The sequence below is a fragment of the Streptomyces sp. NPDC002520 genome (genome assembly GCF_053595235.1).
This window is the reverse complement of record NZ_JBSFXG010000053.1, coordinates 1-49287: the sequence shown is the minus strand read 5'-3', so window position 1 is coordinate 49287 and position 49287 is coordinate 1. Positions and strand designations below refer to the sequence as shown.

The 49287-nt window shown below is 71.4% G+C and carries 59 protein-coding genes; 20 read left to right on the top strand and 39 right to left on the bottom strand.

The genetic code is table 11. The features are described 5' to 3' along the window. Positions 1-322 precede the first annotated feature (322 nt). From ACWD5D_RS41075 to ACWD5D_RS41065, 3 genes are read left to right on the top strand one after another with little or no spacing between them, the layout of a single operon-like run. A complete protein-coding gene (locus tag ACWD5D_RS41075) occupies positions 323-2842 on the top strand; it encodes a Helicase associated domain protein (RefSeq protein ID WP_451377865.1) in 2520 nt (839 codons plus the stop codon). Then, positions 2842-3135: a hypothetical protein gene (locus ACWD5D_RS41070; protein WP_451377864.1), complete on the top strand. Its 294-nt coding sequence runs from the start codon at positions 2842-2844 to the stop codon at positions 3133-3135. The genes ACWD5D_RS41075 and ACWD5D_RS41070 overlap by 1 nt, the downstream gene beginning before the upstream one ends. Continuing rightward, a complete protein-coding gene (locus ACWD5D_RS41065) occupies positions 3132-4415 on the top strand; it encodes a hypothetical protein (RefSeq protein ID WP_451377863.1) in 1284 nt (427 codons plus the stop codon). The genes ACWD5D_RS41070 and ACWD5D_RS41065 overlap by 4 nt, the downstream gene beginning before the upstream one ends. Before the next feature lie 121 nt (positions 4416-4536). Here ACWD5D_RS41065 and ACWD5D_RS41060 read toward each other — a convergent pair whose 3' ends face one another. Then, positions 4537-6174 carry a replication-relaxation family protein gene (locus ACWD5D_RS41060; RefSeq protein ID WP_451377862.1) on the bottom strand — a complete coding sequence of 546 codons (1638 nt, stop codon included), beginning with the start codon at positions 6172-6174 and terminating at the stop codon, positions 4537-4539. A gap of 685 nt (positions 6175-6859) precedes the next feature. Between ACWD5D_RS41060 and ACWD5D_RS41055 the strand changes: the two genes are divergently transcribed. Further along, positions 6860-7294 (top strand): hypothetical protein, encoded by a 435-nt coding sequence (locus ACWD5D_RS41055; protein WP_451377861.1) that lies wholly within the window; start codon positions 6860-6862, stop codon positions 7292-7294. A gap of 361 nt (positions 7295-7655) precedes the next feature. Here ACWD5D_RS41055 and mobF read toward each other — a convergent pair whose 3' ends face one another. Continuing rightward, the gene (mobF, locus tag ACWD5D_RS41050; RefSeq protein WP_451377860.1) at positions 7656-9626 is read right to left on the bottom strand and encodes a MobF family relaxase; all 1971 of its coding nucleotides are present in this window, start codon (positions 9624-9626) and stop codon (positions 7656-7658) included. A 285-nt stretch (positions 9627-9911) separates the two neighbouring features. Between mobF and ACWD5D_RS41045 the strand changes: the two genes are divergently transcribed. Both ACWD5D_RS41045 and ACWD5D_RS41040 read left to right on the top strand, forming a co-directional pair. Then, entirely contained in the window at positions 9912-10253 is a 342-nt protein-coding gene (locus ACWD5D_RS41045) for a hypothetical protein (RefSeq protein ID WP_451377859.1), read from the top strand. A 29-nt stretch (positions 10254-10282) separates the two neighbouring features. Continuing rightward, positions 10283-10504, top strand: a complete 222-nt coding sequence (locus ACWD5D_RS41040; protein WP_451377858.1) for a hypothetical protein — start codon at positions 10283-10285, stop codon at positions 10502-10504. A 93-nt stretch (positions 10505-10597) separates the two neighbouring features. Here ACWD5D_RS41040 and ACWD5D_RS41035 read toward each other — a convergent pair whose 3' ends face one another. The 29 genes from ACWD5D_RS41035 to ACWD5D_RS40895 form a co-directional block, all read right to left on the bottom strand. Then, positions 10598-11452, bottom strand: a complete 855-nt coding sequence (locus ACWD5D_RS41035) for a hypothetical protein (protein WP_451377857.1) — start codon at positions 11450-11452, stop codon at positions 10598-10600. After that, positions 11449-12225 (bottom strand): ParA family protein, encoded by a 777-nt coding sequence (locus tag ACWD5D_RS41030; RefSeq protein ID WP_451377856.1) that lies wholly within the window; start codon positions 12223-12225, stop codon positions 11449-11451. Before ACWD5D_RS41030 ends, ACWD5D_RS41035 begins: the two co-directional genes overlap by 4 nt. Positions 12226-12457: 232 nt before the next feature. Next, positions 12458-13672 (bottom strand): IS30 family transposase, encoded by a 1215-nt coding sequence (locus ACWD5D_RS41025; RefSeq protein ID WP_451377866.1) that lies wholly within the window; start codon positions 13670-13672, stop codon positions 12458-12460. 302 nt (positions 13673-13974) lie between these two features. Beyond that, on the bottom strand, positions 13975-14151 hold the full coding sequence (locus ACWD5D_RS41020; RefSeq protein WP_451377855.1) for a hypothetical protein: 177 nt from the start codon (positions 14149-14151) through the stop codon (positions 13975-13977). Next, positions 14151-14612, bottom strand: a complete 462-nt coding sequence (locus ACWD5D_RS41015) for a hypothetical protein (RefSeq protein WP_451377854.1) — start codon at positions 14610-14612, stop codon at positions 14151-14153. Before ACWD5D_RS41015 ends, ACWD5D_RS41020 begins: the two co-directional genes overlap by 1 nt. A 12-nt stretch (positions 14613-14624) precedes the next feature. Next, on the bottom strand, positions 14625-15107 hold the full coding sequence (locus ACWD5D_RS41010) for a hypothetical protein (protein ID WP_451377853.1): 483 nt from the start codon (positions 15105-15107) through the stop codon (positions 14625-14627). A gap of 1 nt (position 15108) precedes the next feature. Further along, positions 15109-15966, bottom strand: a complete 858-nt coding sequence (locus tag ACWD5D_RS41005) for an Lsr2 family DNA-binding protein (protein ID WP_451377852.1) — start codon at positions 15964-15966, stop codon at positions 15109-15111. Positions 15967-15968: 2 nt separating this feature from the next. Continuing rightward, on the bottom strand, positions 15969-16517 hold the full coding sequence (locus ACWD5D_RS41000; protein ID WP_451377851.1) for a WhiB family transcriptional regulator: 549 nt from the start codon (positions 16515-16517) through the stop codon (positions 15969-15971). Next, complete coding sequence (locus ACWD5D_RS40995) at positions 16514-16969, bottom strand: hypothetical protein (RefSeq protein ID WP_451377850.1); 456 nt, start codon at positions 16967-16969, stop codon at positions 16514-16516. Before ACWD5D_RS40995 ends, ACWD5D_RS41000 begins: the two co-directional genes overlap by 4 nt. Next, positions 16966-17646 carry a GGDEF domain-containing protein gene (locus ACWD5D_RS40990; protein ID WP_451377849.1) on the bottom strand — a complete coding sequence of 227 codons (681 nt, stop codon included), beginning with the start codon at positions 17644-17646 and terminating at the stop codon, positions 16966-16968. The genes ACWD5D_RS40995 and ACWD5D_RS40990 overlap by 4 nt, the downstream gene beginning before the upstream one ends. An 88-nt stretch (positions 17647-17734) precedes the next feature. Continuing rightward, the gene (locus tag ACWD5D_RS40985; protein ID WP_451377848.1) at positions 17735-18037 is read right to left on the bottom strand and encodes a hypothetical protein; all 303 of its coding nucleotides are present in this window, start codon (positions 18035-18037) and stop codon (positions 17735-17737) included. Positions 18038-18140: 103 nt separating this feature from the next. Continuing rightward, complete coding sequence (locus ACWD5D_RS40980; protein WP_451377847.1) at positions 18141-18554, bottom strand: NUDIX domain-containing protein; 414 nt, start codon at positions 18552-18554, stop codon at positions 18141-18143. A gap of 14 nt (positions 18555-18568) precedes the next feature. After that, positions 18569-19366, bottom strand: coding sequence for a hypothetical protein (locus ACWD5D_RS40975; RefSeq protein WP_451377846.1), 798 nt, complete (start codon positions 19364-19366; stop codon positions 18569-18571). A 41-nt stretch (positions 19367-19407) separates the two neighbouring features. Next, positions 19408-19980 carry a hypothetical protein gene (locus ACWD5D_RS40970; protein ID WP_451377845.1) on the bottom strand — a complete coding sequence of 191 codons (573 nt, stop codon included), beginning with the start codon at positions 19978-19980 and terminating at the stop codon, positions 19408-19410. A 76-nt stretch (positions 19981-20056) separates the two neighbouring features. Next, the gene (locus ACWD5D_RS40965) at positions 20057-20683 is read right to left on the bottom strand and encodes a hypothetical protein (RefSeq protein WP_451377844.1); all 627 of its coding nucleotides are present in this window, start codon (positions 20681-20683) and stop codon (positions 20057-20059) included. An 87-nt stretch (positions 20684-20770) separates the two neighbouring features. Continuing rightward, a complete protein-coding gene (locus tag ACWD5D_RS40960; RefSeq protein ID WP_451377843.1) occupies positions 20771-21469 on the bottom strand; it encodes a hypothetical protein in 699 nt (232 codons plus the stop codon). Between the two features lie 99 nt (positions 21470-21568). After that, entirely contained in the window at positions 21569-21955 is a 387-nt protein-coding gene (locus tag ACWD5D_RS40955) for a hypothetical protein (protein WP_451377842.1), read from the bottom strand. A 101-nt stretch (positions 21956-22056) separates the two neighbouring features. Continuing rightward, positions 22057-22626, bottom strand: a complete 570-nt coding sequence (locus tag ACWD5D_RS40950) for a hypothetical protein (RefSeq protein ID WP_451377841.1) — start codon at positions 22624-22626, stop codon at positions 22057-22059. A 99-nt stretch (positions 22627-22725) separates the two neighbouring features. Beyond that, entirely contained in the window at positions 22726-23196 is a 471-nt protein-coding gene (locus ACWD5D_RS40945) for a Pycsar system effector family protein (RefSeq protein WP_451377840.1), read from the bottom strand. Positions 23197-23288: 92 nt separating this feature from the next. Then, positions 23289-23894 (bottom strand): hypothetical protein, encoded by a 606-nt coding sequence (locus ACWD5D_RS40940; RefSeq protein ID WP_451377839.1) that lies wholly within the window; start codon positions 23892-23894, stop codon positions 23289-23291. Positions 23895-23997: 103 nt separating this feature from the next. Next, positions 23998-24459, bottom strand: a complete 462-nt coding sequence (locus ACWD5D_RS40935) for an RRQRL motif-containing zinc-binding protein (protein ID WP_451377838.1) — start codon at positions 24457-24459, stop codon at positions 23998-24000. Continuing rightward, positions 24443-24946 (bottom strand): hypothetical protein, encoded by a 504-nt coding sequence (locus ACWD5D_RS40930; RefSeq protein ID WP_451377837.1) that lies wholly within the window; start codon positions 24944-24946, stop codon positions 24443-24445. The genes ACWD5D_RS40935 and ACWD5D_RS40930 overlap by 17 nt, the downstream gene beginning before the upstream one ends. A 134-nt stretch (positions 24947-25080) precedes the next feature. Next, positions 25081-25254 (bottom strand): hypothetical protein, encoded by a 174-nt coding sequence (locus tag ACWD5D_RS40925; protein ID WP_451377836.1) that lies wholly within the window; start codon positions 25252-25254, stop codon positions 25081-25083. Continuing rightward, positions 25251-26741, bottom strand: a complete 1491-nt coding sequence (locus ACWD5D_RS40920) for a hypothetical protein (protein ID WP_451377835.1) — start codon at positions 26739-26741, stop codon at positions 25251-25253. The genes ACWD5D_RS40925 and ACWD5D_RS40920 overlap by 4 nt, the downstream gene beginning before the upstream one ends. Before the next feature lie 165 nt (positions 26742-26906). Further along, complete coding sequence (locus ACWD5D_RS40915) at positions 26907-29060, bottom strand: hypothetical protein (protein ID WP_451377834.1); 2154 nt, start codon at positions 29058-29060, stop codon at positions 26907-26909. Beyond that, complete coding sequence (locus ACWD5D_RS40910; protein WP_451377833.1) at positions 29060-29518, bottom strand: hypothetical protein; 459 nt, start codon at positions 29516-29518, stop codon at positions 29060-29062. The genes ACWD5D_RS40915 and ACWD5D_RS40910 overlap by 1 nt, the downstream gene beginning before the upstream one ends. Before the next feature lie 106 nt (positions 29519-29624). Beyond that, positions 29625-29834, bottom strand: a complete 210-nt coding sequence (locus ACWD5D_RS40905; protein WP_451377832.1) for a hypothetical protein — start codon at positions 29832-29834, stop codon at positions 29625-29627. Positions 29835-29986: 152 nt separating this feature from the next. Then, positions 29987-30238, bottom strand: coding sequence for a WhiB family transcriptional regulator (locus ACWD5D_RS40900; RefSeq protein WP_451377831.1), 252 nt, complete (start codon positions 30236-30238; stop codon positions 29987-29989). A gap of 816 nt (positions 30239-31054) precedes the next feature. Beyond that, positions 31055-31435 carry a hypothetical protein gene (locus ACWD5D_RS40895; protein ID WP_451377830.1) on the bottom strand — a complete coding sequence of 127 codons (381 nt, stop codon included), beginning with the start codon at positions 31433-31435 and terminating at the stop codon, positions 31055-31057. A gap of 187 nt (positions 31436-31622) precedes the next feature. On the opposite strand from ACWD5D_RS40895, the gene ACWD5D_RS40890 reads away from it, so the two are divergent. The 9 genes from ACWD5D_RS40890 (at position 31623) to tpg (ACWD5D_RS40850) (ending at position 41597) form a co-directional block, all read left to right on the top strand. Beyond that, positions 31623-31955 (top strand): GntR family transcriptional regulator, encoded by a 333-nt coding sequence (locus ACWD5D_RS40890; protein ID WP_451377829.1) that lies wholly within the window; start codon positions 31623-31625, stop codon positions 31953-31955. Between the two features lie 150 nt (positions 31956-32105). Beyond that, the gene (locus ACWD5D_RS40885) at positions 32106-33539 is read left to right on the top strand and encodes a helix-turn-helix domain-containing protein (RefSeq protein WP_451377828.1); all 1434 of its coding nucleotides are present in this window, start codon (positions 32106-32108) and stop codon (positions 33537-33539) included. 20 nt (positions 33540-33559) lie between these two features. Further along, positions 33560-34243, top strand: coding sequence for a RibD family protein (locus tag ACWD5D_RS40880; RefSeq protein WP_451377827.1), 684 nt, complete (start codon positions 33560-33562; stop codon positions 34241-34243). Next, positions 34243-34710, top strand: a complete 468-nt coding sequence (locus tag ACWD5D_RS40875) for a deaminase (RefSeq protein WP_451377826.1) — start codon at positions 34243-34245, stop codon at positions 34708-34710. Before ACWD5D_RS40880 ends, ACWD5D_RS40875 begins: the two co-directional genes overlap by 1 nt. A 140-nt stretch (positions 34711-34850) precedes the next feature. Beyond that, the gene (locus ACWD5D_RS40870) at positions 34851-35099 is read left to right on the top strand and encodes a hypothetical protein (protein WP_451377825.1); all 249 of its coding nucleotides are present in this window, start codon (positions 34851-34853) and stop codon (positions 35097-35099) included. A gap of 610 nt (positions 35100-35709) precedes the next feature. Next, positions 35710-37911: a hypothetical protein gene (locus ACWD5D_RS40865; RefSeq protein WP_451377824.1), complete on the top strand. Its 2202-nt coding sequence runs from the start codon at positions 35710-35712 to the stop codon at positions 37909-37911. Then, positions 37908-38711, top strand: coding sequence for a DciA family protein (locus ACWD5D_RS40860; protein WP_451377823.1), 804 nt, complete (start codon positions 37908-37910; stop codon positions 38709-38711). The genes ACWD5D_RS40865 and ACWD5D_RS40860 overlap by 4 nt, the downstream gene beginning before the upstream one ends. A gap of 141 nt (positions 38712-38852) precedes the next feature. Beyond that, complete coding sequence (gene tap / locus ACWD5D_RS40855; RefSeq protein WP_451377822.1) at positions 38853-41036, top strand: telomere-associated protein Tap; 2184 nt, start codon at positions 38853-38855, stop codon at positions 41034-41036. A gap of 6 nt (positions 41037-41042) precedes the next feature. Next, the gene (gene tpg / locus ACWD5D_RS40850) at positions 41043-41597 is read left to right on the top strand and encodes a telomere-protecting terminal protein Tpg (RefSeq protein ID WP_451377821.1); all 555 of its coding nucleotides are present in this window, start codon (positions 41043-41045) and stop codon (positions 41595-41597) included. Between the two features lie 313 nt (positions 41598-41910). On the opposite strand, the gene ACWD5D_RS40845 is transcribed toward tpg (ACWD5D_RS40850), so the two are convergent. Further along, positions 41911-42390 carry a hypothetical protein gene (locus ACWD5D_RS40845; protein ID WP_451377820.1) on the bottom strand — a complete coding sequence of 160 codons (480 nt, stop codon included), beginning with the start codon at positions 42388-42390 and terminating at the stop codon, positions 41911-41913. A 157-nt stretch (positions 42391-42547) separates the two neighbouring features. On the opposite strand from ACWD5D_RS40845, the gene tpg (ACWD5D_RS40840) reads away from it, so the two are divergent. The 3 genes from tpg (ACWD5D_RS40840) to ACWD5D_RS40830 all read left to right on the top strand — a co-directional run bounded on the left by tpg (ACWD5D_RS40840) (position 42548) and on the right by ACWD5D_RS40830 (position 44263). Continuing rightward, on the top strand, positions 42548-43141 hold the full coding sequence (gene tpg, locus ACWD5D_RS40840) for a telomere-protecting terminal protein Tpg (RefSeq protein WP_451377819.1): 594 nt from the start codon (positions 42548-42550) through the stop codon (positions 43139-43141). 103 nt (positions 43142-43244) lie between these two features. Next, positions 43245-43997 carry a hypothetical protein gene (locus ACWD5D_RS40835; protein ID WP_451377818.1) on the top strand — a complete coding sequence of 251 codons (753 nt, stop codon included), beginning with the start codon at positions 43245-43247 and terminating at the stop codon, positions 43995-43997. Then, positions 43994-44263, top strand: coding sequence for a hypothetical protein (locus ACWD5D_RS40830; RefSeq protein ID WP_451377817.1), 270 nt, complete (start codon positions 43994-43996; stop codon positions 44261-44263). The genes ACWD5D_RS40835 and ACWD5D_RS40830 overlap by 4 nt, the downstream gene beginning before the upstream one ends. A 228-nt stretch (positions 44264-44491) precedes the next feature. Here the strand turns inward: ACWD5D_RS40830 and ACWD5D_RS40825 are convergent, their stop codons facing one another. Next, positions 44492-44914: a hypothetical protein gene (locus ACWD5D_RS40825; RefSeq protein ID WP_451377816.1), complete on the bottom strand. Its 423-nt coding sequence runs from the start codon at positions 44912-44914 to the stop codon at positions 44492-44494. 166 nt (positions 44915-45080) lie between these two features. Between ACWD5D_RS40825 and ACWD5D_RS40820 the strand changes: the two genes are divergently transcribed. Both ACWD5D_RS40820 and ACWD5D_RS40815 read left to right on the top strand, forming a co-directional pair. Next, positions 45081-45317 carry a hypothetical protein gene (locus tag ACWD5D_RS40820; protein WP_451377815.1) on the top strand — a complete coding sequence of 79 codons (237 nt, stop codon included), beginning with the start codon at positions 45081-45083 and terminating at the stop codon, positions 45315-45317. Between the two features lie 31 nt (positions 45318-45348). After that, positions 45349-45564, top strand: a complete 216-nt coding sequence (locus ACWD5D_RS40815; protein WP_451377814.1) for a hypothetical protein — start codon at positions 45349-45351, stop codon at positions 45562-45564. 222 nt (positions 45565-45786) lie between these two features. On the opposite strand, the gene ACWD5D_RS40810 is transcribed toward ACWD5D_RS40815, so the two are convergent. The 6 genes from ACWD5D_RS40810 to ACWD5D_RS40785 all read right to left on the bottom strand — a co-directional run bounded on the left by ACWD5D_RS40810 (position 45787) and on the right by ACWD5D_RS40785 (position 48538). Next, on the bottom strand, positions 45787-46176 hold the full coding sequence (locus tag ACWD5D_RS40810; protein WP_451377813.1) for a hypothetical protein: 390 nt from the start codon (positions 46174-46176) through the stop codon (positions 45787-45789). A gap of 28 nt (positions 46177-46204) precedes the next feature. Then, entirely contained in the window at positions 46205-46393 is a 189-nt protein-coding gene (locus tag ACWD5D_RS40805) for a hypothetical protein (RefSeq protein ID WP_311314884.1), read from the bottom strand. A 42-nt stretch (positions 46394-46435) separates the two neighbouring features. Next, complete coding sequence (locus ACWD5D_RS40800; protein ID WP_451377812.1) at positions 46436-46780, bottom strand: hypothetical protein; 345 nt, start codon at positions 46778-46780, stop codon at positions 46436-46438. Positions 46781-46805: 25 nt separating this feature from the next. Then, positions 46806-47288 carry a hypothetical protein gene (locus tag ACWD5D_RS40795; protein WP_451377811.1) on the bottom strand — a complete coding sequence of 161 codons (483 nt, stop codon included), beginning with the start codon at positions 47286-47288 and terminating at the stop codon, positions 46806-46808. A 243-nt stretch (positions 47289-47531) separates the two neighbouring features. Next, positions 47532-47927, bottom strand: a complete 396-nt coding sequence (locus ACWD5D_RS40790) for a hypothetical protein (protein ID WP_451377810.1) — start codon at positions 47925-47927, stop codon at positions 47532-47534. Further along, on the bottom strand, positions 47921-48538 hold the full coding sequence (locus ACWD5D_RS40785) for a replication/maintenance protein RepL (protein ID WP_451377809.1): 618 nt from the start codon (positions 48536-48538) through the stop codon (positions 47921-47923). Before ACWD5D_RS40785 ends, ACWD5D_RS40790 begins: the two co-directional genes overlap by 7 nt. Between the last annotated feature and the right edge of the window lie 749 nt (positions 48539-49287).

Genomic DNA, 49287 nt, shown 5'->3' with positions numbered 1-49287 from the left:
AGCCGAACCAGTGAGCGCTGGGGCGAGTTGACCGACTGTCAGGCTGCTTTCGGGGGTGGCCATAAGGCAACAGTAACAGAATTCGGCCACGTTCGAGGGACTTTCCTGGTTCTGAGTGCTTCACTTTGAAGCAAGAGATAGACTCTGGACTCAGATAGCAGCACCACTAAGGGAGCTGGACCGGTTTTCGATCACGCTTCCCGCTACTGGTCCGAGGCTGTGACCCGGTTCCGGTGAGGTTCACCGTAGCCGATCGCAAGCCTTCTACGTGCAGGTTTCCCGTTTCCTGCCCAGGTAAGAACCCAGGAGAAGGCAGACGGATATGTCGACCACAAGCCGAACCGATCAGCGTGAGGCGGCCCAACAGGAAGCCGTTGACGCGGTTGTCCGTGCCCTCGAATTGCCTGCAAGATCGCTTGCGCCTGAGAGGGGACTCCGGACTCAGGTGATCATGGCGACCGGGTCCGGGAAGACCCGGGTCGCGGCCCGCAGTGCGGAGAAGCTCCACGCGGGCCGTGTGCTGGTGCTCGTCCCCTCGCTGGACCTGCTCACCCAGACCGAGGCCGCGTGGCGCGAGGCCGGCCGTACGGGCCCGATGATCGGGGTCTCATCCCTGCGGGGCGAGGACGTGACCTTCCCCAACACCACGGACGTGGAGGAACTGGTCGACTGGGTACGGCCGTTCGACAAGGTCACCGTGTTCGCCACGTACGCCTCCCTCGGGCTCGGCACGCTGGAGCGCGCGCACAAGGCCGGCCTTCCGGGCTGGGACCTGATCGTGGTCGATGAGGCGCACCGGACCTCCGGTCGGCTGGGCAAGCCGTGGGCGGTCGTCCACGACAACACCCGCATCCCGTCCCTGCGCCGCCTCTACATGACCGCCACGCCCCGCCTGTGGCAGCTGGACGAGGACGCCGACCAGGGCGCGCCGGGCGAGCTGGTCGCGAGCATGGAAGACGACCCCGACGGGCCCTTCGGCAGCAGGGCGTTCACCCTGACGCTCTCGGAGGCGATCGACCGGGGAATCTGTGCGCCGTACCAGGTGGTGTGCGTGGACATCACCGACACGCAGCTCCAGGCCGCGCAGCTCCTGGGTGCTGAGGGGCGTTCGGACGAGGTGCGCGGGGCCCGGCTCGCCGCGCTCCAGACCGCGCTGCTCAAGGCGTCCTCGGAGGAAGGTTTCCGGCGCACGCTCGTCTTCCACCACGTCGTGAAGGAGGCCGAGGCGTACGCGGCCGGCCTCCCCGACGTCGCCACGCAGCTGCACGCCAGCGACCCCGAGCTGTACCCCAAGACGATCTGGGCTGACTGGCTGTGCGGCGAGCACAAGCCCAACCACCGGCGCCGGGTGCTGGGCGAGTTCGCGGCCGGGATCGCCACGGACGGCACGGTGGTAGAGAAGGGCTTCCTGGGCTCGGTGAAGGTGCTCGGGGAGGGCGTAGATACCCGGGAATGTGACTCCGTCTACTGGGCAGACGTCCGCGGTTCCATGCCCGACCTCGTCCAGGCCGTCGGCCGCGCGCTGCGGATGCATCCGGGCGAGGGCAAGGTCGCCTCGCTCGTGGTGCCGGTGCTGCTCGGGCCCGGCGAGACGGCGGACAACATGCTGACCTCCAGGGCGTTCGGTGGGTTGGCGAAGCTGCTGGAGGCGCTCAGGGCGCACGACGCCCGGGTGGTGGAGCAGTTGGCGCAGCAGCAGGCCCCCAGCGCCTACAAGCCCGTCCAGAAGGCCGCGCAGGGCAAGGAGAGCCGGGGCGAGGGGAACGGGTCCGGCGGCCCGTCGGCCCCGGCGCGGAAGCTGTTGAAGTTCAGCACGCCGCGCGACCCGGCGCAGCTGGCGGCGTTCATCAACCTGCGGGTTCTCAACCCGGAGCACGAGCACTGGCGGCGTGGGGTTGAGGCCGCCGTCATCTTCGCGCGCGAGCACGGCGACCTGAAGGTGCCCTTCACGTACCGCGTGCCCGAGGGTGAAGAGGCGGAGGGGGTCGGGTGGCCAGCCTCGCTCGCCAACTTCCCCCTTGGGCAGTGGATCGCCGACAACCGGCGCTTCTACGCCCGCGGGGACATGGACGAGGACCGCATCGCGCAGCTGGAGAAGTTGGGCATGGTGTGGTCGCACTTCGACGTCGCGTGGGAGGAGGGCCTGTCCGCCGCGCGCGGGTGGGCCGAGACGAACGGGCACCTCCTGGCCCCGCTGGACGCCACGCACCAGGGGTACCGGGTGGGGATCTGGCTGAAGAACGCGCGGGCCGCCGCCCGGAAGGCTGCCGAGATCGAGCAGCGGCGTGCCGAGGGTCTGCCGGTGGAGTCGTCGGCCGGGGCGCTGTCGGATGAGCGGCGTGAGCAGCTGGAGGACATCGACCCGTCGTGGTGCCCGGCCTGGCCGGTGGAGTGGCAGCGCGCGTTCCACCTCGTCCGGCTCCACCTGGAGGAGGTCGGCGGGGAGCTGCCGATGGAGCCGGGTGACGTCGTGCACCAGGGCGAGGACCTCGGGCGGTGGGTGCGGTCGGTCCGGCTCGGCTGGGACAACCTGACGACCGTGCAGCAGTGGATGTGTGAGCAGGTCCTCGGGATCGAGCCCGCGGCCGAGGACGAGAAGCCGCAGCCGCGCCGTACGCAGGCCGACAAGTGGGCGCTGAACTACGAGGCCGCCCAGCAGTTCTTCGAGCGTGAGGGGCACCTGCGGGTGCCGAGGAAGCACATCGAACGGATCGTCGGCGAGGACCAGGAGGAGCGGGAGCTCCGGCTCGGGGCGTGGGTCGGGAACCAGCGGAGCCGGGCCGCGACGCTGTCCCCGGAGCGGGTGGAGCTGCTGTCCGCGATCGGGATGCGGTGGGCGTGATGGGCGTCGTCGTCACCGCAGCCGTCGTCGCGCTCGCGGCCGGCTACATGCTCGGGCGGCTTCGCCCCTGGCGGCGCCTGGGCGACTGGGCGGCCGATCAGGTCCGCTTCACCGGGGCGTGGGTCCGGGGCGGCGCCGGGCGGCAGGCCGTCGTCCTCCTGGCCCACGCCGTCACCGCGCCGCGCACCAGCTGGCGCATCATGCGCGCCCCGGCCACCGAGACCCGGGCGCCGGCGCCCGTACGCGATCCGAACTGGATCGCCCACCGCACCGACCAGGAAGGAACCGAGTGAACACCGACGGCACCGACCAGAGGACCGACGTGACGACAGCCAGCAGCGACGCTGAGATCCGTGTAGAAGTCCGCCGGGAGGTTACCGGCCTGACGCGGGAGCAGTTGGGCGACCTGATCGCCACCGGCGAGGACGGGACGGATCCTGCGGGCCCTGCAGAAAGGCACAGGGCGGCGGTGCGGATGACGGAGCTGAAGCGGATCCGGAATCTGGTGTCACACCAGGTCTTCGACGGATACACGCCTGCCGGCGATCCGGAGGAGCGCGGGCACGGGCACCCCGCGTCGGGCGGAGTACGGCCGCCCGAGCAACGAGGGCTGTACCAGGTCCTCGCCAGGTGCACCGAGCCGGAGCACCCCGGTGCCTCGGAGGTGACCAACCTCGCCACCGCCGACTCGGTCGAGGAGGCCGCGGTGATGGTGCGTCGCGCGAAGGAGGGCAACCTCTACGGCCCCCCGGGCCTGTACCGAATCGTGGAGGTCTTCGAGGACACCCCCTCGAACTCCGCACGGCACATGCTGGACGCGCTCTCTCTGACCAGCTCCGAGATCGGACGTGCCGCGGCCGCCGTGGTCGGCGCGTACGAACCCGGCCCCGAGGCGAGCGACCTGTTCGAGGTGCTCGCCGACTTCTTCCACCGCACCGTCGTATACCCCTGGCACCTCGCCTACCCCGGCGATCGGGGCGACGGCAGCACCCCCCAGCAACCGCACGGCAGCGACCACGGCCGTACCCTGGCCCGCCTCCTCCTTGCCCACCTGGAAGCCCTGGACACGCCGCTGGCAACCACCGCCGTCTCCAGCGCCCTGCCGCTCGCCCGCCTTCAACACCCGGGCTCCCCCGCCCCGGCAGAGACCCCGGTGGAGGAACCGGCCCCAGCACCGCCGCTGTACGCGAAGCGCGTCCTGGCGGTGGCGGAAGGCTTCGCGTGGGCCGTCGCCGCGCCGGGAACGCGTCACTGGCCGGACGGGGAGTTCCTGGACGTCGCCCTGAGCGCGGTGCGCACCGAGGAACGCGAGGGGTACATCGAGCGCCTGGAGGCGTTCGTGGAGCAGCACCGCGCCCGCCTGGAGGAGCTGCTGCGCGCGTACGGGCCGGGCAGCAGGCCCGCCTCGCACGGCCGGTACGCGCTGATCGGGCAGCCCGAGACCCTGGTCATCCTGGAGCGGATGGAGACCCACCCGTTCGGTCTGCGCGCCCAGTGGGAGAAGGAGCTGGAGACCGTCCTGCTGGACGACCTCGAGTTCGCGTGGGGGCCACGCATCCGCCTCAGCCGGTGAGCAGCCGGGAACCAGCAGCGGGGCCGGGCAGGTGATCCTGTCCGGCCCCGCTGTCGTCGGGTCGGGAGGCTTGCCCAGGGTGACCTTGGGCTTGCCCGCGCCCGCCGGCGGCTTGCCCGGCTCAGCGGCGCAGGCGCGAGAGCCAGCCGGTGGCCTTCTGCTCGGGCACGGCCTGGCCCTGGCCCTGGTCCTGGCCCTGGCGCGTGACGCCCGGCCAGGTTTCCTCCCAGTCGGTCTCGTGCCGCTGGTCGCAGTCCCCGCACAGCGTCGGTCGGGGCTCTTGGGTCGTGCCCCAGCCGACGCGCTCGGTTGCCCGCCACCGTTCGTCGGTGAAGTCGGCACCGCACTGGGTGCAGACGGGGCGCCGGGTGTTCCGCCGGAAGTCGTGCTGCCCCACCTCCGCGCGGTTCGGCTCCTGGTGCTCCCGTGTGCCGGCCGCCGGGCCGACGGCGGCCGCGGTGGCCCTCTGCTTGCAGCCGTCGCACATGTGCGGGTGGGAGTCCTTCGTGGCTCCCCAGTCCTTCGGCTGTGTCGCCTCCCAGCGGGCGTCGGTGAACTTCGCCCCGCAGCCGGTGCAGACGGGACGGCGGGCCTCGCGCTCGGCTGCCTGCTTCGCCGCCTGCTCCTGCGCTGCCCGCCGTACCTGTTCCTGGTATTCCGCCTGGCGGGCCTTGGACTCTTCTTGCTCGCGGGCGTCGGCGGCCTCGCGGCGCGGGTTGCCGATCGCCTCCAGGAGCGGCTGCAGCTGGTCGCGGCCGAAGCGGAGGAACACGGCGCCGGCCGGTCCGTGCTCGCGGAGATTGCGCAGCCCGACCGCGATGATCGGGATCTTCCGGTCGTAGAGGTGGTGGCCGCCGCGCTGCCGCTCCCCCTGCCACAGGTGGCGGGTCAGCTCTTGCAGGCGCGGGATGGTGCGGTTGGGGTTGCGCTCGCCGATGCGGTTGAACACCAGCAGCACGGGCGGATGCGGCGTATCGCCGTACCGGCCCTCGGGGATCGTCCAGCGCGTACGCCACATCGGGCGCTCCTTGCCGTCGGTGTCCTTCGCGTTTCGCCGGAAGAAGCGGGCGTACTTCTCCAGCTTGGCGGCGAGCTCCTCAGCGGTCTCGTGGCAGTTGTCGACCTCGATGAACAGCAGCGGCACCTGGTCCTGTGGTGCGGTGAGCACGAGGTCGGCCTGGGCGCCGCCCTTGCCGGGCGCGTTCCAGGTGCCGGTGGCGGGCAGCGGGACCTCGGTCCAGTACGAGGCGATGGTGCCGATGCCGTCCGTTGCGTCGACGGCGGCCTGGGCGGCGGCCTGGACATGCGGCGGGTCATCGGCGAGCTTGGCCATGTTCGGCTTCGGGCGCAGCAGTGCGATCACGGTCTCGTTGACGGCCATCGGGTGGGAGGCGCCGCTGGAGCCCGCGCCGCGTGCGGTGGAGCCCATCTCCGTCACCGGGCGTCGCAGCTCGTAGGAGGCGGCCTCCAGGCCCTTGGTGGTCAGGTTCCGTAGGGAGTCGCCCGTCTCGGTGGAGCCGCCGTTCTCGGACAGGCCGTGCTTGCGCATGTCGGAGAGCGCGGCGGTGTGCGAGGCGGTGCGGGCCTGCTTCTGCTTCGACGGGGTCTCCTTGTCGGCGTGCCGGAAGGTCAGGTGCGGAGCGCCGATCCGCTGGATCTGATCAGCCGTGGCCACCTTCAACGCTCCGAGCACGCGCAGCACGTCGCCGCGGTAGCTGTTCGTCGACCCCGCCGGGTTGTTCTTCCGCTTCCCCGCCATCAGCTCTGCTCCCTCGTTGCTCGCGACCGGCCGCCGGCCGACCGACACTGCTGGCCGCGCCCGGCCTGGGAGGGCGTCCGGGCCCCCCGGAACCCGATGATCTCCTCCACTACGGACAACAAGAGAAGAGAAGAGGGTAGTGACGGCGCAGTTTTCGCGCCGATTGCCGCTCTGACAAGGGGTTTTCCTCCGGCCTCGGGTGCCGGGCACCAAAGGGGGTTCCCAAGGGGCCTTCGAAGTGGGCCCCCAGGGAGCCCCCTTGGGCTTGCCCGCCACGGGCCGGCCTTCCGGTGTGATCGGCCCGAGCGGTGCCGCTGCCCGGCCCTCGGGTGGGTGCTCGTCATCGTCTCGTCTCCTTCGCTGCCCCGACCGGGGCGGTCGTTGCGAAGGAGCAGCGTGTACGGGCCCCCCTTGTCCGCGGTCTGACCGTGGCCGGTAGCGGACGTGGTCAAGGAGAAACGCGGCGGTGGGCGGGGCGGTAGCAGACCTGGACTAGGGGGCATGGTCGGGCTCGTGGTCGGGCCGACCACGCTGGACAAGGGGGCCGGGTTTGCCCCTTGCAGCCCCGATTCATCCCACCCGGGCGGAGGGGGAGAGTTCTCTGTCCTCTGTCCACAGGCTGGCGGGCCGACCCTGCTGGGACGTCGCCGTGATCGGCACGGCGACCGTACGTCAGGAGCTGCCTGTGTCCCCCATCGTTCCCTCGCTGCCCCCGCACCTGGTCCAGCTCGGCTTCGACTACGTCTTGGCGGTGGAGGCCGGAGACGACGTCCAGGCCGCGCGGCTCGCGCCCGAGGTGGAGCCGTTGCCGGGACTGCTGCCGGGCATCGCGGAGCTGATCGTCTTCCCCGTGACCGCGCTGTCCGACGACACCGATCCCTGCGCCGACTCCTTCGTTCTGGACGAGGTCGGCGTCATCTACCTGATGGCGATCAGGGAGTGGGCCACGCACGCCCCCGCGGCTGCCGCGCCGGGGATCGCCCGCACCATCGCGCACTTCGTCGGCCAGGTCCTCGCCGACGCACCGACGGACGTCGTCCGGGCTCTGCAGGCGCTGCGCGATGAGCAGGTGGCGCGGGCCCGTGCGGTGGTAGCGACCGTGGTGGCTCTGCACCGGTGACCGCGCCACCGTGCGGTCCGCACTGAGTCCATCCGGTGTGGCCAGCGCGCGGGAGTGGTGCGCATCGGGTGGGGTTGATGCGGTGGAGTGGAGCAGCTGAGGGCGGCGCATTTCTCCTTGACACGGGCCGAGGTCAAGGGGAAATGCGGCGGGTGCGTACCGAGTGGATGCACGGCATCGTCCCCGGCAATGTCGTCCACTCCCGCACGATGTCGTCCACTCCACCGAGTGGGCTCCACTCAGTGGAGTGGATGCCGAGCACGGTGTCGGCCACTCCCGGCCGGTGGACTCCACTCGGTGGAGTGGATGCGCGGCATCGCCGGTTCGATGCACGGCATCGGATGCGCGGCATCGGATGCACTCAGTGGCCGGCCTCTCGGCCGCGGTGCGGTCCGGGCTCCTGCGGGCGGTGCGCCTGCTGGTCGTCCTGGCGTACCGGGCGCACTGCGTCGGCGTCGCCTTGGTCGGTGTAGCGGTCCGCGCGGACGCGGGAGTCGTCGGCCGCCTTGGTGAACGCGTCCTGGAGGCGGCGCAGCCGGTCGGCCGTGAGATCGAGGGCTTCCACGTCCGTGCGGGACTCCCGCAAGGCCCGCAGCGCCGTCATGTCGATCGCCTCCCGATGTCCGGCTTCCGGCGCCTGGTCGTCGTGCTCGGGGTCGGCGGCCTGGGGCGCGAGCAGTTGCTCGGGCATCGCTGCCTGCTGGTGGGCGACGACGTCGTACGCCCGGCCTCGCACGGTGGCAGTCGTGGCGGTGCGCAGCTTCTCCCGCACCACCGCACCGGCGAGGACGGCACGGTCGTACTGGAGCGGGAGGCGGGGTATCTCCCACTCCCCCGCGTCCTGGCGCGGGGGCCGGGGCGCAGCCGGCTCGCCGGGATCGGCCGGGGGGTGCCGGTCCGGGTCGGGCGCGGAAGTGGGTGGGCGGGGCCGGGCGGGGAGGTCGGACAGGGCCCACCGGGCGGTGTAGAGGCGGTAGCCGGACTCCAGGCCACGCACGGTCTTCGGCTCGCTGATGTCCAGGCAGTGGGTGGAGATGGCGGCGGCCACGATCTGGTCGTCCAGGCCGGGGTCGCGGCGGCGGCCGCGCAGGACGAGGGCGAGGTGGCGGCGGGCTTCGGCGAGCAGGTGTCGGCGGTGGAAGCGGCCGCCGTCGTTCATCACGAACACGGTCGCGGTGACGTCGACGGCCGCCAGGGCGACGTCGACCACGGCGGCGACCCGGGCCCGGATCGCGGCAGCCGCGGCGCGGGCGTACTCGAGGAGGGAGGTGATGACGTCGGCGGCGACACCGGAGGTGAGGATCGCGCTCGTCTTCCACCACGCGCGCAGCTGCGCGAGCGGCCGGGTCTTCTGCTTGGGCGGGCGGGTCTTGCGGGCGGCGATCTGGTTCAGCTTGGCGCGGGCCCGCTCGGAGACCACGGGAAGAAACTTCAGCTCGCCGTCGTCGTCGACGGCGGTGACGTACTCGTGCTCCAGGTCCTCCAGGCAGGCGGCGATCTGGTCGCTGCGCCGGGAGGTCCAGCGGATCAGCTCGTGCGGCACCCCGGCAATCTCCATCACAGGCCGGCGCCCCGGGGTGACGGTGCGGGGCTCGGTCGCCAGCCCCAGCGCCTCGCAGACCTCAGCGGCCACGATCTCGTTGTAGAGCGCGGAGGCCGCGACGGTGTTCTCGTGCAGGGCCAGGGTGTGGATCGAGCCCCACTTCCCGTCCAGGCGCTGCCCCTTCACGGACAGAAGCAGATGGTCATGGAGCAAGGGCATCCCCGACCGTGCCTCGTAGTGGCGGAAGCGCGCGGCGACCAGACCGCCGGGCGGCCGTACCCGGTAGATGCCGTCCTTGCCGTACCGGATCACCGCTACCTCGTCCTCGATCCACTCCAGTACCCGCTCGATCGCGCGCTCGTGCGCGGCCTCGATCACCCGCCGGGTCTCCTCGTCCCCCAGCGCCCACAACAGGTAGATCGTCGGCTGCGGCCGGAAGACGAAGTCGACCCCGGTGACCGTCACGCGGCGTCCGAGGGCGCCAGCCTTGAACGCCTTCTTCGGGGAGTCGCCCTTGGCGAGCCGGTCGGCTTCGATCCGGTCCGCGTACGGGTGGCGGCCCCGCTCGCCGAACAGGTTCCGCAGCTGGCTTTCGGTTACCTCCTCACCCGGCGTCAGTCCGAGCACGGCCAGGCCGCGCCCCATCCATCGCCCGGCCGGGACACCGGCTTGCTCCTGGGCGGCGCGCAGCGGCGTGCGGGCCGGGCGGCGGCCGTCGCCGACGACGGTCTGGCGCAGGTAGTAGCGGTACATCTGACCGGCCCGGATGACCCTGATATCCACTGTCATGGAGACCACGCCACACGGCTGTGACCTGCAAGAAAAGGCCGATCAGCGGGGCGTCCCGCCAGGCGGGAGCGGCGGCCGAACTTTCTTCTCAGGTGCCCGTCGGGCGGGAAGCAGCCCCGGGCCGGACGTGAATGTCATCGCTCTCCGGCAGCACTCACACCACGGCCCGGACGACACCACCCAGCACCATCCAGCGCCAAGGAACGAACACCACCAACGAGCACCGCCTACAGCAGCCCCCGGCACCCGCCGGGGGCTTCGTCGTGCTGCCCGGAGGAGACCACCATGCCCACCTTCGAGACCCTCCCCCGCTTCACCACCGACCTCCAGCACCTCACCCCCGCCCAGCGCCGGCGCTTCCGCCGCGTCGTCCTGGACGCCTTCGTGCCCGACCTGCGCACCGGCCGCCACTTCCGCCCCGGCTTACGGATCAAGGGCGTGCGCCGGGCCCCCGGCGTCTACGAACTCACCTGGGCGCCGGACGGGCGCGCGACGTGGTCCTACGGCGGGGAGAAGGTCATCGGGGTCCCTCACATCGTGTGGCACCGGATCGGGACCCACAGCATCCTGGACCGGCCCCTGACCGAAGGCCGTCTTGTGGGCGTGGGTCGCCAGTTGGTTGGCTGATCATCCCGATCACCAGGAGGGGACACCGCGTGGCAGCGAACGAGACCGTGACCGAGTCGGAGCACCTGAAGTCGTTGATCATCAGCACCGCGTCCGCGCTGTGGGAGGACAAGGACGCGCTGGGCAAGTTCCTTGATGTCGTCCGGCGCAGCGAGACCTTCGCCCCGCTCGCCGACAGCATGGCGCAGTCCGAGGTCCGGCCCGCGAAGCCCACGTTCTACGGCGTGAAGAGCAAGGAGTTCCAAGACTGATCCAGAGGCGCGCGGCTCCTCAACCAGCCGTACCCTCAACGCAACGGCCCCGCATCCTTCCTCGATGCGGGGCCGTTGCGACTGAACAATTGTTTAGTCGCTTGGGGACTGCTGAGGGAACGCGGCAGCGGCGGCGGCCATGTGTCCCCGGATCTCCGCGAGCAGCTTCTCGGCTGCCGGAGCGTCCTTCTTCACCGCGTCGGCGTACGCGTCAGCGAGCCCTTGCACCTGCTGGGCGAAGGTCTCGACGTGGCCGACGTACCCGGCAAGCCGCTGGACAGGATCGACCGGCGCCGGCGCCTTCCTGCTGCGAGGCACCACCCGCTCAGCGTCGTCGACGGCGACCTTGATGTTGAGCTCATCACGAGCGGCGGCCAGCGACTTCGCGGTGACCTTGCCCTTGGACTCAGCCGCGCGCCAGATCTTCTGGACCGTGGCGGCGTCGTGATCGCGGGCGACCGGCGCGAGCTCGCGACACTGCCCCTCATTGATCTTCACGGTGGCGACACCCTTGAGGGCCGCTATCACCGGCACGGCCCTGATGAGCTGGTAGGCCCGCTGCTCGGTGTACTTCCACTTCTTCTCGAAGTAGTCCTTGAAGCTGGTGTACCCGCCCGCCTGCCACAGATCGTCTTCCTTGATCTTGATGAGGGCGGGGCCGGCCTGCATGACGAACTCGTTGTGAGCGACGATCAGGCTGGTCTCGGCTGCCGACTGCGCTGCAGAGATGAGCGCTTCGAGCTTGGCCAGTCGCTCGGCCGGGGTGCCCTGGTCGTACTCGGGCGAGAGGAAGACCGGGTTCTGGTGGCTCTTGGGACGGCCGCCGGGGCGATGGGTGGCCACGGCCTTCTTCGCCGCAGCCTCGTCAGCCTTGTAGTCGGGTCGGCGTCGGCGGCTACCGCGCCGCGCGGAGGGCGCGGAGGGCGCGGCCGTGTCCTTCTCAGTCACTCGTTGTTCTCCCGCGCCTTCGTCAGGTACGACACCAGCTCGTCGTAGGTGGCGTCACGGGTCTGCCGGATGCCGAGTTCGACCAGGAGCTGGTCGTACTCGCCGCCTCCGGCTTCGATGGTCTTGCCCCAGGCGCCCTGGAACTCGGTGACCATGGGGATGGCGGTGTCGAAGACGTTCCACCCTCCGGAGACCAGGATGTTCCGGTAGAGCCTGTTGTGACGCTTGGCCTGGGGGATGCAGCGGTTGAGCAGGACGCGGGCGCAGATGCCGTTGAGGGTCAGCGGTCCGAGGTCGTTGATCTCGTCACGGATGTCGCCCATCCGCTCGGTCTCCATGGACGACGGAGCGACAGGGATGACGCTGAGGTCTGCGTACCGCATGGCAGAGCGCGCGATGCCGGGCTGGTTCTCCAGCGGCGGAGCGTCGATGACGATGCGGGTCTTGGGGTCGGCGAAGGTCTTCGGGATGTCCTGGTGCAGGGTCACCGACGGCATCTGGAAGACACGGAACGGGAAGCCGCCGATCGCGTTGTGCCAGCCCATGACGGACTTTCCGTTGACGTCGCCGTCGATGAGGACGACGTCTTGGCCGTCCTCGTGCAGGGCGAGCGCCGTGAGGACTGCAGAGGTGCTCTTCGCGGTGCCGGGCTTTTCGTTGACGAAGACGATGCTGCGCGGGCCGCCGTCGGGGTGGGTGTTGGGGATGGGCAGGTTGCCCACGGGCTCGGCAGGCACCGGGGCGTCCTCTTCGGACGGGAATGGTTCGGTCATGACGGGCACGATAGCGCTGCTCTACGGACGCCAAGCTCCTCGCGCACGGTGTCGATAGGGGCGGCGGCGGGGGGCGTGGCACGAGACAACCCGAACGAGGGAGGGCAGGGCTCAGAACTGCGGGATGCCCGTGCGGTGTTCGCCCCAGAGCCCGGTTCTTCGCCGTAGAACGCAAAAAGCGGCCCCCGCCGCCCGGACTTCAGTTCTAGGGGTCGTTGCAACACTGCCTGGCTTAGGTGGTGAGTAGATCACGTAGACGCTCGGCTGGTGTATCCCAGCCGAGCGTCTTGCGTGGACGGCCGTTGAGTTCCTGGGCGACGCGTTCGAGTTCCTCGGGACTGTGCAGGCTCAGGTCGGTGCCCTTGGGGAAGTACTGCCGCAACAGGCCGTTGGTGTTCTCGTTCGAGCCGCGCTGCCAGGGCGAGGCGGGATCACAGAAGTAGACCGGCATCCCGGTGGCCATGGTGAACTGCTTGTGACGCGCCATCTCGGTTCCCTGGTCCCAGGTGAGAGAGCCGCGCAGGTGCGGCGGAAGGGTCTGGACAGTGCGGACGAGTCCGTCGCGGACGGCTGTGGCGTCGTGGGAGCTGCCGGGCAGGTGGACCAGCATGGTGTAGCGGGTAGTCCGCTCGACCAGCGTCGCGATGGCGGACCGGCCGTGTGCGCCGACGATCAGGTCGCCTTCCCAGTGGCCCGGCACCGCCCTGTCCTCGACCTCGGCGGGACGGCTACTGATCATCACCATTGGGTCGTTGAAGCGAGGGGTGCGACGGTTCGGGTCGCGTCGCGGCTTGCGGCGCGTGCGACCGGTGCGGACGGCTGCCTGGACTTCCCGCTTCAGACCGCCTCTGGCCTGCAAATACAGTGCCTGATAGATCGTCTCCACGCTCACCCGCATGCTCTGGTCGTCGGGATGGCTCTTGGTCAGAGCGTGGCAGATCTGTTCCGGGGACCACCGTCTGCGGAGCCCGTCCTGGACGAAGCTGTGCAACGGGCTCTCGCGCAGCAGCTTGCGTTCCTTCGGCCGGGGCCTGCGCGCGGCGGCGGCCCTGTGCGCCGCGTAGGGGTGGTATCCGTTGGCCCCCGAGTTGCTCCGCAGCTCGCGCGAGATGGTGCTGGCCGGACGCCCCAGAGCCCGCCCGATGGCCCTCAGTGACTGGCCGGCGGCGCGGAGATCACGTATCCGCTCCCGCTCGGAGAGCGACAGGAATCGCGCGTGCAGCTTCTTCTCAAGGGCTTTGAGGCTCACCGGCCTCACCGGTGCCGTCATGATCACACCGGACATCGTGACGGTGCCCGTCGTGTAGTTCACACGCCGGCCGTCGGGGTAGGCCCGCCCGTTGCGGGACTTCCGGACGCCGTAGTCCCAGTCCTTGGCCGTGCGCACGTGCACCCCGGCCCGTTCGGCGGCTTCCCGACGGGAGACACCCCGGGCCCGCAGCTTCATGTACTCCTCGCGCCGCGGGTGCCCCAGGTGCCCGTAGTTCATGCCCGCCTTGCGGGCCAGGGTGAACGCCGTATTCAGGTTCAGCCCCAGCTCACGGGCCACGGGAGACACGCTCCCCACGGCATCCAGACGCTCAAGGAAACGCCTCTTCAACGCCGGATCGAGCCTCTTACCGCCCACGGTCCTCGCAACTCCCATGATCATGAGCGTTGCGAGGACCGCTAGAACCTAAGGGATGGAGGTCCGGGACGGCGGGGGCCGCTTCGCGTGCTCAGGTGCTCAGGTCGACGTCGGCCGGGCGGTCACGCGGCGGGGCGGTCGGCGATGACGAGGAAGCTGTCGGTGCGCAGGTCCATGACGACCCGGGCGGGCTGCCCGTTGGCCTGCTGCTGGGCGGCGTACTCGTCTGCGGGCCAGGAGCCGCGGGGGCCGCCGGCGGGGAAGCGCTCCAGGACGGTGCGCGCGGGCTGGTCGGACATCAAGAAGCCTCCTGGTCGGTGAAGGAGAGCTGGAGGTCGGGGCGTGCTGTGCGGGGCGCGGGCGGCCGGGGCGGGGTCGGCGGCTCGATGCGGTTCAGGTCGGCGTCGGCGAGGATGCCGAGCTGCCCGGCGGCCGCCGTACGGGCGGCGAGGGTGATCGAGCGGGTGACCCGGTGGTGGCCGTGGTCGATGCGTAGGTGGCACAGCTGGCAGGCGGCGAGCAGGTTCTCGTCTCGCACGTCTTCGGGGGTGTGGTTGAGGTGGGCGGTGGTGAGGCCGACTACGGAGCCGGTGTCGGGGTGGATCTGTTCGTGGACGGCGGGGCAGCGGCCGCCGGGGTGCGCGAGGCCGCACTGGCCCGTGCACTCGCAGCGGCCGCCTGCCCGCTCGAACCGGATCCGCGCGCTGATCTGGGGCCAGTCGCGCGGGTAGCGGTGGGCGTTCTCGGGCCGGATCGGCACAGAGCCCTCCGGCTACTCGCCGCCGGCGGCCTGGCGCTGCTCGAACGCTTCGAGCAGGTCTCCGAGGTCGCCGGGGGTGTCCGCGCAGCCGACCCATATCCCGGCCTCGGTCCACACCGGGACCTGGTCGGTGTCGTGGTCGATGTAGCAGACGTACGGGCCGTAGCGCTCCAGCATCGCGGTGAAGGCGTCCGCGAAGGTGGGGGTGGGCTGGAGCCGCGCCATCTCGGTGACGACCAGCCACATCGGCTCGTCCGGCGTGCGGGGCAGCCGGAAGTAGCCGGTGACGCGCAGCTGGTCGCCGGGGGTGAGTTCGTGCAGGACCTGGTGTGCCATCTCCGGGTCGGCGACGCTGCACGGCAGGATCATCTCGTCCGTGCGCTCGTCCGTCGGGGAGACGGTGAGCCGGAAGCGGGCGGTGCTGCCGTGCAGGTCGCCGGGCACGGTCTCTTCGTCCAGGAAGCCGTCCAGGACGATCGCGTCGGTGTCGCCCATGTCAGCTGGCCTTCGCGGCCGGGGCCTGGTGGGCGGCGTCGTACGCCTCGATCACGGCCTTGCGGATCATGCCCGCGTCGGCGACCTGGTGGCCGTTGGCGCGCGCCCAGGTACGGATCGCGGCCAGTTCCTCGCGGGTGCGCCCGCTGCCGATGCCGGGCCGGATGGGGGTCGGCGCGGCCGTCGCGGCGGCCGGGGTGGTGTGGGTGCCGGCCTTCACAGCGCGCAGGTCCTCCTTCGCCTTCTCCAGCTCGGCCGTGAGCTTGGCGACGCGCTCTTCGGCCTCGCGCTGCGCGTCGTCGGCGGCGCGGCGGGCGGTCAGCTCGGCCACGTCAGCGCGGACCCGGGCGGCCTTGTTGCGGATGCCGGCGGTGGGGTGGGCCTCGGCCCACGCGAGCAGCTGCTCCACCGAGTCGTCGACAGTCGGGGTCGCCGGGGCGGTGTCGTCGGCGGCGGCCGGAGCGGCGTCGTCGGTCTCGCCCGCGTCGGCCTTGCGCTGCTGAGCGGCCACGAGGGCAGTGACCTCATCCTCGGACAGGCCGGTCGCCTCGGTGATCTCCTCCATGGAGTGGTCGGCGTAGAACATGGACAGCGCCGTCGCCTCGAACGCGTTGGGGGCCGTGGTCGCCTGGGTCTGCTGCATGTCTGGGGCTCCTTCGGGGCTGTGCAGGAGGGGGAGCAGGGCGGTGAGGGTGTCGTCGTCGCCGGGCAGGCCGCACACGTCCAGGAGGAGGACCAGGTCCTCCTTGCTGCTCGCGCGGCGGGCGACGGTGCGGGCCGCAGCGGCCTGCTGCTCCACGGGGTTGGGGTTCAGGGGCAGGCCCTCGGCTGCGAGGGCCTGCTGCCAGTCGTTGAACATCGCTATGCCGCCGCCTTGGTCGACAGCGCGGCCTTGAGGACCGCCCAGTTCTGCGCCTGCCGGGCCGGGGTCATCGGCTCCTTCCACGGCTCGTACGGGGCGGGCCGGGTGGGGATGAGCTCCAGCTCCAGGCGGGCCATCACCGTCGCGCGGACGGTCGGCGGGGCGAGGCGGGCCGCGAGCTGCTTCTCCTGCCGACGGCGGTCCTGTTCGGCGACGACGCCGACCCAGTCCTTCCCGAGGCGGCGCACCAGGTCCTTGCGGAGCTTGGTGCGCTCCCGGGCGGTGGTCGCCGCCCACACGCCGGTCGGGGTGAGCTGCCGGTTGGCCAGGGCCCACTTGAGGCAGCCGGTGACGATCGGGCAGCCGGAGCAGGCGAGCTTGGCCTTGGCGAGGGCCTTCTCCCGCTCGGTGCGCTCGGTGACGTCCTCGATGGCGAACAGCTTCGGGTCGTCCTGGCAACGGGTCGGGGCGTCGGTGTGGGGGAAGGGGATGCGGTCGTCGGCGACCACGGCCGGGACGATCGGGATGCCGGTGCGCGGGCCGCTCATGACGGGACCTCCGTGAGCTGCTGGGCGAGGTCGGGGAGTTGGACGAGGACCTGCTCGAACACGGCGAGCGGGACGCGCCACGGGCCGAGCTGCCCGTCGCACGGGACGGGCAGGGCCAGCGGGTGGACGTCGTCCAGGTCGACGTGGACGCGCTCGAACTGCGCCCAGGGGCTGCACGGCTCGCCGGTGTCGGTGTGGGAGCCGGTGATGCGGACGATGCCGAGGACCGCGCGGGTGGGCAGCTCGAGGCCGCGGATCGTGCGGGCCACGAGCGGGTCGCGCAGGGCGGCCCGGTCCATCTCGGCTCCGGCGTGCAGCAGGCGCCAGCCCGGCGCCCAGGACTTGGGCCGGTTCTCGACGCGCTTGTCGCCGTGCAGGATGCAGGCCGCCCAGGGCTGCTTGATGGTGATGCCGCGGATGTGGTCCGGGGCGTAGAGCATCGGAGGCTTCACGCGGCGGCTCCGAGGGTGCTGGTGCCGGGCCGCCCGGCGCGCCGGCCGTTGATGGACGGCACGGTGGCGTGGGAGCGGTCGGCGAGCACGGCGCGGCCGGTGTGCTTGCCCGCGTACATCGCGGCGTCGGCGGCCCGCTGAAGCACGGACAGGTCCGTCGTGCCGAGGACGTCGGGGGAGGCGGCGCCGATCGACGCGGCGATGTCGACCAGGTCGCCGCTGTCGACCTCCACGGGCTGCGCGAGCAGGGTGACCAGCTGGGCGAGACGGAGCTCGTGGCGGGCGGCTCCGATCCGTACGGCGACGGCGAACTCGTCTCCTCCGAGCCTGCCGACCGCGCCGCGGCTGCCCGCCCAGGCGGTGAGGCGCTGCGCGGTGACGGCCAGGACGCGGTCGCCGGCGGCGTGCCCGCCGGGGCCGTCGTTGATGGCCTTGAAGTGGTCCAGGTCCACGAGGACCACCAGGGCGTTGTCGCCGTACCGGTCGGTGATCTGCCGGGCCTTGGCGGTGTAGCCGTCGCGTCCGAGCAGTCCGGTGAGCGGGTCGCGGCGGGCCTTGTTGAGTTTGCGGTGGAGGCTGACGGCGTGGACGGTCCAGCCGGTCAGGGGCACAGCGAGGGTGGTGAGGTACAGGGCGCGTTGTCCGGACGGGGCGTGTACGCGCGCGATGGAGGCCATACTGGGGGCTCCCTCTCGTCTTGTACGGGATGGGTGGCCCGAGGCAGGCGTCGGTTACCAGGCCGTGTGCGTCTGCCTCGGGGCGTATCTACAGCTCGAAGCTGCTCTTGGTGGTCCAGCTGAACGGGTTGGACCAGACGCCGGCCTTCGCCGCCCTCCAGTCCATCTCCCAGCCGTCGCGGACCCCGCTCGCTCCCCAGCCGCCGTCCTGACGGCCGGGGTTGGCGAGGCCAGCCTTCCGCGCGGCGAGCGCCGCGTCGTAGACCTGATGGGCGCGGGTCAGGGCCTCGCCGGGCGAGGTGGCCTGGCCGGTGAAGACGTGCAGCCCGTGCAGCTGCTGGTCGGTGCGGTGTATGGGGACGTCTACCTCGTAGAACTCCGACTGCGGCATGACGCCCATCTCCTTCCTGCTCTGGTCGTGGCGGAACACCGCGACCGCCCCGGCCGGGATCACCGGGGCGGCACGGAGGAACGCCGCGTCCCTCGAGGAAGGTTCAGCCCGTCGCGCGCGCCAGGATGTCGGCGTGGTCGAACGCGAGGTCCGGGAGCGCGGTCAGCGGCCACCAGCGGGCGGCGGTGGCGTCATCCCCGGCCGTCGGCGGGACCGGCGCGGGCAGGGTGGCCGTGTAGGCGACGCTGACGTACCGGCCGCGCGGGTCACGGCCGGGGGCGTCGAACGCGCCGACCTGCCGCAGGTCGTCGGCCGGGACGCTGATGCCGGTCTCCTCCTCCAGCTCGCGTACGGAGGCGGCCAGGCTGGTCTCCCCCGTGTCCACATGACCGCCGGGCAGGGCCCACCGGCCCTTGAACGGGTCCCAGCCCCGCTCGATCAGCAGGACGTGGCCGGCGGCGAGCAGGACGACGTCGGCGGTGTAGCGGATCGTCTCGTCCGTGGTGTCGGTGCTCATCAGGTGCCTCCTGCTCAGGCCGGGACGGGGGCGGTGGTGTCGAGTCCGGCACCGAGCAGCAGGGCGCGGATCGACTGCTCGTACTCGCCGTTGCGGATGCGGTCGTGCATGAGCTGACCGGCGACCAGGCAGCGGGCCCGCAGCTGGATCAGGGCGACGGCGTTGGGTTCGGCCCCGGCGTCGGTGGCGGCCTGCCCGGCGGCGTCCCCGGCGAGCTGGTTGGCCGTGGCGAGGCCAGCCGAACGGCGGGAGTACCGCGCCCTCCAGTGCGCCCAGTCGGTCAGCGCGCGGGTGTCGTCCACCCTCTCCTGCCACGCCTTGTATGTGCGGCGCGTGCCCTCGGGGTCGGCGGCCCACGCCTCGGCCCACTGCCGGGCGAGTTCGGGCAGCTGGGCGATGGCGGCCAGGACCTGCTCGCCGCGGTGTCCGAACGCACGCCACGCCTCGGTCTCCTCCACGACGCGGACCTGGTGGGACATCAGCCAGTACGGGGCGAAGTCGTCGCCCCAGTTGCCCGTCTCACCGAGCGGCTCAACGACGAACAGCCGGATCGGCCAGCCGTCCTCGATGCGCTCCAGGATCTCGCCGGGCCGGGTGTACATGTGGAAGTAGCTGAACGGCTTGTCGGTGTACCACTTCTTCCCGGGGCTGGGGTGGTCGATGACCTGACCGATGTGGTCGGCAAGGTTGACGGTCGGGATCGTCTCGCCCTGGGCGCTGTAGTAGCGGGCGAGGTGCTCGCAGGTGGGCGGGACGGTGCCATCGGGCCTGGTCGCCATGTAGTGGACGACGGGCCGGTTGCTGCGTGCCATGACTTCCTCCGTGGTCGGGAACGTGCTGGTGACTGGTCGGGTCAGCGGCGGGGGTTCTTGTAGCCGCGCAGCTCGTCCACGCGGGTCGCGGTGTGCGCGAGGTTGCGGGCGAGGGTGGCGAGCCGCTGGGCATCGTCGCCGACGGGCTGGGACCAGATGAGGCCGGCGGCGAAGTAAGAGGCGTTCGCGGCCAGTTCCCTGGCTTGCTCGGCCAGGCGCTCGCGCTCGGTCTGCAGCGGGTCGGCGAGGGCGACGCGCTCGGGGAGGGGCTGTTCGATCAGCCGCTCCAGGATCACGGCCAGGGCGTCGGCGACGGCGGCCAGGTCGCCGTCGGCGAGCCAGCCGTGGATGCTGTCGTGGCCGGTCAGGTCGGGGGTGTACTTCGCGAACAGGCGGCGGCTGAAGTCGTTCGAGGCGGCCCCGGCCGGGGACAGCTGGAAGATGAGCCGGCTGTTCTTCCGGTCGGGGTAGCAGGTGAGGTCGCGGTCGATGGCCTCGCTGGTGAAGACGACGGGCCAGTCCAGCGCGGGCGGCGGCGTCCAGTCGGTGCCGAGGACGTCGGCAAGGACGGCGGTGAGGCGGTCGGGGGCCGCCGTGGTGATGGTGCGGGTCAAGGGTCCTCCTGCGGGGCGGGCTGACGGGGCACCGCGCCGTCCCGGCCGGGGAGGGCCGGGGCGGCACGGTGCCGGGTCAGGCAGTGCCCTGCGCGGCGGCGGTGCTGGCGGCTTCGCGTTCGGCGGCGGCCTCGGCCTGCCGGTTCTGCCGGATCACCTTGCCGACGATCTGGCCGGTGACCTTCTCGGCCTCCGCCTCCCAGCCCGCCTCGACCCGGTACAGCGCGCGGGCCTTGTGCTTGGGCAGGACGTTGACCCCCAGTTCGTGGCGGGTCAGAGCGATGCGGTGGTCCCAGGCGCCCTTGCGGCACAGCTGGTCGACCTCCACGAACGCCCATACGAGCGTCGCGCCGATCTCGCGCTGGCGGCGGCGCAGACGCTTGGCGTTGACCAGGACCCGGATCACGTTCTTGGGGGCGATGACCGCCACCGAGTACAGGTCGTGCGGGCGGGAGGTCAGGGTGAGCGTCTTGTTCTCCCACGCCTGCGGCTTCAGGCCAGCGGCCGCGCCCTGCGACATCGTGGCGAGGCGGGAGATCCGGTTGGTGGAGGTGACCACCACCTCCACGGCGATCAGCGGGCGCCGGCCGAAGTGCTCCTTCACCAGGCGCTGCGCGGTGGGCACGGTGTCGGTGATGTCGGCGGTCAGACGGCGGGAGGTGAACAGGCCGTCGCGGATGACGGTGATCTGGGCGGGCTTCATGCGGGAGGGCCTTCCGGCTCGGGGAAGTTGCTGATTGGCCACCGCACCGCCCCGGCCTCGAAGGGCCGGGGCGGCACGGGCAGCCCGTCAGGCGGTGGCGTGCAGTCCGGTGAGGTCGTCGTCCAGGACGTCGTCCTGGTCCTCGGTGTCGTCGGCGGCCGGGGCGGCGGGGAGGCCGGCGGCGCGGGCGGCGAGCTGGTGGCGGATCTCCTCCACGTTGGTGATCGGCACCGGCTGGTCGCCGTCACCGGTCAGCAGCGTGAACTGGGGCTTGCGGTGGCCGAACTCGTTCTTCTCGCTGCGGTAGTGCAGCCAGACGCCGGGGGCGAGGAAGAAGGACGCCTCGCCGTCCTCGTAGCCGCGCCACCGGTCCTCGTCCCGCAGGAAGCCCTCGCCCTGGTCGATCCGCCACGCGTCGGATGCGGCACGGGAGGCAGCGTCGTTGCCGGTGGCGGCGGCGACCTGCGCCAGGCCCTCGGCCAGCGTGGTCGGTGCGGCCGGAGCGGTGCGCCTCGTGGTGGTCGGCCGGGCAGTGCTGCGGGCCTTGGTGAGCAGGCGGCGCAGCGGGGTCAGGAACAGCTCGGCCAGGGAGTTGACGGCGACGGCGGCGACGACCGCGACGCCTCCGGCGAAGGCCAGCCGCCAGTCGCCGGACCAGGTGTCGGGCGAGTAGGTGTAGCCCGCCCAGGCGCCGATGGCGCCGCCGACCACGACGGTGACCATGTCCAAGCCCTCGGTGGCGGCGTCGGCGACGGTGATGGTGGCGCGGCGAACAGCTCGGTTCATGATGGTGGGACTCCTTCTTCTGTCGGATGCGCTCTGGTGAGGGAAGGGGATGGGGCTCCGGGACGGCCGGGCCGCACGCCAGCGGCCGTCCCGGGCGTCTCAGTTGCCGCTACTCGCGTGGGCGGCGGCGGTGGAGCGGACGGCGTCGGCGAGCAGCACGGTCATCTCGTGGCCGTGGTCGACGACGTCCTCCAGGCGCTCGATGACCTCGCTGGGCAGGCCGCGGTTGCGGGCGCCGATGAGGACGCCCTCGAGGTAGAGGACGTCGGCGAGGATCCGGCCGCGGGCGTCCAGGACGCCGGGCTGCACGGCCAGGGCGTCGGTGTTCTTCGCGGTGGCGAGCGCGGCGTGGTCGGCGGCGGCGGTGTACGCGGTCTCGGACTGCTCGGTGAGCAGCGCGTCGACCTTGGTGGTGTCGCCGTAGGCGCGGCGCCAGCCGAAGCGCGCGGCGGCGACGTCCATCAGAGAGCGGCGGGTGAGGGGCACGGTGACCTCCGGGGGAGGGCCCATCGCCTGGTCCGGGTGACCGGGCGGACACCGCGCGGCCCCGGCCGCCGGGGAGGCCGGGGGCGCACGGAGAGCGCCGGTCAGCTCTCGATCAAGCGGCGGGCGTAGTACCGGACGCGGTCGCTGTACTCGCAGCGGTCGGTGCGCAGGATCTCCGGCTGGTCGACCGCCAGCTGCTGGAGCGCGGCCTCGATCGAGTCATCGGTGCGCTGGAGGGTGAGCCGGATCAGGTCCAGCGACTCGATCCAGACCTGCTCGTCTGCCCCGCGGTTCCGGCAGCCGGTCACCCAGGTGCTCAGCCGCTCTCGCACGGCGTGGTCGTCCGGGCGGGCCGGAATGTCGCGGGGGAGCGCGCGGCAATCGGTGGCGTGGTCGTTGGCGGCCGTGGCCGCCTCCTTCAGTTCGAGCCACCCGTGGCTGGTGAACTTGTTGTTGGCCTTGACGAAGTGGCAGCCCAGGCAGGCGACGTTGTGGCGGTAGTCCTGCGCGGCGGTGTAGACGAGGACGACCGCGTGCGCCTGGTTGTAGTACCGCTGAACGATGTTGACGCCTTCGGGCTTCCAGGTCTCGCCGATCTCGGGCCACGGCTCGGGCTCGACGGCCGGAAGGTCGGCGGGGGCGGGGCGGCGGGTGAAGAGGGTGAGGGCCACGGGCCTACTCCTTGTCGGTGTCGGTGCGGTGGGCGTGCCGGACGGCGATGGTGGCCGCCACGGCGATGAGGACCAGGACGAGCGCGTACGGCCAGCTGCTCATCCGGCGACCGCGAGGACGGCGGCGACCAGGAGCAGGGCGAGGGAGGCGAGGATCGTGTCGACCGCGCGGGCCAGCCGCTCGTACTTGGCGACGGCGATGGTCGACAGGGTCTTGATGCGGGCGCTGCGGGTGTCGGTGTCCATGGAGGCCCGGATCGCGTCCGCGTCCAGCCGCGCCCAGGACGGGAACGACCCGGGCGCCGGGGTGCGGCCCCCGAGGTCGGGCCGCACGACCAGGAGCAGCAGCACGGCGGCGGCCACGAGCGCGAGGGCGGCGGCGGCGCCGACGAGCTGGGCGGTGCGGGGCAGGTCCTTGTCGGCGAGGCTGGCGAGTCCGGCGAGGACCGCACCGTCGAAGGCCAGTAACAGCGACGCCTTGCTGTCCGTGCGCCCGATCTCCGTGGTGACGGCGGCACAGGCCGCGTCCAGGTTCTTGTCCGTCACGGAGGACTCGGTGCTGAGGGTCATGGTCGGCTCCCCTTCTGGCCGGGCTGTCCGGCTCCCCGTCACCACCCGGCCCGCGTACGGCGGGACGGGTGGATCAGGCAGCCGCCAGACCGTCAGCGGGCGGGGTGGTTGTGGTTGTGGATGTGGAGTACCGGGCGCAGGGACAGGCCGCGCAGCGCGAACAGGCTGCCGATGGTCCAGGCGAGGACGGCCAGCGCGGTGGCGACGGGGCGTCCGGCGGCGGGGGCCGCGTCCCACACCATCGCCGCCGTGCAGGCGCCGTGCGCGGTCCAGGTCAGGCGCGCGCCGAACGCCCCGGTGAACCAGGCCAGAAGGAGTGCGGCGAGGCCGACGCCCTGCCAGATGGCGAACGCGCTGGAGGCCGTCAGCGGAAGGCCGACGGTGTGCGCGGCGAGGTAGGCGTGGACGGGGTCAGCGACGGTGGCGGTCCACTGGGTGAACCAGTGCCAGTCCTGGTGGTGGGACCAGTCGATCGCCTTCGGCACGCCCTTGACCAGGGCGAAGAGGACGGCGGCGGTGCCGATGACGAAGAAGGCGACCAGGGCGCCGGTGGGGACGTCGTCCTGCAGCCGGATCGGGGCCGGCCGGGGCGGCGCAGTGCGCGGCTTGCGGGGCGGCATGCGGTCGCTGTCGGCGATCGTGTCCAGCGGCGGGACGGACGGCTCGGGCTGGGGTTCGGGCTTGTTGGGCTCGGTCACCGGTGCTGCTCCTTCGCGGTGGTCGGCGGCGGCGTGAACGGAAGTGCCGGGCTGTCCGGCTCCCCTTCACCACCCGGCCGCAGCTGGTGCCGGGCCGGGTGGATCAGGCAGCCGTCAGACCGCTCTCGCAGGGCTGCGGGGGCGTGACGGGGCGGGAGTTGAGATAGGAGTGCGGGTCAGCGGGCGTGCCGTCGTAGCACTCTTCACAGCTGCCGATCGTCCGCAGACGGAGGCAGTGGTAGTAGCGGCGCCTGCACAGCGGGCAGGTCTGGCGTGCGGCCATGGCCTTGTCGAGCGCGAGTTCCTTGGCGAGGGTCATGGGCCGTATCGGCAGCGCCTTGTCGATCTCGTAGAGCCAGGCCCGGCGCTTGCCGCCCCGGCACTCGATCTCGGCAACGGGCTCTTGGCCGCCGGGGCGTAAGCGCATCTCGCGCAGCTGCCTGCGGGTGGCCAGTCCCTTGGGGGCCTGGCGCCAGCGGTAGACCGGGAAGTCGTCGGTTCCGTACGGGTCGACGTCCTGGACGGCCGGCTCTTCCGCAGGTGCAGGTTCAGCGGCGGCGGCCACGGTTGTGTCCACGGCCGGTGTGGACCTGGACGCGGGCGCGGCCGCGGGCCTGGACGTGCACGTTGGTGCCGCCCCGGCCGGAGCCGGTGCTGAACATCTTCAGCAGGACGAAGCCGCCCAAGCCCGCCAGGGCGACCAGGCCGAGGGTGACGAGCGCCTGGACGAGCGCGACCAGGGCGCCGATCAGGAAGTAGAGGCCGACGCCGCCGACGCCCACGATGAAGGCCACGAGCGCGGCCTTGACCAGGAGCGGGGAGACGAGCGGCTGCGGGGCCGGGGCGGGCGGCGGGGTGTAGTAGGCGACGGACTGCCCGGCCGGGCCGGGGACGACGACCACGCCGTCGATGCCGGCGGTCGCCGGGTAGACGACCGTGCCCTGGGGGAGCGGGACGACGTGCTGTCCGTACGCGGGGACGGGCGCCTGCGCGTACTGGGGCGGCATCGGCGTCGGGTAGTAGGTCTGGGGCTGCTCGCCGTTCGACGGCATGATGGTGTCCTCCTCATCCGTGGGGAGCTCGGGCGGGATCGCTGGCGTGTGATCGCCCGGGGAGGCTTCGGCCTCTTCACCGGCCCCCGAGGTGGCTTCAACATCTCGGGGGCCAGTGGAGCCGTCGAAGCGGTTCAGGCGAGGGGCCGGTAGCGGATCGGCATCAGCGGCTCGCTGCGCGCCAGGATCAGCGGCGGGCGGTCGGCGCCGGCCTCGGGCAGCAGCTCGATCGGCTCCGGCCTCTGCTCGGTGAAGTCGAACGTGAACTCCACGGTGGTGTCCTCCTCTTCTGCCGGGGCGCCGCTCATGCCGCGCCCGCAGCGTCGTCGCTGTCGTTGGTGTTGTCGTCGGTGAAGCCGTCCAGCGCGTCCTCGATCACCGAGTCCTCGAACCCGTCCTCTTCCGCGAGGCGGCGCTTGGCGGCGCGGACGCGGTCTCCGACCCACGTCTCGCCCTTGTCGTAGTGCTTCGCGAGGCCGTCCAAGTCCGGCGTGAGGCCGGACAGTTCGCACTTCGCGATGTACCGCTCGGCCTCGTCACGCTGCTTCGCCCGCACTTCGCGAGGGACGCGGCCCTCACTTTCCGAGGCGGTCAGCGCGGGAACCGCGACGAGCGCGGCCCCGTTCTCCGAGGCACTTTCCGAGGAACGGCCCGCAGAAATCGAGGCGCGGGCAGCGCCAGTTTCCGAGGCGCTGCGGGTGCGTGCGGCGGCCCGCTCCAGAGCGCGCTGCCGCTTGAGCTTCTCGGCCTCCTCCAGGGCGCGGGCCTCAGCCTCGGCCTTGATCCGCTCGGCCTCCGCAACGGCCTCGGCCTCCTTGCGCAGCGCCTCAGCCTGGGCTTCCGCCGTGGTGATCTCGGCCTGGCGCTTGGCCTCCCGGTCCCGCTCGGCCTGCTCCAGCTCCCACTGCGCGCGGCGCTGCTGCGTCTCGATCTCGGCCTCGGTCTTGCGCCGGGACGCCTCGATTTCTGCCGCCCGCTCCTGCATCTGGAGCCGCTCGCGTTCTGCCTCGATTTCGTCGCGGCGGGCCCGAGCGGTCGCCTCGATTTCTGCCTGGCGCCGCTCGTTTTCGAGCCTCGCGTTTTCCTCGCGTTCGAGCCGAGCGGCCTCGCGTTCTTCGCGGTCGCGCTCACGCTGCGCCTCGCGTTCTGCGGCCTCGCGCTTTTCGGCGGCCTCGCGTTCGGCGACCTCGCGGGCTCGCTTCTGGGCGGCCTCGCGTTCCGTGGCCTTCACGGACTCGAACCGGGCGATGATCGCGGTCAGTTCGCCGCGGCGCCGTGTCGCGTACTTGCGGTAGCCGGTGGCGGCTTCCGCGAGCAGGATCAGCAGGGCCGGGGCGACGGAGTGGAGCAGGATGCCGCCGGCGTCCGGCTTCTGCGGGATGAAGTGGAAGTGCCCGTCCGGGTACAGCGACGTCCAGCAGTTCATGACCCAGGTGGACAGGCCGGCGGTCCAGCGCAGGAGGAACGGCCAGCCGCCGGGCTTGTAGTCGCCGCCGTGCTCAGCCAGGACGCCATCGACGTACAGGACGGTGATCAGGGCGAGGCTGGCCAGCGGGTCCAGCATCCAGGCGATGTACCAGGGGATCTCGTGGGAGACGCCGAACCGGGTCACATTCACGCAAGTGAAGATCAAAGCGCCCCCACCGAGGGTGAGGAGCGCCTTGGTGACCATGGCCAGGACCTCGTCCAGCTTGACGATGGACTTCTTGGCCTTGGTGGCGTCATCGATAGTGACGGGCGGGAGGGTTCGTGGCGGGCCGGCCACCTTCGGCCGGAGAGCGGTCGGGGCGCTCATTCTGATTACCTTCCGTAAGGTGCGCGGAGGTGCGGCGCGCACCGTGCGCGTAGGACAAATAGGTACGCATCGGGTGGTGCGCGGCTAAGGTGCGGGCCCCTTACCTGGGGCGGGGACGGGTGCGCACGGTGCGCAACGCTACGCACCGTGCGGACCCGGTTTTCGTTACTCTCCGTTGTTTCCGGAGAGGGGGGAGCGGAGGATGTCGTACAGGCCGAAGCCGTCGTCCGACTCGTCCACGGAGATCACCTCGGCCTTGATCAGCCGGTCGCGCTCGCGGTAGAACCAGCGCTTGCTGTCCGAGAGACCGAGCCGCATGAGGATGTCGGTGACGTCGCGGGGAGCGAAGCTGTTTTTGCCTTCGCGAACCCACTTGTCGAGCCGCTCGTAGAGCTCCTGACGGCCCTGCTCGCTGGTCAGCTTGTCGGCGTCGTCGACGTCGCCGCCCAGGCTGAGCACCGGGGCGTCCTCGGCCGGGGCTTCGATCTCGTCCTCGATGCGCAGGTGGTCGTACTGACCGGGCTCGGGGTCCTCGTCCAGCACGTTCTTGAGCATCTCGGTGAGCTCCTCGACCTCGGCCGCCATCGTCTCCTCGTCCACGTCGTCCATCTCCTCGTCCGGCGGTCCGGAGTAGGCCGGTGCCGTCTCGACGGCCGGGGAGGCCGACGCGGCGGCGGGGGCCGGGGACGGGGCCGCCTGCTGCGGGGTGCTGTCCTCTCCCTCCTCCTTGGGCAGCAGGGGGGCGTCGTACGTGGTGCGGTTGACGTACAGGTCGCCGAACGCCTCGGCCGTGACCGTGTCCAGCGGGGTGCGGATCGCGGCCCCGGCGGTGACGGCGTCGGCTTGGTCGCGCTTGCTGGCCAGCTCGGTGCGGGCGGTGATGTGCCACCGCTCCTCCGGGATGCCCAGGCCTGCCGCGTAGTGGTAGCCCGGCTTGCGGTTGCCCCACTGCGGCCAGGCGCCGGCGTCGGTCGCCTCGTCCGGGAGGCAGTACTGGGCGTCGGCGCCGTCACGGAGACCGAAGCACAGCCCGGCCGGGCTGTTCGCGCGGGAGTCGGTGTCCATGTTGTTGTGCGTGGCGCGCTGGATGGAGGTCAGGATCCAGATGCCAGCCGCACGGGCCGTCCGCAGGATCTTCTGGTAGTGCTCGTTGTCGGCGGCGAAGTCCGCGGCCTCCTCACCGATCACGACGAGGAAGTTGAGACCGCAGCCCGGCTCCCACTTCGACAAACCCTTGGCAGCGAGGAAGTCGGTGCGCTTCTCGATCGCGTTGGGAAGGATCTTGAAGAACCGCCGGGCGGCGTCCTTCTTGTCGATCGGCCACTCGATGCCGTGCCTGATGTGCCCGAAGTCCTGCTGGAACTTCGAGCAGTCGATCACGATCGAGGTGGCCTCGGTGCGGGTGGCGACCTCCACGAGGATGAGCTGGTTGCCCTGGGTCTTGCCCGCGCCGTTCACGCCCATCGCGATGGCGTGCTCGACGTTGCCGTTGGACAGCGGGCCCGGGTCACGCAGCTGGCCGGTGAGGTTGAGGAGCAGGTCCTCGCCGTCTTCGTAGCGGCCGGTGCGGATCGGGACGTCGCCGATGGACGCACCGAACGCGGACGGGCCGCGCCAGGGGAAGCCCTCCTTGAGGAGGTCGGCGACCTGGACGCGCATGGTGACCATGGAGGAGTCGTCATCGTCCACGACGTGGGTGATGCGCCCCTTGCCGATCTTCATGGCGGCGGCCATGGCGGGGATCCGCCGGGCCAGGTCCTCGGCCGTCGCGCCGTCCTTGGCCTCCACCGTGGCGATCACGGTGCCCTTGCCGTTGGACTTCGCTTCCTTCAGCTCGTGCTTGGCCAGGCCGATCTCGCTCTCCAGCTTCTCCCACTTGGAGGCGCCCTTCTCAGACCCCTTCTTGTGGAACGAGCTCCAGAGGTTGTTGGCCAGGGCCAGGCCGATGCCGCCCAGCGCCCAGGCGCCAGCGGTCTCGGCCGTGTCGACACCGGTGATGGTGCCGAGCGTGACGGCCGCGGTGACCGCGACCGTGTTGACCTGGTGCATCCGGACGGTGTCCTTGTCCCGCTTCGCCTTGGCGTCCAGGTGGTTGAGGAAGCGGCACAGCCCGGTGCCGGTCGCCGCGATGCCCAGGGTGGCCAGGGCGAGCGCGGCCGGGTTCCCGGCGACGGTGACGTGGGCGCCCTCCACAAGGATGGGCCCGAGGGCGGTGACCGCCCATGGCCCGGCGTAGCGGAGCCGCCGCGCCCGGTCCTGCTGCTGCTCTTCCTCGGTACGGGTGTCGATCGTCTTGGACTTGGAGACGCGGCGTGCCATCACGCGGCCCTTCCTGCTTCACCGGGCTTACCGGCGGATCCGGTGCTCGGCTTGTCACCGATGGAGAACCCGGGGCGGCCCTTGCCCTTGCCCTTGCGGGCCTCGGCCTCGGCCTCCTGCTCGGGCTTGATGAAGTGCTTGACGAACGAGGCGTACATCTTCACGCCCGACAGGCCGAGCACCTTCGCGGCGGTCGCGCCGGCCTTGAGGTGGCCGCCGACCAGCTTGGCGCGGATCTTGCTCTGGGCGCCGAACGTCCACCACTTGCCCTTGTACTGGGACAAGATCGCGGTGACCATGTCGGCGTCCATCCCGATCCGCATGTACAGCTCGAAGCCGATGGCACGCAGGATGCGGGCGTAGTTGTAGAGGTCGCGGTCGGTGCGGAACTCGATGGCGTCCAGCTGCTTGATGAGCTGGCCGAGGTTCGAGCCGACCGGGGCGTCGCCGTCACTCATGAACGGGTTGTCCTTCCTGAAGAGGGGCGAGGGGGTTGTGCGGGCGGGGGCTCTGTCACCTCCCCGCGGTCCCGGCCGGGGCCGGGGCCACAGGCAAGCGGCAGGTTCACCGGCTGCTGCTGGCCTGGTCGTTGTTGGCGTTCTGCACCGCCGTGGCGATGCCGTGGCCCATGCCGTTGATCGCCCCGGCGAGCGGGGACGTGGCGAGGGCGTAGCCGCAGACCAGGGCGGCGATCAGGACTCCGGCTCGCATGTCGGAGCGCCAGAACAGCCAGGTGGCGCCACCGGCGAGCAGGAACAGGGGAAGGGAGATCACAAGGTCCTCCAGGAGGGCGGGTCGGGGCAGGTGCTCTCCAGCCGCGAGGGCCGAGACGAGCGGGAAGCGGGCTTCCGTCGCTCTCCACCGCCGCCGGACCGCGCGGGGCGGGCCGGGGGCGACTGGGCAACGCAGGAAGCGGTGCGGGTTGATCAGGCGGCGCGGGTCCGGGCACGGGCAGCGCGGCGCTTGAGCGCCCGACGCTCGTCCTCGGCAAGCCCGCCCCACACGCCGTCGCCCTGTCCGGACTCCAACGCCCATTCCAGGCAGGCGGGTTGTGCAGGGCATCGACGGCAGACAGCCTTGGCCTCTTCGATCTGCAAGAGCGCCGGGCCGGTGTTGCCAATGGGGAAGAACAGCTCCGGATCCTCTTCGCGGCACGACGCCTGGTGGCGCCAGTCCACGGCGGTCACTTCCCGGCGCGGGCCCTGCGCAGGGCCTCTTCGATGATCGGATCGTTGGTTTCGTCGTTCCGTGCGACGCTGAAAGCGTTCAACAGGGCCTCCATCCAGGTCCTGGACAGCCCCAGGGGGCCTCATCCCTGGGGCTGTCGCGGTTGGCAGAGCCGGTGTCCACCGCGCTCTCCACCGCCCACCGACCGACCCGAGGGCCGGGCGGCGGGCGACTGGGCAGCGCGGGGCTGCGAAGTGCTTGGGGTGTTGCGGCGCGCGGCCTGCTGCCTTCCGCGCTGACCACCTTTCGACCGGGAGGTGGCGTACCCGCGACCACTGGCTCACCCGCCGGGTCGTGCGATGTTCCGCTTACCGGCTGGGGGCTGTCGTCGCGCTACCGCCGCAAGGTGCTGCGGGGGAGGGTGATCGCTCGGCCCACGCGGCAGCCGAAACAGACCGGGGTCTGTCTTGCTGCCGCTCCGTGGCACGAAGAAGGGTCGTTCTCACTTCCCCGCCTCGTACCGCCGTTCACGGTGACCGGGATTCTGGCTCCGGTCGTGCCCTTCTGACGCATCCGACAGCCCCGCAAGGACTGGAGTCCGGTCACCCTTGCCACAACACCCGGCCAGCAGTCGGCTGGTCAGGGGCGGTAGTCGTCACCCGGCGTAGCGTCTTCGGTTTTCAAGGAACGGTCACTCCCCGGTCCGGCCGCGACGCCAGTCGCGAGGTGGCTTTTCCGGGGGCTAGGCGGTCGGTGAATCTGGCCGCTTCGACCGCCGCCACTCGAGGTGGCGACGATGGGAGCCGTCAGAGCCGAAGGGCAGAGGGTCAGGCCACGAGCGGCAGGGGCGCCGCAGCGGCCGGCCGCGTGATGCGCAGCTGCGCGGCGTAGGGGAGAAGCACGTCGACCAGGCGCTCGCGCACCAGCTCGGTGGCGGTCGGGTCGGTGGCGGCGATGTCCCGGGCGGCGAGCATTCGGTTCTCGCGGGCCTCGATCGCCTCGATGGCGGCCTCGATGTCCAGGCCGTCCAGCTGTTCGTGGGGGAGGGTGCCGGCGGCGTACATCTCCAGCGGGGTGCCGAAGGCGACGTCCATGTCCAGGCCGGTGAAGTCGGGGAGCGGCACCTCGATCGCCTCCAGGAGCGCGAGCGTCTCGGTGTCGAAGTGCTCGGTGGCGAGGCTGGCGGCGGGGCGGCGGGTGACGTTCATGGGGTGGAGCTCCCTTCGGTGTTCGGGCTCTGCGTGATCCCGGCCAGTGGCAGGTGGGGGCTTTGCCGACCGGTTCACCTCGTCGGCATACATAACTTAGCTGATACAGTTCGGGGCGTGTCAAGTGGTTCGTTGAGGAAGCTATGGAAGCTAGCTATGTCGAGGGGGTCGACCTACGATGACGCTTATGAGCAACGAGGCCGTGCAGCCGTACCAGCGAATCGTTCAGGACGTACGAGACAAGATCCGCGCGGGACGGCTGACCGCCGGGACCAAGCTGCCCAGCACACGGGAGCTGGCCGACGAATACGACGTGGCGCCGGGGACCGTCCAGCGGGCGCTGGCCGAACTGCGGACCGCCGGCCTCATCTACTCGCACCAGGGCCGCGGATCGTTCGTCACCGAGACCGCCAGCGAGAGCACCCAGGATGCAACTGCCCGCGCCCTGGCAGAACTTCAGGATCAGGTCCAGAGCCTTGCGGCCCGTCTCGACAGGATCGAGAAGGGGCGCGGTGACTGACGTCCTTCCGTGCGTCTCGTTGCGCATGGTCCCTCCTCGGTGGGGTCAACTTCGTTAGCAAAGTTGTAGGCCCGGCCCGGGAGCGAGTTCTAGATCGGACGTGTATCCAGCCGCTGGATACACCGAGTGGAGACATGGAGGGATCACCAGGTGGGGCAGCAGCCGAACGTGCTGACGCCGGAGCAGTCGCCTCTGCACCGCTTCGGATACACGCTTCGAGAGCTCCGTCAGGCGCGCGGGATGTCCCTTCGCGAACTGGCCGCGAAATCCTTCATGTCGCACTCCAAGCTGCAGAAATGGGAGAACGCCACCCGCCCGCCGAAGGACCGGGCGGAAGTCGAACTGATCGATTCCCTGCTTCGGGCCGGCGGTGTGCTAGTCGACCTCTGGGAGCGAATCAACCCCGCTGTATCCGGGCGGGCCCGTGTATCCGTTTCCGCTCCCCATGTATCCGAAGCGTCGATCGGGCTGGCCACAGCTGGCATTCAGCAGGCAGCGTCTGATCATGAGGGGATCTTTGTCCCCGCTCGTCTACGGGATGGATCGGTGGTATTCGTGGCGCTCGATCGACGCGACCTGCTGCGTGGTGGGGTGGGCCTCGGTGCTGCGGCTGCATTCGGCATGGGCACGCCGGCAGTCGCGAACTCGGATGTCGTGCAGGGCCTGAAGCAGCCTGCACGGGTGGCGTCCGCGTACAGCGGCACGCCCATCGAGCACTTCAGGAAGGCTCGCCGACTGCTGATCGACAACGACAACCTGCTGGGGCCGAGGCACGCCATCGCGGCCGTGCGCGAGCACATCGAGCAGATCAAGACCCTGCGCCGTGACACCAAGGGGGCCGACCGCCAGGACCTGATGGAACTCCAGACGCAGTACGCGGAGTTCGCCTCCTGGCTCTACCAGGACATGGGGGACTTCGACAGCGCGGAGTTCTGGCTCGACAGGGCGTTTCAGTGGAGCCACACTGTCGGCGACGGCGATCTGACCTCCTACGTCATGGCGCGCAAGGCTCAGCTCGCCGGGGAGAAGCGCGACCTGGTCGACGTGGTCGACCTGGCCGAGGCGGCGCAGCGGATGGCGCGGCCCCGGAGCCGCCTTGCGGCGGTCGCCCGGACCTACGAGTCGTACGGCCACGCGCTGCGGGGCGAGCCCGCCGACAGCGAGCGCGCGATCGACGATGTCCGCAACGCCCTCGATCGCGTTTCCAGCGACACGACCCCCTGGGGCGTGTGGCTGAACGAGCAGTACGTCGATGTCCACCGCGCGCAGGGCCTGGAGGTGCTGGGAAAGCACGCTCAGGCCGCAGAGATCTTCACCAACGCCATCAAGGCCCTGCCCGAGGGTTACCACCGGGACCGAGGCGTCTATCTCGCCCGCGCCGCAGTCGCCCACGCCGGCGCCGGCTCGCCGGAGGAGGCCGCCGCCGTCGGCCTCCAGGCCCTGACCGTCGCGAAGGACACCGGCTCCGGTCGGATCATGCGCGAACTCGTCCACCTCGACAGGTCGCTGGTCCCGTGGCAGCGCCAGCCGGAGGTGTCCGCCTTCCGTGAGAACTTCGACGCCGTCCTCGCCCACGAAGCCTGAGAGAAATGGATCACCGACCCATGACTACACGCCCGTACGTCATCCTCTCCGCCGCCATGTCGGTCGACGGATACCTGGACGACACCAGCCCCGACCGGCTGCGCCTGTCCAACGAGCCCGACTTCGACCGCGTGGACCAGGTCCGCGCCGAATCCGACGCCATCCTGATCGGCGCGACCACCATGCGACGGGACAACCCCCGCCTGTTGGTGAACAGCGACGACCGGCGGGCGCAGCGCGTGGCCGACGGCAAGCCCGAATACCCGCTCAAGGTCACCGTCACCGCGAGCGGCGACCTGTCCGCCGACCTCAAGTTCTGGCACCACGGCGGTGAGAAGCTCGTACTCACCGTGGACAGCGCAGTGGAGAAGGTGCGCGCCACCCTGGGCGACCTCGCCGACGTCGTCAGCGTCGGCCCCGATCTCGACTGGGGCCTGGTCCTCGACGAGCTCGGCCGCCGTGGTGTTGAGCGGCTGATGGTGGAGGGTGGCGGCACCATCCACACCCAGCTCATGGCGCAGAACCTCGCCGACGAGGTCCATCTCGCCATCGCCCCGCTGCTCGTGGGCCAGCCCGAGGCAGCGCGGTTCCTGGGCGCCGCCGACTACCCGGGCGGCTCGACAGCCCGGATGAAGGTCCTGGAGGTCCGGGCGATCGGCGACGTCGTCTTCGTCCGCTACGCCCCCAAGGAGCGCACCGCCTGATGTACGCACCTGACCGAGACCAGGACCTGCGCTGGATGCAGCGTGCTATCGGCCTGGCCACGCTGTGCCCCCCGGCCGCCGGGGCCTACTCGGTCGGGGCAGTCATCGTGGGCGAGAACGGCACCGAGCTGGCGGCCGGCTACTCCAGGGAGGCCGACCCGCACGAGCACGCGGAGGAAGCCGCGCTCGCCAAGCTGCCCAAGGACGACATGCGGCTGGCGGGCGCGACGCTCTACAGCACGCTGGAGCCCTGCTCCCAGCGGCGCTCACCGCGGACCCCGTGCGCGAAGCGCATCCTCGAGGCCGGCATCCCGCGCGTCGCCATCACCTGGCGCGAACCCTCGCTGTTCGTCGACGACTGCGTCGGCTTCGAGCAGCTGGTGGAGGCCGGGGTCGTCGTCGTGGAGCTGCCCGAACTGGCGGACCTCGCGCGGGCAGCGAACTCGCACCTGGGCGGTCTCTCCTGATGAAGCCTCAGCCACTTACCCACTGGGTGTCCCACCGCCCCGAGAAGTTTTCGGGCGTACAGCCGATTTCGGCGGGCATTCCGGGCTTCTTGGACACGCGGCGTTTTCGCCTCCCCGTGGCTCCATCACAGGGGGTTAGGGTGAGCGAAGACTTGATCGACTACGACAAAGAGCCCCCCATGGCCGGGCATGGCCTGTCGGGGGGCTCGTGGACGGGAATCCCCGCCCGCACGATGCACCTGATGGGAGGTGATCGCGAGATGCAGCGTACCCGCGAACGGGAACTTCACCGCGCACCCTCGCCGTTGATCAACGTGATCACGCCACCCCATCAGGCACTCGGGCATGCCGACGCCGGCCTCGGAATCAAGGGGGTCGGGGTGACATAGCGCCACCGGCCGCGCGCGCCAGAGAAGTGGAGTGGCATCCACTGTGGCCTCGCGCGGCCCGTCTCGCCGACCAGACTCAACGTCCAGGTCGGCCGCCCAGTCTCCGGTTGGCCCCGGTCTCTGGGCTCCAGCTCATCGAGCTGGGTCTTTCTTCACCTAGCAAAACCCCGCTTTGGCAAGCGGGTTGCAGCACCGGTCCGTAAGGACCAGCTCCACCGGAGGGCGCCCCGTGGCAGGGGCTCCTTCCCGTTCCTCAGCCCTGGCAGGGGCCTTTGGAACATCCGTTCGAATCACGCAAAGGAGAGAGGACTCGCCTCTGGTTCTTCGTCCGGTCGCCCGCTCCTCACGGAGGGGGCGCCCCGCCCGTCCCACGAACCGGTCCCCGTGAGGGGGTCGGCCCTTGTTGATCTACATGGAAGGCGGTTATCGCCATAGTGCACGAGGTCCAGGCGTTCTGTCAGCTTGACCACGGGGTGGGTCAAGTCCCCTCGGGGGGATTCGCCGCAGATGGTGGTGTCCCCCCTGGCGGGAACGTGACATACATCACACCCCTTGACTGTCACACCGTCGCCGCCGGGGCGGCGGACCGCTCGATCAAGGCGGTGGCCCCGTGAGCGCGGGAACGGCGTCGGCCGCCGTCCTGGACCACGCCGTGCGGGAGATCTTCGACAACTCGGTCGACGTCCCGAGGGGCGCGACGCGTCGTCGGCTGCGGTCGGTTCCGGCGCAGGCCGGTCCGGTCGCGCGGCTGGAGCTGGGTAACCCGCTCCAGCTGTCGAAGACGATGCGGGCCCGGCTGCTCGCGGCGGTGCGCGCGCTGGTGACGTCCCCGGCGCTGGCCGGTGCGTCCGACGGCACGCGGCTGGCGTCGGTCGTGCTGACCGCGAAGGCGGATGCGCGCAAGGACTTCGAGACGTCGATCTGGGCGGAGGAGCTCGGTCGGTGGCTGGGGGTGTCGCAGTCGACGGTCGCGCACACGGTGCTGCCCGAGCTGCGCGGTGCCGGGTTCCTCGGCTCGAACGTCGCGACGAACGCTCGCGGGTGGGCGACGGGCCTGGAGTGCTGGGTGATCCCGATGTACCGGGCGCAGCAGGCCGGCGACCGGCGGCACCCGCTGGCGCTGTCCCGCTCCGAGCTGGCGGTGCTGCTCAGCCTCATCGAGGTGCTGTTCGGTCCGGGGTGGGCGCCGAAGGACAAGCCGGTCGTCCCGGCCGGGCTGCTCGCCGGTCGTACGGGCCGGGGCGCGGCAACGGACCGGCTCGGGCTGCTGCTGATGGTGCTGACGACGGGTTCGGCGGGCTGGCTGCAGCTGTGCCCCGGGTCGGTGGACACCGACCGTGGGCGTCCGGCGGCGACGGTCGCGCGGCTGCTGGGCTGCACGGCGGCGGCCGGGGCGAAGGTGCTCAAGCGCCTCCAGGAGCACGGCGTCGCGGACGTGGTGCGCAAGGAGACCGGCTCGGGCCTGAACGCGCAGTCGCGGGTGCGGCTGGTGCCGGTTGCCGAGGCCCACGGTGTGGCTGTGCGGGAGGCCCGCCGGGTCGCGAAGGTCCTGATTTCAGACCTCGCCGGTACTGCATCCGGAGATCTTGAGTCCGGCGAGACGAGCGAGACCCTTGTGGCTACTGGGATCGAGGGCGCTGGGCAGGGCGAGACGGCCGGATCGGCAGACCTCGCCGCAACTGCACAGCACCACGCTCTCCACGCTTCTGTGGTTACTGCCGGTGGTTCCCTTGCGCTCTCTGGTGGCTTTTCCGGCGAAGGCCGTGGTGGGAACCACGGTCTGCCGGACCGCGCGTGCGTGCGCGAGGACGGCGGCCCGCTCCGCGGGGAACAGCAGGAGAAGTCCCCGTCGATCAGCAGCGAGAAGCCCGGCCGCGGGCCGGTGGCCGACGGGCCGGTGCGGGTCGTGGCCGGTGAAGGCCAGGGCAGGCAGCAGCGGGGGAGGGTGCCTCTGCCGCCGGAGGATCTGCGGGCCGTCCTGGCCCCGGTGGACCTGGTGTGGGCGCGCCTGGAGCGTCCGGCCGCCCGGAAGCTGGTGGAGGCCGCCGCCCGCAGCGAGCTGGCCCGGGTGGTTGGGTTCGCCGGCCGTACGGATGCTCCGCAGGTCCTCGCCGACCGCCTCGCCCGGCGCCTGGAGGACCAGATGCGGCTGGCCGGGCCGATCAAGGACCCGGTGGGCTGGCTGATCGGCCTGGCCCTGCCCCAGCGTCAGCGGTGTGGCGACGCGCTGTGCGACGACCGGGTGCTGCTCGACTCCGGACGGGACTGCCCGCGCTGCGAGGAGAAGCAGGCCGACCGCCGTGACCAGCGCCGTGCGATCGCGGCCGCCGTCGACGCGGCGATGCCGCACGCCTCCGAGACCGAGCGCCGCGCGGCGACCGAGCAGCAGCTGCACCAGGACGTCACCGCCCAGGCGTGGATCCGCGAGCACCGGTGGGCGCAGATCCGCGGGCAGCAGGCCGCCGCTGCTCGGGCCCGTGCCGAAGCCGCGGCCGCGCAGCCGGCCGACGACGTCCCGGCCGCGCCGACGGCGCCGGTCGTGCTGCCCGCGCCGCGTCCGCTCGCCGCGCCCGACCCGGTCGACGGCGACGACCAGGAGCAGGAGCTCGTCCTCGAGGACCTGACCCGTGAGCAGGTCCGGGCCTGGCGGGTGCGGGCGCTCAAGGACCACCAGGTGGTGTTCGACCACATCGACCGGTACGGCGAGACGTCGGCCAGGCGCCTGTTCAGCAACCAGGTAGTCGACCAGGCACAGCACTACTCCCGGCTCGGGCACCTGGACCTCGGCTACACGACCTGGGGGCAGGCATGAGCGAGGGCGAGGTGTCCGGGGTCGACCTGGCCCGGGTCGCGCTGCGGGCCGCGATGGAGGCGGCCCGGAAGAACGGCGCCGGCCAGAAGGCGACGAGGAAGCCGCGGGCCGTCACGGCGGTGCGGCGCGACGGGCGTGAGCCGTTGGGCCTGGGCGCGGCGATCGGTGCGCTGGTCACCGAGCGAGCGTGGGAGCTCCCGGCCGCCGGCGCGACGCTGCGCGAGCGGTGGGCGGCCATCGCCCCCGAGCTCGCCGGGCACGTCGCCGCGATCGGCTACGACGCCGACACCGGGCGGCTCACCGTGTGCCCGGAGTCGGCGGCCTGGGCGACGAAGACGCGCCTGGAGCAGGCCCGCGTCATCGCCGCCGCCAACGAGTCGGCCGGCCGCACGGTGGTACGCGCCCTGAAGATCCTCGCGCCCGGCGCGGTGCCGGTGTCCGAGCCGGCCGACTCCGAGCCGGAGCCCGCGGTCGCGCCCGCCGGGCCGGTGCGCACGCGGGAGACCGCCTCGGATGGCTACCGCCGCGCGCTCGCCGCGCACCAGAAGGTGGCGCCGCCGCTCCGGGTGGACCCCGCCATCGCGGACGCGGTGGAGCGGCAGACGAAGGCGATGCGCGCGCTCAGCGCCCGTGCCTTTTCCGAGTCCGACGTGCCAGACGAGCAGCCGGCCCCGATCGAGGCGGCCCGCGCCCAGCGCCGTCAGGAGTCCGAGAAGGCCCGCCTTGCCGCGCTGCGCCGTGCTCGCCGGGAACGGGCGGGGCAGACGGCGGGCCCTGCCGAGCTGGGGCAGACGGCGTGACCGCCGCACCGGCCTCTTGGCGCCGCCGTTGCGCGGCTTGCCGATCCGCGTGGTGCACTCCAAACCGTTGCGCGATTCATGCGCGATCCGATGCGCGAATCAACGAGCGATCGGGTATGCTGTCTATTGGAGGTGACCTCTGTGTCCACTGAGAACGAGCTGTTCAGCGCTGTCGATGCGCTGCTGGAGCAAGTCGCGCAGGACGACCTTCCCGCCCCTGCGGAGCGCAGGCGTCTGCGGGAGGCGGCGGGCCTGAGCCAGGCGCAGATCGCCACGGCGCTGGACGCCCGCCGGGAGGCGGTGGGGAACTGGGAGACCGGCAGGACGGAGCCGCGGCCGCCGAAGCGCGCCGCATACGCCCGGCTCCTGGAGGGCCTCGCCGCCCGCTTCCCCGCCCCGGCCGCCGACCCGGCCTCGGAGGTCCCGGAAGCGTTCACCGGCCCGGAGCCGGTCCCGGCTCCCGCTCCCGCCGCTGTCCCGCCGTCCCGCCCGACGGCGCCGGCGAGCAGCACCACCCGGCCCGCCGCGTCGTCGCGGCGCCCGGGTGCGAAGAAGGCGGTGGCGAAGAAGACCACGGCGACGGCCGCCGCCGACCCGCGCTTCGAGAATGGGCCGCTCGCGGTGATCGACTGCGAGGACGGGCAGGTGTCGGCGTACTGCGTTGGCGGCCTGGTCCTGGACGTGCCCGCCAAGAGCATCCCGGCGCTGGTCGACTGGACGCTGACCGAGGCGCGTCTCGGTCAGGCCCGGCTGCACCGCAACGGCCGCGACGCCGACCCGATCCTCGTCCTCACCGCGGCCGCACTGGAGCGTTTCGGCCTGCCCACCGCCCTGTCGGAGGAGGAGCGGCGCGCGAGCCGTCTCCCGGCCGGCCACAAGGTGGTCAAGCAGATCGACCGGGCCGGGCTCAAGATGAGCCAGCGCGGCTTCGGCCCGTGGGCCCGCATCTACCGCGACCCCGAAGGCTCGAAGCGGCGCTGCGTCCAACTGTGCGTCCTGCCCTGGAACGCGCTGGACGCGAGGGAGTGGGACAAGCGGGACGACCCGCAGCTGCCAACGATGCACCCGGCCGACCTCGCCCGCTACCTCGGCCTGTACGCGGCCCGGGTGATCACGCCCCGCGGCTCCACCGCGACGACCGGCCTGGAGCTGATGACCGCGCTGCGTCCGCCGACCCGCGCGGAGAAGGACCCGGCGACCGGCGCGTTCGAGCGGGCGTACAACGACGACGCGATCACCGCCAAGTACGACGTCGTCCCGTGCGAGGTGCCCGACGAGCACCCGATCCTGAAGGACGCGGGGTTCGCCCGGCACCACCTGCGCACCCCGGCCGAGATGCTGATGGAGGAGCCGTACGACTGGTGCCGGCCGCTGACCGATGAGGAGTGCGCCAACCCGTACCTGGTGGTCGTCGACATCAACATGTCGTTCGCCGCGGCCGCGAACGGCCTCACGGTCGGGCTGAACGGGCCGACCCACCTGACTGGCAACCCGGCCTTCGATCCGTCGCTGCCCGGCTCGTGGCTGGTCGACCTGAGCCACGTCGACCTGTCCCGCGTGGAGGTGGGCGGCCGCACGGTCGACGGTTCGCGGCTGCCCTCTCCGTTCACGCCGAAGGGCGACCACCCCACCGGCCCGGCCTGGTACGCCACCCCGACCCTCGCCTACGCCCAGGAGCTCGGCTTCGATGTCGCGCCGATCGAGGCGTACGTGCGCACCCAGACCGGCCGCTACCTGGACTCCTGGTACAAGCGGCTGCGCGACGCGTACGTGGAGACGATGGCCGACATGGGCGTCACCACCGACCTCGCCGGGAGCGAATTCCTCGAGGCGATGGCGCGGCGCAAGCAGGTCGACCCGACGATGGCGCTGCTGGAGACCGCGATCAAGGCGACGGCGAAGGGCGCGATCGGCAAGCTGCGCCAGCGTTCCCGGGGCCAGGTGCCGTATTACGAGCCCTACCCGGCGCTGGACCGGTGGACGTGGCGCCCCGACATCCGGGCCGCCGTGCTCGCGAACCAGCGGACCGGCCTGCACCGCAAGCTGATGAAGACGGCGGCCGCCGCCGACCTCTACCCGGTCGCGATCGGCACCGACGCCATTGCCTACCCCTCGCCCGGCCCGTCCCCGCTGGACGTTCTGCCGTACACGCCCGAGGGCAAGCCGGCCCCGGGCACGTTCCGGCTCGGGGTCTCGCCCGGGATGGTCAAGTGGCAGGGCACGCAGACCGTCTTGTGGGCGGAATCCCAGTTCGAGGAACGCGGCGAGGTCTTCAACATCGCCAACCTGATCAAGACCGATCAGAGCGCCGGAGAAGGGGAGTAGCAGGCCATGGACTCGCTCGGGGACAGCCTGGACCGCGCGCTGGAGTCGGCGTTCACCCGCCGCATCCCGCAGAGCGCCCAGGCGCAGATGAAGTACCTGGTCAAGCAGCTCAAGGGCACCAAGGCCGCCGCCCAGGCGCTCGGGATCTCCCAGCGCACCGTGGAGCGGTACGTCTCGGGCAAGCTCAAGCGGCCCCGCCAGGAGCTGCGCGCCCGCCTGGAGGGCGAGGTCAAGAAGCGGTGGCAGCCGCAGATCCGCGCCAAGGCGAAGAAGAAGGCCGCGACCACCGGCGGCATCGTCGTCTCCACCCGCGCCCGGTTCGGGTTCACCGCCGCCGCGGGCACGACCGACGACGCCCGGATCCGCGACATCACCCAGGCCCTGCCGCCCGAGTACGCCGACCAGCTCTTCACCGCACGGGAGCAGGGCGCCAACGAGGACCAGCTCCGGCAGATCGCCGCCGACGGCCTCGCCCGGATGTACTTCCGCGCCAACAACTCCCGCGCGCACGGCCTGGGCGTGGAGTTCACCGACGTGGAGCGGCTCGACATCGAGCTGTGATCACCCGCCCATGCCTGGGGCCCCGGACCGCGCGCTAGTCCGGGGCCCCAGGCACGTCTGCCGACGGATCAACCAGCGGCGGCCTTCTGGTCGGGGTGTCCATGCCTGCTCAGAGCCGTCAGCAAGCGCCTGGACGGCCTCCTGGGCGGCCTTGCTGCCGTCGCCCGTCCCGTCGCCGCTGAGCTGCTCCACGGCCTTCCTGAGCGCCGCTTCCGCCGCGCTCGCGTCGTCGTGTTCGGACACGCTCCACCCCTTCTCCTCCGGAACGCGCAGCATGCCCGCCGCGCGGCGCCCTGGGCAATCGACGGCCGGCCTACTGCGGGCCCGCCTTGCCCGGGGCGGTGTCCGTCCGGCGGGAGCGCCGGCGGATGACGTCCGGCAGCTGGCGGGAGGCGGCGGCCGGGATGAAGAACAGCCCGACCATGCCGAGCCCGGTCACGGCGGCGCTCAACAGGCCCACCGACACCGACGGGTCGTCGACCGAGGCCACCCCGCAGAACACCGAGAAGGCGGCGACGAACACCAGCGAGACGACGATCCACCGCTCCCGCAGCGAAGAACGGGTGCCAGCCACCACGCTCAGCCACCACGTCCAGCCCGCCATCACGCAGAACAGCACGGCCACTGGCGGCAGCAGTACGGGTGGCGCCCACCGCGCGACGTCACCGCGGGGCAGCTCCTGCCCGGTCAGGTAGCCGACCTGGACCAGCCACACCAGGTACACCGGCACCTCGATGGCGATCACCACCCACATCAAGACCCGCAGACCCCGTAACGCGCCTCGCTCGCTCATCCCTTGGCCCTCCCCCTCGATCATCAAGTCCAGGGGAACGTAGCGGCCCGACGTCGGCACCGACCAGGGCGCGTCACCCGCAGGGGTGGAGACCGGCCGCAGGAGCGCCCGTCGTCGGCGGTCTCTGTCCACAGGTCCGCGGCTGTGAGCTACCCCCATGACTGAGGAAGAGAAGGCAGCGCAGGCGGCCCGGACGCGCTCCAAGCTCATGGAGGGCCTCGCCCGTGCGGAACGTGCCCTGTTCACCCGGCCCGCGCCGAAATCGCCGCGAGCCCAGATGAAATTCCTTCGCACGCGGGAGAGGGGCTCCACCAAGAGCCTGGCGGAGCGCCTGGGCGTCTCCCGCAAGACGGTGCAGCGCTACCTGTCCGGCGCATCCACCAAGCCGAACAAGCGCCTCCAGGAGGTCCTGGTCAAGGAGACCGAGTCAGAGTGGCAACCGCAGGTCAGAGCGCAGGCGAGGCAACGTGCGACCACTTCGGGCGGGCTCGTCATCAAGTTCCGGGCCACCCTCGGATTCACCGCGAACGGGTCCTCGGACGACACCCGAGTACGGGACCTCACCATCGCCGTGTCGCCCTCCCACGCCGCCCTCATCCTGGCGGCACGGGAGGAGGGTGCGACGGACACCGACCTCCACGAGGCGGTCGCGGAGGCCATCGCGGACGCCTATTTCCGTCAAGGCGGGGGCGGTCGTGCGAGCCTGGAGGTGAAATTTCAGGACGTTCAATCGCTCGACATCGAGTTTTAGCAGCACGGAATTCGCGGGTGCGATAAACCTGTCTGGGGCCGCCGCTTCCGATGCGCGACGGCCTGATATCCCGCTTCTATCCCATGACGATTGAGAGGCTCGTGTGAGCACCCCTGCGCCCCGCTCCCACCGTCGTCCCGGCGCGGCCGCGCCCCGCCAGCCGATCGACCGAGCGAAGGTCGGCCGCCGTGCGGTGCGACGGCGCGCCACCGGCATGACCGCCACCGAGGCCGCGGCCGCGCTCGAGGAAGCCCGGCTGCAGCAGCACATGGACCGCGACCGCGAGGACCTGGCCGACGACGAACGCGGCCCCGCCGAAATCGCGGAGTGGGAGCGCATCGTGCAGCTGCTCGCCGCGACCGGCGGCCCGTACGACCCGGATGCCGACGCGGTCGTCCAGGAGGAGCTCGCCGAAGACCGGCGCCGCGAGGAAGCCGAGCAGCAGCGCCGCCAGGAGCAGCAGCGGGTAGCCGACCGGGCCGACGAACTGGCGGCCCTCGCCGGGGCCGGCCGCCTCGACCGGACCGTGATGAGCAGGCCGGGCGACGAAGCCGCCCGCGCATTCATGGACGACTACGACTACCGCGTCGCGGCGGTCGACGACTGGCTCGCCCACGCCCTCGCCACCCACTCCGGCCACTACGCCGACCCGGACACCCGCACGGCCGCCGCCACCCTGCTGCCCGCGCCGGTACGCGCCCGCGCCGCGCTGCTCGCCGCCCTCGCCCGCACCGGCACCCCGGTCGACGGCGACTTCGAGTTCGTCGGCCGCCTCGCCCAGGCCGACCCGGACGCCACGAACGCGCTCGCCGCGTGGCTCGACAACGCGGCCGCGGTGAAGGGCGGCGCGGCGTGAGCGCGGCGGACGAGGTGGTGGTGGCCACCTGGAGCGAGCACAGCGACATCGGGCACCACTACGAGGACCTGCTCGCCGACGGCTCGGTCATCGCCTGGACCGAGCCGCCCTTCGGCGAGAGCCTCTACCCCGGCGACGACGACCCCGACTACAACCCGATCTGCCACTGCCCGCTGACCCCGAAGCAGTTCTGCATGGAGTGCGCCGGCTGCGCCGCCTGCCGGCAGTGCACCGGCCCGCACGTCTGGCCCCCGCTCCAGACCTGACCGCAGTTGTCACGCTCACCGAGGGTGACAACTGCTTGTCACGCCCCCTTGTCACGCTGCCTGTCACGTCGCCGGAAGGCCGCGTGACAGCGCCACCCGGAAAGCCGATCAATTCGGACATTCAGGCGCGGAATCGGCCCGGAACCCCCTCTCCAGGCCGTTTTCGCGTGACAGGCGCGACAACGCGACAACCCCTCCGGGGGTGATCACACTCCGTGCGGGGCCGGGTCAGGGGATCTGCCGGACCGAGGCGTCGTGGTGGCTGGGGGAGACGGGCGTATCCACCGGGTGGAGCCAGCGCAGCGGCACGGTGAGGGTGCCGATCCGGGGCAGTTCGACGGGCTCGCCCTCGGCGTCCAGGAGCATCCCGGAGACCTGGTAGCCGCCCCCGGGCGGGAGGCCGGCCTCCTGCGCCTGGTCCTCGGTGAGCTCCACCGTGACCCGGGTGCTCCCCTCGATCATCACCAGGCCCTGGGCGGTCCGGGCCGCGGCGTCCACGTCGACCACGGACAGCGGGAAGTACGTGCCGCGCAGCCACGTCAGCGGCCACCAGGAGTCGCCCATCGTCTCCGGCCGGTACCGCCGCAGCGGAAGCGCGAGCGGCACCTCGCAGCGGTACGTCTGTCCCACCCGGACGTCCTTGGTGCGCATATCTCCAGCGTGCTCCCCTCCAGGCGCCACGGCCCCGGGCGCCGCCTGAGTCTCCTGGGTCCTGGGTCCCGGCCGACGGAGCCGGGTTTCGTCCGTACCGTCCCGGCGTGCCCCGCCCCGGCGCTACCGTGAGGGCACACGCCAGCAACCCGCCCAGGAGCCCCGGATGAGCCAGCAGCCGGCCCCCGCGCCCGCCCCCGACCGCCAGCCCCTCGATGAGAACGCCGCCGCGTCCGCCCGCGCCTACGCGGCCGACCAGCGCGCCCGGGTCGACGTCCTCGCCTCGGTGCTGGAGGACATCGCGGAGAACGGCTACCCGGCCGCGGAATCCGGCGTGCTGTGGGAGGAAGCCCGCGACGCCCACCTGGAGCGCCTCGCCAGCGAGCAGCCCCGTGTCGCCTGAGCACGGACCGCGCCGGTCCCAGGTAGTCCTGGTGGAGCCCGCGCTAAGCCAGCTGGCGAAGCTGACCTCGGCCGAGACGCACCGCCTGGACCGCGCGATCGTCGCGATCAGCGTCAACCCCGAGCTGGGTACTCCGGTACCCGACACCCTGCTGCGCGACTACGTGGACGACGTCGACGGGGTCCGGGTCATCTACTACGTGACCGCCCTTCGACAGATCACGATCGTGGCGTACGTCGAAGCCTGATCAGCATGTAGCAGCGCCCCGGACCTGGTCGGGTCCGGGGCGCTGCTGTGTCTGCTGCACGGGGTGCTGCTGCGGGTGATGCGGGTGCCGGAGAGCGATGACATTCGAAGGCCGGCCCCAAGCGCCACACGGCTGTTGCTCGGGTAGCAGGCCGTGCTGCACCGAGGGCAGCGCGCGGTGCAGCAAACGGTCGTTCGGCTGCTGCGGGCGTGCTGCAACCGTTCACCCGTCGGTGCCGGTAGCCCACCGCTCCAGGTCGCCCACCGGCTTCTTCAGCAGCGTGCGCCGGCGGGACTGCGCGGTCGCGCGGCTCTCCAGGTGCATCGCCTTCGCCAGGTCGGTGTGCGAGACGTCCTTGGCGGCGGGCTGGCGCAGGGAGGCGTCCCGTACAGCCTCCAGCCGCTCCAGCAGCCCGGTGGCGCCCTCGATGGCGGCCGCGAGCTCGGCGGCGCTCGCCCGGCCCGTGCGCAGCAGCGCCAGGCCGTGCAGCGCGGCGGCGAACAGCGCGGCCAGCTGCTCGCCGTCGCTGCCGAGCATGGCGACGTCCTCGGCGGCGAGCGGGACCAGGAGCTGATCCTGGTGGTCATCGGGGTGCGCGGGATCGGTGCTCACCGCGGTCTCCTTTCCTCGGGTGGATCGGTCAGCGGTCGGCGACGGTCCAGCCCTGGCCGGGCCGGTTGCGGATGATGCCGCCGGGGGTGTGCAGCTGCCCGCCGCCCGCGCCCAGGCCCAGCGCGTCGATCTGGTCCAGCAGCGCGGCGGCCTGCTCCGCGAGCTCGCGGGCCTGCGCCTGGCGGGCGCGGAGTTCTTCGGCGGTTCCGGTGAACACGGTGTCTCCCTCGTGGTGTCGGGGCGGGGCCGGCGGGCGGGTCTACAGCCAGCGGAAGAGGTCGCGGACGTCGGAGGCCGCGCCCGAGAGGTTGTCGTCCAGGCGCGCGTCGAAGTCGTACGGGTCCTCGGCCTCGTTCATCACGTCGTCGGACGCGGCCTCCAGGACGTCGGCGAACCGCTCGTGGACGGCCGCCTCCTTCAGGGCCTGGACGACGGTCTCGCGGTCGGCGGTGCCCCGCTTGATGGCGTCGGCGAGCAGCCCGAGTGCGGCGGCCGCCGCCGGTGCCAGGTAGGCAAGCTCGCTGTCGACGGCGCCCCGGTTGGCGCTGGTCTCGATGGCGGTGATGTCGGCGGCCTTCACGATCTCCGTGGACGTGCGCTCCATGACGGGCTCCTGTCTCTGGCGGGGTTCAGGCGGTCCGGCTGAGGTAGCCGGCGGCGGTGTCGACGAAGGCGTCGTGGGCGTCCTTCGCAGCCTCGCGGGCGGCGGTCAGGTCCTCGGAGCTCGCGTACGCGTCGCGCAGCGCGTACGTCAGCGTGACCATCTGGTCAGCCGCGGCGCGCACCGCCTGGTCCTCGATGAGCACCCGCAGCGCGACCAGCGGGCGGGTGACGGCGGACCGGGTCATGTGGCTCTCGCCGCGCAGGGTCTCGATCCGCTCGGCGCCGGCGCCCTTGAGGACCGCGTCGCCGCGCATCCACATCGCCCGGCGGTGGTCGCTGACGGCGCAGGCGAGGGCGGTGACGGCCTCCAGCCGGTCGCGGCGGATCGCCTCGCCGTGGGTGACGCGGACGGACCGTTCGGCGGCGCGCTCCTGGAAGCGGCCGGAGACGATCGAGCCGAGCAGCGTGCCGACGATGGCGAGGGCGGCGGTGACGAGGGTGAGTAACACGGGCGGAACCTCCTAGGTGTATGAACTTCAATACACTGTATGGAAGTTCATACACCTAGGGAAGGGGTCCGCTCATGATTCTTTTCGCCCCGCTCCTGACCTGCGCGTTTCCCGCCAGCGGGAACGGTGCGTACGGATCTGACACTCGCCGCCCGCACACGAAAGCGGCGCCGCGCCCCTGTCCGAGGGGTGCGGCGCCGCTGATGTCGTGTCACCCGGCCGGGCGGGCGGCCGGGCGGCCGGTCAAGCGCTGCGACGGGTGGGCACGGCGGCCAGATGCCGCTGCGGAGCGGGAAGCGCCGGCGCGGCCAGGTCGCCGGCCTTGATGGCCTCGGTCGCCTCGCGCAGCGCCCCCTCCATCTCCTCCTCGCTGGCGTACCCGGCGAAGTACGGGTGGATGAAGTAGCTGCGGTACCGGCCCTCGGGCCGCAGGACGACGTGCCGCTCGACCAGCTGGCTCATCGCGATCGACGTGCGGTTCTTGCTGAGCCCCACACGCGCCCGCAGCTCGGCCTGTGAGGCGTTCACCTCGCCGCCGGGGCGCTGGACCTCCATCATCGCGCTGAGCAGGTCGTAGGACGCCTTGGAGAGCTCCAGCCGGTGCAGCTGCGCGAACCCGAGGGTGGCCTGGATCAGCATGCTTCCTCCTCCACGTCGTTGTCGCCGAACGCCAGCTGCCGCGTGCGCGGCTCCGGAACCGCCGGCCGCGCGAACTCCGGGAAGCTCTCGCTCGCGGCCTGCTCCAACGCCAGAACATCTTCCCGCATCTCCGGGAAGTGCTTCCTCAGGGCGGCCCTGGCGTCCTGCCGCAGCTGCTCCAGGGCCTCGCGCTGGAGGTCGCCGTTGCCCTTGAAGCAGATCAGCGGGTTGACCACGATCACCGAGTTCGTCCGCCGCTGGAGCATGTGCCAGTTCTCCAGGCTGCCCAGCGCCCGGGTAACGTTCGCCCGCTCCACCCCGAGGTGCTTGGCCACCTTGATGTGGGTGATCTTCAGGCGGCCCTCGACCTGGCGGCCCATGCAGAACAGCAGGACGGCCGACTGGACGGGCGACATGCCGTACCGGGCGATCAGCACCGCCAGGACGTCGGCAAGGAAGTCGTTGCTGACCATGCTGTAGCCGCTGCGCCCCCACGCGTCGTGGGGCTCGCGGTACTTGTACTCGACGCTCGCCGACTTCACCGGCCGGCCGCGCTCGGGCGGCGTCCGGTCCAGGGCCTTGGCGAAGCTGTCCGCCAGCGGCGACGTCACGGGCTCACCCCGGCTCGTCGACCGCCGGCCTCTGCTGGTGGAGCGACTCGCTTCCCCGGGCACCCTGGCTCCTGCTGCTCGATCTCGTGTGGTTCCCGGCACCCTAGCCGAGATTGTCCCCGCCCAGGGGGACCTTTGTCCCTGTCGGCGTGGCCCCCTGGTGTCGACGCCGACACATCACCTCTCGCCCCCCGATCGGCGAATACGCACCTGACCAGCATGAATGCAGTTTGTACCTGTTTCCGGGGCCAAATGTGGTGCTCTTGTGTCGGACGAGGCACGAAACCGCAGGTCGATGTGTCAGACCCAACACATAGCCCCTCACGAAACCGCAGGTCAGAGCAGGTTTCCGCGCGGGCCCCTTTTATCAGTAAGACGCGCACGCGCGCGCGAGGCCGAACTGCGGCGCCTCGGCCTCGCCGACCGACGGCCCCGAGCACGGATACCCCGCCGCGCGCAGCTCTCATTCCCACCCGCACCCGAACGCCACCCGGACCGTTCTGGCTAATCACCCGCGAATGCTCCCACCCGCATTTCCCACCGTTTCCGGTACCGTCATTTTCGGCGCGCCATCCCATCAATTCCGTGCGCTTTCCTCGCTAATCTAATCCCGCATATCTCAACCGTTATCCGCGCCTCTTTTTCCAGCTCGAAGGGGGTGCAGCTCCATTCCAGTCTCAATCTAGCCAGTATCTTTGAAGCACGCACCCACCCCCCACAACTCGGCTCACCCCGACCTGTGTTCGGCC

Excerpts from the sequence above, each read along its gene's own strand:
- ACWD5D_RS40975 (WP_451377846.1), bottom strand. The coding sequence starts at position 19,366 with ATGGCACGCAGCAACCGGCCCGTCGTCCACTACATGGCGACCAGGCCC.
- ACWD5D_RS40890 (WP_451377829.1), top strand. The coding sequence starts at position 31,623 with ATGAGCAACGAGGCCGTGCAGCCGTACCAGCGAATCGTTCAGGACGTA.
- ACWD5D_RS40985 (WP_451377848.1), bottom strand. The coding sequence starts at position 18,037 with ATGCCGCAGTCGGAGTTCTACGAGGTAGACGTCCCCATACACCGCACC.
- ACWD5D_RS40845 (WP_451377820.1), bottom strand. The coding sequence starts at position 42,390 with ATGAGCGAGCGAGGCGCGTTACGGGGTCTGCGGGTCTTGATGTGGGTG.
- ACWD5D_RS41075 (WP_451377865.1), top strand. The coding sequence starts at position 323 with ATGTCGACCACAAGCCGAACCGATCAGCGTGAGGCGGCCCAACAGGAA.
- ACWD5D_RS40925 (WP_451377836.1), bottom strand. The coding sequence starts at position 25,254 with ATGAGCGGCGCCCCGGCAGAAGAGGAGGACACCACCGTGGAGTTCACG.
- ACWD5D_RS40960 (WP_451377843.1), bottom strand. The coding sequence starts at position 21,469 with ATGAACCGAGCTGTTCGCCGCGCCACCATCACCGTCGCCGACGCCGCC.
- ACWD5D_RS40895 (WP_451377830.1), bottom strand. The coding sequence starts at position 31,435 with ATGAACGTCACCCGCCGCCCCGCCGCCAGCCTCGCCACCGAGCACTTC.
- ACWD5D_RS41025 (WP_451377866.1), bottom strand. The coding sequence starts at position 13,672 with ATGAAGCTGCGGGCCCGGGGTGTCTCCCGTCGGGAAGCCGCCGAACGG.
- ACWD5D_RS40915 (WP_451377834.1), bottom strand. The coding sequence starts at position 29,060 with ATGGCACGCCGCGTCTCCAAGTCCAAGACGATCGACACCCGTACCGAG.
- ACWD5D_RS40990 (WP_451377849.1), bottom strand. The coding sequence starts at position 17,646 with ATGGCCTCCATCGCGCGCGTACACGCCCCGTCCGGACAACGCGCCCTG.
- ACWD5D_RS40910 (WP_451377833.1), bottom strand. The coding sequence starts at position 29,518 with ATGAGTGACGGCGACGCCCCGGTCGGCTCGAACCTCGGCCAGCTCATC.
- ACWD5D_RS40945 (WP_451377840.1), bottom strand. The coding sequence starts at position 23,196 with ATGACCCTCAGCACCGAGTCCTCCGTGACGGACAAGAACCTGGACGCG.
- ACWD5D_RS40880 (WP_451377827.1), top strand. The coding sequence starts at position 33,560 with ATGACTACACGCCCGTACGTCATCCTCTCCGCCGCCATGTCGGTCGAC.
- ACWD5D_RS41020 (WP_451377855.1), bottom strand. The coding sequence starts at position 14,151 with ATGTCCGACCAGCCCGCGCGCACCGTCCTGGAGCGCTTCCCCGCCGGC.
- ACWD5D_RS40820 (WP_451377815.1), top strand. The coding sequence starts at position 45,081 with ATGAGCCAGCAGCCGGCCCCCGCGCCCGCCCCCGACCGCCAGCCCCTC.
- ACWD5D_RS40920 (WP_451377835.1), bottom strand. The coding sequence starts at position 26,741 with ATGAGCGCCCCGACCGCTCTCCGGCCGAAGGTGGCCGGCCCGCCACGA.
- ACWD5D_RS41070 (WP_451377864.1), top strand. The coding sequence starts at position 2,842 with ATGGGCGTCGTCGTCACCGCAGCCGTCGTCGCGCTCGCGGCCGGCTAC.
- ACWD5D_RS40790 (WP_451377810.1), bottom strand. The coding sequence starts at position 47,927 with ATGCTGATCCAGGCCACCCTCGGGTTCGCGCAGCTGCACCGGCTGGAG.
- ACWD5D_RS41030 (WP_451377856.1), bottom strand. The coding sequence starts at position 12,225 with ATGACCGAACCATTCCCGTCCGAAGAGGACGCCCCGGTGCCTGCCGAG.
- ACWD5D_RS41010 (WP_451377853.1), bottom strand. The coding sequence starts at position 15,107 with ATGGGCGACACCGACGCGATCGTCCTGGACGGCTTCCTGGACGAAGAG.
- ACWD5D_RS40965 (WP_451377844.1), bottom strand. The coding sequence starts at position 20,683 with ATGAAGCCCGCCCAGATCACCGTCATCCGCGACGGCCTGTTCACCTCC.
- tpg (WP_451377819.1), top strand. The coding sequence starts at position 42,548 with ATGACTGAGGAAGAGAAGGCAGCGCAGGCGGCCCGGACGCGCTCCAAG.
- ACWD5D_RS40930 (WP_451377837.1), bottom strand. The coding sequence starts at position 24,946 with ATGCCGTCGAACGGCGAGCAGCCCCAGACCTACTACCCGACGCCGATG.
- ACWD5D_RS41045 (WP_451377859.1), top strand. The coding sequence starts at position 9,912 with ATGCCCACCTTCGAGACCCTCCCCCGCTTCACCACCGACCTCCAGCAC.
- ACWD5D_RS40860 (WP_451377823.1), top strand. The coding sequence starts at position 37,908 with ATGAGCGAGGGCGAGGTGTCCGGGGTCGACCTGGCCCGGGTCGCGCTG.
- ACWD5D_RS41060 (WP_451377862.1), bottom strand. The coding sequence starts at position 6,174 with ATGGCGGGGAAGCGGAAGAACAACCCGGCGGGGTCGACGAACAGCTAC.
- mobF (WP_451377860.1), bottom strand. The coding sequence starts at position 9,626 with ATGACAGTGGATATCAGGGTCATCCGGGCCGGTCAGATGTACCGCTAC.
- tpg (WP_451377821.1), top strand. The coding sequence starts at position 41,043 with ATGGACTCGCTCGGGGACAGCCTGGACCGCGCGCTGGAGTCGGCGTTC.
- ACWD5D_RS41000 (WP_451377851.1), bottom strand. The coding sequence starts at position 16,517 with ATGAGCGGCCCGCGCACCGGCATCCCGATCGTCCCGGCCGTGGTCGCC.
- ACWD5D_RS40875 (WP_451377826.1), top strand. The coding sequence starts at position 34,243 with ATGTACGCACCTGACCGAGACCAGGACCTGCGCTGGATGCAGCGTGCT.
- ACWD5D_RS40980 (WP_451377847.1), bottom strand. The coding sequence starts at position 18,554 with ATGAGCACCGACACCACGGACGAGACGATCCGCTACACCGCCGACGTC.
- ACWD5D_RS40825 (WP_451377816.1), bottom strand. The coding sequence starts at position 44,914 with ATGCGCACCAAGGACGTCCGGGTGGGACAGACGTACCGCTGCGAGGTG.
- ACWD5D_RS40800 (WP_451377812.1), bottom strand. The coding sequence starts at position 46,780 with ATGGAGCGCACGTCCACGGAGATCGTGAAGGCCGCCGACATCACCGCC.
- ACWD5D_RS41005 (WP_451377852.1), bottom strand. The coding sequence starts at position 15,966 with ATGTTCAACGACTGGCAGCAGGCCCTCGCAGCCGAGGGCCTGCCCCTG.